Raw genomic sequence first — 57,671 nt, 5'->3', positions numbered from 1 at the left:
GTGCTTTTTCGCCATTTCGGTGTCCCGATGATGATCCACGTCCCGATCCGGCAGTGCGGTGATCGAGATGAACATCACGATTTGGTGCGATATGTCCATGTTGATGGGAGAGAAACTCGGGCGAGTGGCGGATGTCTCCTGTCGCTGTGCCCCAGGTCACGTTTCCGGAATGAGACCATGGGAGACATGAAGGGACGCGTCTTGATCGTCGATGACGACACTGCTCTGGCTGAGATGCTTGGCATCGTGCTGCGGGGGGAGGGTTTTGAGCCGTCTTTTGTCGCTGACGGCGACAAGGCTCTGGCCGTCTTCCGCGAGGTGAAGCCGGATCTGGTGTTGCTCGACCTGATGTTGCCGGGCCGGGACGGGATCGACGTGTGCCGTCAGATCCGTGCTGAGTCGGGCGTACCAATTGTCATGCTCACCGCCAAGACCGACACCGTGGACGTGGTGGTCGGTCTTGAGTCGGGTGCGGACGACTACATGACCAAGCCCTTCAAGCCGAAGGAGCTGGTGGCACGGGTGCGGGCGCGACTGCGCCGGGCCGAGGAGCCGAGCCCCGAGCAGCTGGCCATAGGTGACCTGGTCATCGACGTGGCGGGGCACTCGGTGAAGCGCGAGGGCCGCAGCATCCCGCTGACCCCGCTGGAGTTCGACCTGCTGGTCGCGCTGGCCCGGAAGCCCTGGCAGGTGTTCACCCGCGAGGTCCTGCTGGAGCAGGTCTGGGGCTACCGCCACGCCGCCGACACCCGGCTGGTCAACGTGCACGTCCAGCGTCTGCGCTCCAAGGTCGAGCGGGACCCGGAGCGTCCGGAGATCGTGGTGACGGTTCGCGGCGTCGGCTACAAGGCGGGACCGAGCTGAGATGAGCGGCCGGACCCCTGCCGCGGCCGGCCGCCGGCGGCCGCTGCTGCCGTTGCTGCTGCCCCGCCGTCTGCGGCAGCCCCTGCGCCGGCTGACCAGCGTCTACCGGCGGTCGATCCAGCTGCGCGTGGTCGCGACCACGCTGCTGCTGACCATCGCCGTGGTGATCGTCCTCGGCGTCGTGGTGATGAGCGCGGTGCGCAACGGGCTGCTGCTGGCCAAGCAGGAGGCCGCCGAGAACCAGGCCCGCAGCGGCTTCGCGGCCGCGCAGCTCCAGGTGGGTCCGTCCGACAGCCTCACGCACTCCATCGGCGCCGCGGTCGGCGGCCAGGGCGTTACCGGCACCGGGGGGACGCCGTTGGACATGGGGACGCTGCTGACCGAGCAGGTCCACTTCCTGGCCAGCAGTGGCGCCGGCCAGTACGACGTGGTGGGCATGGTGCCGCCCCCGGGCTTCCGTGGCTTCTGGCGCGCCGGGGACGTCAGTCCCGACCGCAGCATCAGCCCGCAGTTCCGGCAGCAGGTCCAGTCCGACCCCAGTACCCAGCATGTCGAGTACGGGACGATCTACCCGTTCAACTCCAGCGAGGGAGTTCCGGGGCTGGTGATCGGCAAGCAGCTGACGGTGCAGACCACCGTCGGCGGCCAGCCCCAGTCCTACCAGCTGTACTACCTGTTTCCGTTCAACCTGGAGACCAACACCCTCAACCTGGTGACCGAGACCCTGGCGATAGCCGGGGTGTTCGTGGTGATCCTGATGGGTGCGATCTCCTGGCTGGTGGTCCGCGAGGTGGTGACGCCGGTGCGGATGGCTGCGGAGATCTCCGAGCGCCTGGCCGACGGGCGGCTGGACGAGCGGATGAAGGTCTCCGGTACCGACGACATCGCCCGGCTCGGGGAGTCCTTCAACCGGATGGGCGCGGCGCTGCAGGCGCAGATCCGGCAGTTGGAGGAGCTCTCCCGGGTGCAGCGGCGGTTCGTCTCGGACGTCTCGCACGAACTGCGGACACCGCTGACGACCGTGCGCATGGCCGCGGACCTGCTCTACGAGTCCCGCGAGGACTTCGGTGACCCGGCGGCGGAACGTTCCGCCGAGCTGCTGCAGAACCAGCTGGACCGCTTTGAGTCGCTGCTCGCGGACCTGCTGGAGATCAGCCGCTTCGACGCCGGTGCGGCGATCCTGGACGCCGAGCCCGCCGACCTGCGCGACGTGGTGGGCCGGGTGATCGACTCGGCCGAGCCGCTGGCGCGTACCAAGGGCAGCGCCGTCGTGGTGCGCGGCGCGGACGAGCCGGTGGTGGCCGAGGTGGACCCGCGCCGGATCGAGCGGATCCTGCGCAACCTGGTGGTCAACGCCCTGGAGCACGGCGAGGGACGGGACATCGAGGTGCGCCTCGCGGCCAGCGGCGGCGCGGTGGCGGTGGCGGTGCGGGACCACGGGATCGGGCTCAAGCCCGGCGAGGCGTCCCGGGTGTTCAACCGGTTCTGGCGGGCCGATCCGGCGCGGGCCAGGACCACCGGCGGCACCGGACTGGGTCTGTCGATCGCGCTCGAGGATGCCGCGCTGCACGGCGGCTGGCTGCATGCCTGGGGCGAACCGGGCGGTGGCTCGCAGTTCCGGCTCACCGTGCCGCGCAACGCGGGCGCGGAGCTGGTCCGCTCGCCGATCCCGCTGGAGCCGGAGGACTCGCTGGGCAACCGGGGACTGGCGCTGCCGGGGATGCCGTACCGGCGGATGGTGCGTCCGGCCGGGGCCACCGCCCTGGACGGCGCGCCGCACGACGCGGGCTCCGCCGAGCCGGTGCTGGGGGCGGGTCTCGGCTCGGGGCTGGGCGGGGTGCTCGGCTACGGTTCGGTGCTTCCCGGCGTGCCCGGCCGGGGGCCGGCCAGCGATCCCTCGGATGTCAGGGCGGCTTCCGGGTACGGCGCCACCGGCGCACAGGTCGTGGTGTCGAAGGAGGGGCGGGATGAGGGTGCGGGGCAGCAGGAGGTCTAGCGCGACGGGGTGGGGGGCGCTGGGTGTCGCGCTGCTGCTGGCCGGCTGCGCCACCATGCCGGACTCCGGCGCGCCGCCGCGTCCCACCGGCGGCGAGCAGACCGGCGGGCAGAACTCACAGGTCGTGGTGGTGGCGGTGCCCCCGTCGCCGGACGCCAGTCCGGACCAGCTGCTGTCCGGTTTTCTCGACGGACTGGTGGCGGACGAGGCCGACTACCACACGGCGAAGGAGTACCTCGACCCCGGAACCGCCTGGAGCCCGCAGGACCAGGTGGCCATCGTGGACAGCGTCTCCCAGCCCACCCTGGTGGCCGGGAGCGTGGCCGGTGGCCGGGTGACCCTGCAGGTCGAGGGTCGCGAGCTGGGGACCCTCGACGCCAAGAACGCCTACGCGCCCGGCAACGGGCAGCCGATCAGCCGGAAGTTCGAGTTCGTCCGGGGCAAGGACAAGCGCTGGCGGATCGACAGCCTGCAGCCCGGTGTGATCATCAACCAGTCGGACTTCCAGCGGATATACGAGTCGGTCGACCTCTACTACCCCGCGGCCCGGCAGGGCGTGGACGCCGTCACGTACCCGCTGGTGCCGGAGCCGGTCTATCTGCGCGGCCGGATCGACCCGTTGACCTCGGCGGCCAACGCGCTGCTGACGGGCCCCAGCGACTGGCTGCAGCATGTGGTGCAGCAGGACTTCCCCGCGGGCAGCAGCATCGACGGGCCGCAGTCGCTGGCCTCCGGCGACCAGGGCAACGTCGACATCCATCTGCAGGGCCCGGCCGCGGACGTGATCAGGACCAACCATCCCGACTGTGTGCTGATGGCCTCCCAGTTCTTCGCCACGCTCTCGCAGGTGCCGACCCAGCAGCTGGACCAGGCGCCGCAGCCGGTCAAGTCGGTCACGCTCTACGACGGCAAGGACGGTTCCGCCCGCTGCCAGGGCTCGTCGAGGAACTCGTCGGCCTTTCCGCCGGCCGGCGACACCAGCTACTACCTGGACGCCGGCGGGCACCTGAAGAGCCTGGACATGGGGTCCGGCAATGCGGCCCGGGCCGTTGCGGGCGCGCAACTGCCGACCGCCGCCGGGGTGGTGAGCGGATTCGCGGTCTCGCCGGGCGTCAGTGGCGATGTGGCGCTGCTGACCCAGGACGGCCGCCGGCTGTATCTCGGCAACCTGAACTCGGCGACCGAGCCGACCAGGCAGGCGGTGCCCGGCAACGTGCAGCTGGGATCACCGAGTTGGGACAGCACCGGCACACTGTGGATGGTCGACAAGGGCTCCGGGGCCGGCTCGGTCAAGGCGCTGGTGGGGCAGATGCTGCTGCCGGTCGCGGTCGAGGGCCTGCACGGCCAGGTCACCGGGGTACGGGTGGCGACGGACGGTGCCCGGATCGCCCTGACCGTCAGCAGTGACGGCCGGAGCAGCGTCCAGATCGGCCGGGTCCACTACACCGGGACCCCGCAGCAGCCGCAGCTGACGATCGAGGCTCTGCAGTCCATCGCGCCGTCGCTGTCCACCATCAACGCGGTGTCCTGGGTGGACGGTGACAGCGTCATCGTGCTGGGCCGGTCCGAACTGTCCGCCGAGGGGCTGACGGTGCAGCAGATCGACGGCTCCTCGGCGCTGATCCCCGGCCCGCAGCCGCCGTCGGCGACGGACGGCATCCAGAGCATCTCCGCGCTGCAGCAGGATCCGACCGCGCCGCTGCTGGCCTACGCCAACACCCCCGCCGACGGCGGGAAGATCATGCGCTGGCAGCCGAGCAGCAACACCTGGGTGCTGCTGCCGCAGACCGGCGCCGGAACCACGCCGATGCCCAGCTACCCGGGCTGAGCCCGGGCGGACGCGGGCCGGTCCGGTGGGGGCGCCCCGCCCGGGGGCCGGTCCGCCGGTGACTCCTCCGGCGCGGGCAGGTGGGCGCCCGACCGGTCCGTCCGCGCGCGCAGCACGGTGGCGGCGACCACCGCGGCGGCCAGCACGTCGCCGCCGGCCGCCGCCAGCGCGCGGGCGCCCTCGGCCAGCGTGGCTCCGGTCGTCACCAGGTCGTCGACCAGGATGATCCGGCCGTGGCCGAGCTGCGCGCGGTGCCGGGAGCGGACCGTCAGCGCGCCGTGCAGGTTGCGGAGCCGCTCGGCCGCGCCCAGGTCGGACTGGTCCGCGACGGCGCGCCCGTGCCGGAGCGCGGGCAGCAATCGGGCCGGGATCCCCGCGCGGCGCAGCGCGCCGGTCGCGGCGAGGGTGAGCCGACGGGTCGGGTCGTGCCCGCGGGCCCGTACCGTGGCGCGGGTCGAGGGCATGGGCACCAGCAGCAGCGGGGCGGCGCGGCTGGCGGCCGACCCGGGCACGGCGGCGGTGACGGCCCCGGCCAGGGCCAGCCCGAGCGGGCGGGCCAGCCGCAGCGCGCCGCGTTCCTTGTGCGCCAGCAGCACCTGCCGGGCCGCGCCCTCGTAGTGCACCGCCGCGAAGACCTCGGGCAGCCCCGGCGGCGCGGCCCGGGGGCGCGCCGGGGCGGGCCGGGCGTCCTCCAGATCGGCCCGGCACAGGGCGCAGAGCTGGGTGTGCGGGGCCTGGCAGCCGACGCAGCGGGCGGGGACCAGCAGGTCCAGGGCGGCGTCGAACAACTGGACCGAGAGGCTGGTCACCGGGCCTCCTGGGAGTCGGGCGGGAACCGGGGCAGGGTGGGGCACCACAGTCGCGTAGTGGGACGCAGGTTGGCTGAGTTTTACCGTGCGTTCATCCGTACGGGGGTAGGAATGACGCCAGGACTGTACAAGCCGGCGCCGTGCCGCGAATTTGGGAGGTCAGTGCGTTGTGGAACGTCACAGTCGTCCCGATCACGCCGACCTCCCCCGCTCCGGGCGGGCGGATTGGCGGGAACCGTTGTTCCATGGGGTTCCCACCGCATCCAGTGGGGAGGAAGGGTTGTGAGGGGCGGTCCCGCCCATCCCGAGCGGGCGGCGCTGCGTACTCGATGGGCCGTGCGGACCTGCGCGTCCGCAGGCGTCAGGCCAAGGGATCGGAGATCTGCGTGGACATCGTCGTCAAGGGTCGCAAGACCGAGGTGCCCGAGCGGTTCCGCAAGCACGTGGGCGAGAAGCTGGAGCACATCCAGAAGCTCGACGGCAAGGTCATCAGCCTCGACGTGGAGCTCTCCAAGGAGCGGAACCCGAGGCAGGCGGAACGCTGCGAGCGGGTGGAGATCACGCTCCACAGCCGGGGACCGGTGATCCGGGCCGAGGCCAGCGCGCCCGACCCGTACGCCGCGCTGGACCTGGCCACGGCGAAGTTGGACGCCCAGCTGCGCAAGGTGGCCGACCGCAGGCGGGTGCACAAGGGCCCGCGTTCGCCGATGAGCGTCGCGGAGGCGACCGCGCGCCTGTCCGCACCGGACGTGGCCGACGCCGAGGAGTTGGCCGAGCCCGTGCAGCGCACGAAGATCGGCTCCCTGGAGATCGAGGGCGACGGGCCGCTGATCGTGCGCGAGAAGACCCACGCCGCCGTGCCGATGGCCCTGGACCAGGCCTTCTACGAGATGGAACTGGTCGGCCACGACTTCTACCTGTTCATGGACACCGACACCGGCCAGCCGAGCGTCGTCTACCGGCGACACGGCTACGACTACGGCGTGATCCACCTCAAGCTGGAGGGCCAGTCGTAGTCCGGAGAGCGGTCGCGGGACGGCGCGGAACGGCGCAACCCGTCCGGCAACAGGGGCGCGGTGCCACCGGGCACCGCGCCCCCGCGCCACGCCGTGACACTTCCGGGGGAACCGGTGCGGGCGAGGTGATCGCGGGCGGTGCTCGGCGTGGAATCATTACGGCAGGAGCCGGACCAGCCGAGGGGGAGGACCGGATGGTGGAGCGATGGGACGATCGGCGGGGTGAGGCGCGGGAGTTCGACGGCCCGAGACACCCGGTGGAGCCGATCCGGGTCCTGGTCGTGGACGACCACGCGCTCTTCCGGCGCGGCCTGGAGATCGTGCTGGCCCAGGAGGAGGACATCCAGGTCGTCGGGGAGGCCGGGGACGGCGCCGAAGCCGTGGAGAAGGCCGCCGACCTGCTGCCCGACATCATCCTCATGGATGTGCGGATGCCGCGGCGCAGCGGTATCGAGGCCTGTACCGCGATCAAGGAGGTGGCCCCCAGTACGAAGATCATCATGCTGACGATCAGCGACGAGGAGGCCGACCTCTACGAGGCCATCAAGGCCGGCGCCACCGGCTACCTGCTGAAGGAGATCTCCACCGACGAGGTGGCCACCGCGATCCGCGCGGTCGCTGACGGGCAGTCACAGATCAGCCCCTCCATGGCGGCCAAGCTGCTCACCGAGTTCAAGTCGATGATCCAGCAGCGGACCGACGACCGCCGGCTGCTGCCGGCCCCCCGGCTGACCGACCGGGAGCTGGAGGTGCTCAAGCTGGTGGCCACCGGCCTGAACAACCGGGACATCGCCAAGCAGCTGTTCATCAGCGAGAACACCGTGAAGAACCACGTCCGCAACATCCTGGAGAAGCTGCAGCTGCACTCCAGGATGGAGGCGGTGGTGTACGCGATGCGCGAGAAGATCCTGGAAATAGGCTGAGCCGGGCGCCCCGCTGCTCAGGCGTCCAGCAGCTTCTGCAGGGCCGGGCGCAGCGCCTCCTCGTGCAGCCGCTCCACCCGCACGTCGGTGCAGCCGACCCAGTCCGCCGCCTCGCGCAGGGCCAGGGCCAGGGCCGGCAGGTCCCGGGCGGAGTCCAGGGAGACCTGGCGGGCGACCAGGGTACGGCCCTCGCGGGCCGGGTCGACCCGGCCGACCAGACGGCCCCCGGCCAGCAGCGGCATGGCGAAGTAGCCGTGCTGCCGCTTCTCCTTCGGGGTGTAGGCCTCCAGCCGGTGGCTCAGTCCGAAGATCCGCTCGGTCCGGGCCCGGTCCCAGACCAGTGAGTCGAACGGGGAGAGCAGCGTGGTCCGGTGCCGTCCGCGCGGCTCGGCGGCGAGCGCGGCCGGGTCGGCCCAGGCGTCGGCCGCGGCGCCGTTCCGGCCCCAGCCTGCCACCCGGACCGGGACCAGCCCCGACTCCGGCAGTGCCGCGCCGACCTGCTCGGCCTTCAGCCGGTGGTAGTCGGCCAGGTCCTTCGCGGTGGCCACGCCGAGCGCGATGCCGGACTGGCGGACCAACTGCCGTAGGCAGGAGGCGTCGTCGAGCTCGGTGGCGAGCAGCCCGGCCGGCACGGCCCGCTCGGTGAGGTCGTACACGCGCTTCCAGCTGCGCCGCTCGGTGCAGACCACCTGGCCGGTGTCCAGCAGCCACTCCACGGCGATCTTGGTCTCGGACCAGTCCCACCAGACCCCGCCCTTCTTCGCCCCGCCGAGGTCGGTGGAGGTCAGCGGGCCGTCCGCACGCAGCCGGGCCAGCACTTCGGCGCAGGAGCGGTCCGGGTCCTCCAGCCGGTGCCAGCGGTGGCCGCGGGCCAGGAACGCCCGGCGGCGGAAGGCGAACAGCGGCCACTCCTCGATCGGCAGCACGCACGCGGCGTGCGACCAGTACTCGAAGGAGGTGCCGCCGCCCCAGTACGCGGACTCCACCGCGCCGCGCCCGACGGCCCCCAGGCGGGCGTACGGGATCAGTTCGTGCGAGCGGGCCAGCACCGAGATGGTGTCCAGCTGGACCGCGCCGAGGTGTCGCAGTACTCCGCGCACCCCCGCCCGCCGGTCGGGTGCGCCGAGCAGGCCCTGGGCGCGCAGGGCGATGCGGCGGGCGTCGGCCGTGCCGATCTCGGGGGCCGCTGATGCGTCAGTCATGACGGCCAGCCTAGGAGCAGGCACTGACAGTCCGGGCCGGTCTCCCGGTGAACCATGCCGACCTGCGTGTTCACTCCTTCGTGCGATCACAGGGGAACTACTGCGCGATCGGCAACCCGCACGGGTGAGGTTTGCCCCCACTGGACGGTGAACCGCCGCGGAGCCCGGAACCGTGCTCCTAGGATGAGCGTCACGACGCCACGCACTGCGGTCACTTGAGTACGTCCGGTGATTCACGCGGGGGGATGTGCGGCGCGGGGAGCAGGTCGCGGGGGCGACGGGGGAAATCCACTCAATTCATCGAGGCGCGCCGTCACCGGTCCGCGCCGCACCGTACTTCGGCATGCCCGCATTCGATCGCGGCGCTGCCAGCAGGAGGGGACGACATGGGTCGTACGACCCGTTGGGCCGCCGCGTTCACCGCGGCGGGACTGATCGCAGCCATCGGACCGGCCGCCGGGGCGCTGGCGGCCACCAGTACACAGCGCATCGACCTGCGCGTGCTGGTGGTGGACGACGGCGGTCCGGCGACCGCCGCGATCATGAACGAGATGGACATCACCGGGATGCCCTACACGGTGGTGAAACTGTCCGACGGCAACCGGCCGACGATCAACGCGGCGTTCCTCAGCACCACCGCCGCCAACGGCCAGGCCGAGGCCAGGTACCAGGCCGTGGTGCTGCCCAACAACGCGCCGTTCGCCGCAGGCCCCTCAGGTGCTCCGTCGGCCGAAATGGCGGCGATCACCGGCTACGAGCAGACCTTCGGCATCCGCCAGGTCGACGCCTACACCTACGCCCAGCCGGCCGTCGGCCTCAACTACGCGGCCAACCCCGGCTACATCGGTTCGCTGGACGGCACCACCGGCACGGTCACCGCGGCCGGTCTGGCCGGGAACTTCCGCTATCTCAAGGGCAGTGTGCCGTTCGAGCAGAACGACCCCGGCGTCATCGAGAGCTGGGGCTACCTGGCCACCCCGCTGGCCACCCAGGCGCCCGGCGCCAGCTTCACCCCGCTGGTCACCGAGCCCATCCCGGGCAGCGGCGCGCAGGGCGTGCTGGCCGGGGAGTACGACCACGGCGGCGTCTCCGAACTGGTCATGACCTTCGCCTACAACCAGTACCAGCAGCAGTACCGGCTGCTGGCGCGCGGCATCGTCGACTGGATGACCCAGGGCGTCCACCTCGGCTACGACCGCAACTACTACGAGCAGCACGTGGACGACGTCTTCCTCGGCGACGACCGCTGGAGCAGCACCGCCAAGTGCACCCCCGGCGACGCGGCCTCCGCCTGCAGCGGCACCCCGGCCGAGTCCACGATCCGGATGACCCCGGCCGACGTGACCTATGCCCAGCAGTGGGAGAAGGCGCACAACTTCACCTTCGACTTCCTCTTCAACGGCGGTGGCAGCGACGAGATCACCTCGACCGGCGCGGACGACCCGCTGACCGACTCGCTGGTGTCCGCGCAGTCCTCGTTCCGCTGGGTCAACCACACCTACGACCACCCCTTCCTGGGCTGCGTGCAGAACACCGCCACGGTGCCCTGGTCCTGCACCGCCAACCCGGACGGCAGCACCGCCTGGGTCAGCGAGCAGACCATCGAGGACGCGATCACGCAGAACCAGGACTGGGCCCACAGCCACGGCCTGTCCATCGACCCCACCGAGCTGGTCACCGGTGAGCACTCCGGCCTGGCGACCCTGCCGCAGCAGCCGCAGGACAACCCCAACCTCGCCCCGGCACTGGCCGCCACCGGGGTCAAGTGGACCGGCAGCGACCACTCCCGCGAGCCGAACCAGCGTGCGGTGGGCCAGGCGCTGACCGTGCCCCGCTTCCCCATGAACGTCTTCTACAACGCCGGTCACACCGCCGACGAGGTCGACGAGTACAACTGGCTCTACACCAGCACCGCGCAGGGCGGCAGCGGCCTGTGCACGGCCAACCCGGCGACCAGCACCTGCCTGCCCGCCCCACTGGACGAGAGCACCGGATACGCGAGCTACATCACCCCGCTGGAGGCCCGGATCGACCTCGGGCACATCCTCGACAACAGCCCGCTGCCGACCTACGCGCACCAGTCCAACCTGACCGAGGACCGGCTGCTGTACCCGGTGCTGGACCAGATCTTCAGCAGCTACGCCAACCTGTTCGCCGCCAACACGCCGATCCTCAACCTGCGTGAGTCGGCCATCGGAGCGGAGCTGCAGCAGCGCAGCGCCTGGACCGCCGCCGTCGCGGCCGGCACCGCGAGTGCCTACCGGGTGGGCGGCACCGTCACGGTGAACGCGCCGAGCGGTGTCGCCGCGGAGGTCACCGTGCCCACCGGGACGGTGCAGCAGCAGTTGCTGGGCAGCAGCGCGGTCGGCAGCGCCTACGCCGGTGAGCTGTCCGGCTGGGTGAAGCCCGGGCTGCTGCAGAGCGCGGTGACGCTGAGGCTCAGCACGGCGGGCACGCCCGCCACCCCCGCCCCGGCACCGGCCGGCGGCACATCGGGCAGCACCGGGAAGACCCCGGCCCCCAGCACGGTCACCCCGCTGGTGCCGAACGGCGTGCTGCAACTGGTCCCGCTGACCGTGGCCGGTGTGGCCAAGCTGCTCACTGGCAAGTAGGCGGCCCGGCGTCGAGCCGTGGCACCACCGAGGGGCACCGGGGTCCGCGCGCGTCGCGCGCCCCCGGCGCCCCCGGTGGCTGCCGCCCGCCCGCGCACCGCCGGAGCGCGCCGACCACCACGACCTGCCGACCACCACGACTTGCCGACCACCACGACTTGCCGACCACCACGACTTGCCGACCACTCAGCACGCCGCGGCACGAGGGGGCTTGCAGCACCATGAACGGACCACCCGAGGTCACCCTGCTCACCGAGGGCACCTACCCCTACGCGCACGGCGGGGTGAGTGTCTGGTGCGACCAGCTCGTGCGCGGGATGCCCGACGTGCGGTTCCACGTCCTCGGCATCACCGGCAGCGGGAGTGAACCGCATGCCTGGGCGCTGCCGCCGAACGTCGCGTCGGTCAGCTCCGTCCCGCTGTGGGGGCGCACCCCGCAGGGGAAGGCGCCGCGCGGGCGCGCGCTGCGCCGGTTCCTGGCCGGCTACGAGCGCTTCCTGCTGTCGCTGCTCGACGCCGACTTCGAGCACCACTTCGCCGACGAGCTGTACGAGCTCGCCGAGTTCGCCCTCTCCGGCGGCTCCCTGTCCGCCGCGCTGCGCGGCGAGGACGCGCTGCGCTCGCTGCAGGCCCTGTGGCGGCGGCCGTTCCTGGCCACCCATCAGGCCCGGCCCACCGTGCACGACGCGCTGCAGGCCACCGACCTGCTGGAGCACGCGCTGCGGCCGCTGGCGGTGCAGCCGCCGAGCCGGGGTGTGGCGCACGCCGTCACCGGCGGCCTGGCGGTGCTGCCGGGGCTGACCGCCCGACGCTTCCACGGCGTTCCGCTGCTGCTCTCCGAACACGGCATCTACCTGCGGGAGCGTTATCTGAGCTATCGCAGCGCGCCGTACCGCTGGCCGGTCAAGGCGCTGATCCTCGGCTTCTTCCGGCTGCTCGCGACCGAGGGCTACCGGGGTGCGGACCTGATCACGCCGTGCAACCGCTACAACCGGCGCTGGGAGGAGCGCGGCGGCTGCGATCCGCAGCGGATCCGCACCGTCTACAACGGCGTCGACCCGGACCTGTTCCCCTTCGCCGGTCCCGAGCCCGAGGCACCGACCCTGAGCTGGGCCGGCCGGATCGACCCGATCAAGGACCTGGAGACGCTGATCGAGGCCTTCGCCCTGGTCCAGGCCGAGCTCCCGGACGCCCGGCTGCGGCTCTTCGGCGCCGCGCCGGCCGGCGGCGAGGTCTACCTGGAGCGGTGCCGGAAGCTGACGGTGGAGCTCGGCGTGGAGGAGGCCGTGGTCTTCGAGGGGCGGATCGACACCGTGCGGCACGCCTACGCGGCGGGCAGCGTGGTGATGCTGTCCAGCGTCTCCGAGGGCTTCCCGTTCAGCCTGATCGAGGCGATGGCCTGCGGCCGCCCCACCGTCTCCACCGACGTCGGCGGAGTACGCGAGGCGGTCGCCGACGCGGGCCTGGTGGTGCCGCCGCGCGAGCCGGAGGCGATGGCCCGGGCGGCGCTGGAGTTACTGCGGGACCGGCCCCGGCGGGCCGCCCTGGGGGAGGCGGCCCGCACCAGGGTGATCGACCGGTTCACCCTGGGACGCACGGTCGCCACCTTCCGCGGCGTCTATGAGGCGCTGGCGGCCGATCCGCGCTCGGCCGCCTGGTCCCCGTCGGCCGAACCGGCGCTGGCGAGGTGCTCGGCATGAGCGCGCACCTGGAACTGCTTCCGGGCCTGCGGCTGAGCCCGCTGGCACCGCGGCGGCCGCGACCGCCGCTCGCGGCCGTGCCGGTCGAGCGGGCGGCGGATCCGGTCGAGGAGGCGGCGCTGCGCTTCGGCGCGGTGGCCGCGACCGCGGTGCACCCCTTCGAGGTCGCCGCCGCCATCGAGGCCGAGGGGATGAGCGACCGTCAGGTCCAGCACCGGTACGGGCGCGTGGACGCCTTCCAGCTCGCCGAGGACCTCTACGCGGACACTCCGCGCAGCTACCCCGAGCCCGAGCAGGCGCCGTCCCCCTGGTCCGCGCCGCTGTCCCGCAGCCTGTTGCGCGGCGTCCTGTACGCGCTGCCCGGCCTGGCCTTCCCGCTCGCCGGGCCGCTGTTCGCCGGCCCGGCCGACGCCTGCGGGCTGCCGCACGGTGCCTTCGCGCTGGCGCTGTCCGTGCTGGTGCACTGGGCCTGGAACCAGGCGCTGGCCCATCGCACCCACACCTGGCTGGGCCGGGGCGGCAGCCGCGCCGCCGCCCGCTGCCTGCTGCTCGGGACCGGGACCGGGGTGATCCTCGGCTGGGGCGCCGCAGTGCTGGCCGCGCTGCTCTGGGAGCGGGGCAGTGCCGGGGTGCTGCTGTTCTGCCTGGCCCAGTCCTGCTCGATGGCCTTCTCCTGCGTCCTGCTGGTGCTGGGCCGTGAGTCGGTGCTGTTGCGGGCGCTCGCGCCGGGCGCGCTGTGCGGCGCGGCGGTGCTGCTGGGGCTGCTGCGGCCGTCGCCGCTCACCAGCGCACTGCTGCTGCTGTCGCTGGCGCTGACCTGCCGCGAGGCCCTGCGGGAGCTGAGCGTCCTGCGTGGCCGGGGAGCCCCGGAGGCCGGGTGGTCCGGTGCCGCCGTCGACCCGGTTCCGCCGTTGCGGGCCTCGCTGCCGCACGGGCTCTTCGGCGTCGCGATGTCGCTGCTCACGCTGGGCGTGGCGGTGCACGCGGGGCGGATCGACCCGGCCCCCACGGTGGCGCTCACGGTCAGCATGGGCCCGGCCGAGTGGCTGCTGTACGGCTACCGGGACCGGGTGCACGGGGCGCTGCGGCTGGCCAGGACGGTGCGGGGCTTCGCCCTGCTGTCGGCCGGATCCGTGCTGGTGGGGCTCGGCAGCTACCTGGGCGTGCTGGCCGTGCTCAGCGGTGCGATGGTCGCCGCCACCGCCGGTGACGGGCTCGGCCGACAGCTTCCCGCGCTGCTCGCGCTCGGCGCGGCGCTGTGGACCGCGCTGCTGCTGCAGGCCACCGGGGCGCTGTGGGCGGCCATCGGCGTCTGCCTGCCGGCGGCCCTTGCGGCTGTGGCAGGCGTGGCCGAGGGCCTGGTGGGAACGGTCGCCGCAGCGCTGCTGCTGCTGATCGCCTGCCGCACGCTGGGGCGGGTGACGGTGCACCGATGAGCGGCGATCCGTTGCGGACGGCCGGCGCGCTGCTGGTCCCCGCGTATATGCACCCCGGTGCCGAACCCGGGCCCTGGCGGGCGCTGCCGGCGTCGGCCGCGTCCCTGGCCGGGGTGATCCTCAACCCGGCCAGCGGCCCCGACCTGCGGCCCCGGCCGGAGTTCCAGGAGGTGGCGGCGGCACTGCGGGACGCCCGGGTACCGGTGCTCGGCTATGTCGACACCGCCTACGGCCGGCGCGGGCACCACGAGGTGACCCGGGAGGTCGCCGCGCACCGCGAGTGGTACCAGGTGGACGGTGTCTTCTTCGATCAGGTCTCCGCCGACGCCGACCTGCTGGCGCACTACCGCCGGCTCGCCATCGCGGCGCGTTCGCTGGACGCACTCCGGATCGTCCTCAACCCGGGCACGCACCCGGACGACGGCTACGCCGGGATCGCCGACCTGGTGATCACCTTCGAGGGCGACTGGGCGAGCTACCGCAGCGCCGCCGCGCCGCCGAGCTGGGTGGCCGCACATCCGCCGGAGCGCTTCGGCCACCTGGTGCACGGCTGCCCGGCGGCGCACTGCGCCGAGGTGGCGGCGCTGGCGGCGGAGCGGCACGCCGCGGTCAGCTACGCCACGCCGGGCAGTGGCGGCAACCCGTGGGGCGAGCTGATGCCGCAGCTTCTCGGTGCCGCCCCGGAGGTGATCGGGTGATGCGGGCCACCGCCGCGACCGCCGACGGTACCGCCCGCCGGGCAGCCGTCCGCCGGGCCGCCCGCGCCACGGTGAGCACCGCCGTCCTGGCGGTGCTGCTGCTCCTGGCCGGTTGCGACGCACCCGCCGCACGGCCACCGCAGTCGCCGTCACCGCCGTCCTCCGCGCGGCCGCCGTCCGGCACGGGCCCGGCACCGTCCGGCACCGTGCCCGGCCCGACCCCGACTCCGCCGACCACGACCCCGACGACCCCGGGCGCCGGCGGGACCCGCGGCGGCAGTGCGGACGGCGGCGCGGCCCGCTGGCAGCCGCGCCCCGGCACCAGCTGGCAGTGGCAGCTGACCGGTCCGGTGGACACCGGGGTCGACGCGGCGGTCTACGACGTCGACGGCTTCGACGTCGGCGCCGGTGTCGTCGCCACCCTGCACGCCGAGGGCCGGAAGGTCGTCTGCTACCTCAACGCCGGTGCCTACGAGGACTTCCGCCCGGACCACGGGCGGTACCCGTCCGCGCTGCTGGGAGCCGACAACGGCTGGCCGGGGGAGCGCTGGCTGGACATCCGTCAGCGCGCGCTGCTGGCCCCGCTGCTGTCGGCGCGCCTGGACATGTGCCGGGCCAAGGGCTTCGACGCGGTGGAGCCGGACAACGTCGACGGCTACACCAACGACACCGGCTTCCCGCTCACCGCCGACGACCAGCTGGCCTTCAACCGGATGGTGGCCGGACTCGCGCATGCCCGGGGGCTGGCCGTCGGCCTGAAGAACGACCTCGACCAGCTGCCCGACCTGGTCGGGGACTTCGACTTCGCCGTGGACGAGCAGTGCGCCGAGTTCCACGAGTGCGACGCGCTGACCCCCTTCGTCGCGGCCGGCAAGGCGGTGTTCGAGGCCGAGTACGCCCTGCCGACCAGCGATTTCTGCGCGGACGCGGCGCGGCTGCGGTTCAGCGCGATCCTGAAGCACCTCTCGCTGGACTCCTGGCGGGAGACCTGCTGACCGATGCACGCTCAGGCCGGAGCGGGACCGTCCCGATCCGATCAGATCGTCCCCGGCGTCCCGCCCTCTCGGTGAAATGACTGTTATGCCCGATGTGGGCGTGTACGGGGATGCCACTCGCACGGGTGACACCCAGCTGGTCTGCTGACGGACCTCCCGACCGGCTCGTTTCCTCGCATACGATGGCCACGCGGTGGTGTCGGTCTCCATCGCCCGTGCGCGGAAACCCAGTGCACAGCCCGCCCAGTGCCTCCCAGGCAAGGAGCCAGCCCACGTGTCCGTCTTCGACAAGATCCTGCGCGCAGGCGAAGGCAAGATCCTTCGCAAGCTGAACCGTATTGTCGCCCAGGTCAACTCCATCGAAGAGGACTTCGTCAACCTCACGGACGCCGAGCTGCGCGCACTCACCGCCGAGTACAAGGAGCGGTACGCGGACGGCGAGTCGCTGGACGACCTCCTCCCCGAGGCCTTCGCCACCGTGCGTGAGGCCGCCAAGCGCACCCTCGGGCAGCGGCACTACGACGTCCAGATCATGGGCGGCGCCGCCCTGCACTTCGGGTACGTCGCCGAGATGCGCACCGGTGAGGGCAAGACCCTGGTCGGCACCCTCCCCACCTACCTGAACGCGCTGTCCGGCAAGGGCGTGCACCTGATCACCACCAACGACTACCTCGCCGAGCGCGACTCGGAGTGGATGGGCCGGGTGCACCGCTTCCTCGACCTGGAGGTCGGCTGCATCCTGGCGAACATGTCGCCGACCGAGCGCCGCCAGCAGTACGGCTGCGACATCACCTACGGCACCAACAACGAGTTCGGCTTCGACTACCTCCGCGACAACATGGCGTGGTCGCAGGACGAACTGGTGCAGCGCGGCCACAACTTCGCGGTGGTCGACGAGGTCGACTCGATCCTGATCGACGAGGCCCGTACCCCGCTGATCATCTCCGGCCCGGCCGACCAGGCGACCAAGTGGTACGGCGACTTCGCCAAGCTGGTCAACCGCCTCAAGATCGACCGCGACTACGAGGTCGACGAGAAGAAGCGCACCGTCGGCGTGCTGGAGGAGGGCGTCACCCGGGTCGAGGACTACCTGGGCATCGACAACCTCTACGAGTCGGTGAACACCCCGCTGGTGGGCTTCCTGAACAACGCCATCAAGGCCAAGGAGCTCTACAAGAAGGACAAGGACTACGTCGTCATGAACGGCGAGGTCCTGATCGTCGACGAGCACACCGGCCGTGTGCTGGCCGGCCGTCGCTACAACGAGGGCATGCACCAGGCGATCGAGGCCAAGGAGGGGGTGGAGGTCCAGAACGAGAACCAGACCCTGGCCACCATCACCCTGCAGAACTTCTTCCGCCTGTACGACAAGCTCTCCGGGATGACCGGTACCGCGCAGACCGAGGCGGCCGAGTTCCACCAGATCTACAAGCTGGGCGTCGTCCCGATCCCGACCAACAAGGACCCGCGCCGGGTCGACCAGCCCGACCTGATCTACAAGTCCGAGCCGGCCAAGTTCGCGGCCGTGGTCGAGGACATCGTGGACAAGCACGAGAAGGGTCAGCCGATCCTGGTCGGCACCACCAGCGTGGAGAAGTCCGAGTACCTGTCGCAGGAGCTGCGCAAGCGCGGCGTCCAGCACGAGGTGCTCAACGCCAAGCAGCACGAGCGCGAGGCGCAGGTCGTCGCCCAGGCCGGTCGCCGGGGCGCGGTCACCGTGGCCACCAACATGGCCGGCCGAGGCACCGACATCATGCTGGGCGGCAACCCCGAGCACCTGGCCTCCGCCGAGCTGGCGCAGCGCGGCCTCTCCCCGGTGGACACTCCGGAGGAGTACGAGGCCGCCTGGGGCGACGCGCTGGAGAAGGCCAAGTCCGCGGTCAAGGCCGAGCAGGAGGAGGTCCAGGGCCTGGGCGGCCTCTACGTGCTGGGGACCGAGCGGCACGAGTCGCGCCGGATCGACAACCAGCTGCGCGGCCGTTCCGGCCGTCAGGGCGACCCGGGCGAGTCCCGCTTCTACCTCTCGCTGGGCGATGACCTGATGCGCCTGTTCAAGGCCGGCATGGTCGAGCGCGTGCTGTCGATGGCGAACGTCCCCGAGGACGTGCCGATCGAGTCCAAGATGGTGACCCGCGCCATCGCCTCCGCGCAGACCCAGGTCGAGCAGCAGAACTTCGAGATCCGCAAGAACGTCCTGAAGTACGACGAGGTGCTCAGCCGTCAGCGCGAGGTCATCTACGGCGAGCGCCGCCGGGTCCTGGAGGGCGAGGACCTGCGCGAGCAGATCGACCACTTCATGGACGACACCATCAACGCGTACGTGACCAACGCCACCGCCGACGGCTTCGCCGAGGACTGGGACCTGGACAAGCTCTGGACCGCGCTGGGCCAGCTCTACCCGATCAGCCTCTCGGTCGCAGACCTGGAGGACGAGAGCGGGGACCGCTCCTCGCTGACCGCGGAGCTGCTCGCCGAGGCCGTCAAGGAGGACCTGCACGCGAAGTACGTCGAGCGCGAGGAGCAGCTCGGCGAGAACGTGATGCGGGAGCTGGAGCGCCGGGTCGTGCTCTCGGTGCTGGACCGCCGCTGGCGCGAGCACCTCTACGAGATGGACTACCTCCAGGAGGGCATCGGCATGCGGGCGCTGGCCCAGCGTGACCCCCTGGTCGAGTACCAGCGTGAGGGCTTCGACATGTTCGCCGCCATGATGGAGGGCATCAAGGAGGAGTCCGTCGGCTACCTGTTCAACCTGGAGGTCCAGGTCGAGCAGCAGGTCGAGGAGGTCCCGGTGGACGCCGCCGCCGACGCGGTCCAGCTCGACAAGGCGCCTGAAGACGTCCGCCCGACCCTGCGCGCCAAGGGCCTGGAGGCCCCGCAGCGTCCGGACCGGCTGCACTACACCGCGCCCACGGTGGACGGCGAGGGCGGCGTGATCGAGGGCGACTTCGCCACCGGTGAGCCCGAGGACGCCGTGGACGGCGAGGGCGGCACCCGCGCCGAGCGCCGCAAGGCCGCCAAGGGCGGTCGTCGCCGCAAGAAGTGACGCCGCGGTAGAAGACGCCGCGGTACAGGACGCGGCAGTAGTACCGGCATGGCGGTTCACCACCTGGTTTCCAGGGCGGTGAACCGCCATGCCGGTTCCGGCCTGCGTGGCACCCGGCGCAGCTCCAGCCGGAAGGCCAGCATCTCCACCCGCTCGCCGAGTGCCACCGCCGCGGTGACCTCCAGGACGCCCGGCGCGGGGGAGTCGTCGAAGACCCGCCCCAGCACCGGCAGCGCGTCGCCCGGGCCGCGCAGCGCCCGCCGCCGGACCAGGGTGCGGACGTCGTCGTAGACGTCCTCGGTGGTCAGCGCGGCGAGCTGGTCGCAGACCCGGTGTCCGCTGAGCACCTCGACCAGCCGCCGGGCGTAGTGTCCGGCCAGCGCGTTGTCCCGGGTGCGGGTCGGTGCGGCGCCGCCGGGCCGGGCCCGGACCGCGCCCACGCCGTGCACCCGCCCCACCCGCACCCCGGTCGGCGCGGCGTTCTGTCGTGAGCTGTCGTGTCGTGAGCTGTCGTGGTGTGCGGTCTGGACCATGACGGTCACCCCCGTCGTCGTTGCCGGGTGCTGCCTGTGCCGACTGTGGTACCGGCTGGGGCGGACGGCGACAAGGGATCGGCACCGGTGTCGCCGAGAGCCGACAAGTTCACCTATCCGAGTGAAAACAAGCGCCTGAGCTGGGCTGATACCGCAGTGGTCGTACTCCCCCCTCGCCGGGGCCGATCACTGAGAGCGATCTGATCGCACTCAATCGGTTACTCTCCGAAGGCATTCGTGTGCGCCGATGAGCGACCCCCTGCGCCGCCTATGCTGGACGACGGAATCCATCCCCCTCCCTGTCACCCCGGAGCGCCCCGATGCGCGTGTACGTCCCCACCACCCTGAACGCACTCGCCCAGGCGCACGCCGACGGAATACTCGGCACCGCGCCGCTGCGGGCCTACGCGGTCACCCCGGCGCTGCGGGAGTGGTACCTGAGCGACGACATCGAGGAACTGGAGTACGCCGCCCTGGTGCGTGCCGCGCAGTCCTCGCTGCGGTTGCTGGCCGAGGACGCCAAGGCCCCGCGCCGCCGGGTGGTCGTCGCCCTGGACGTCCCGGACCAGGTGGTGGCCCTGCGGGTGGACGCCGAGCACCAGGACGCCGCCGCCGAGCTCGGCGCGGTGACCCTCACCGAGACGCTGCGGCTGGCCAAGGCCGCCGCGGTGCACGCCGACGCGGACGACCCCGAGGTGTGCGAGGACGTCGCGGCCGCGGCGGAGGCGGTGGCCGCGGCCGACGCCGGGGACGAGGACGCCCGCTTCACCGTCGACGGCGCGGAGGACCACGAGCTGATGTGGTTCGCGACCCAGGAGATCCCCTCCCTGTTGGCCTGACCGCCCCCGTCGCCGGGTACCGTGCGGACATGCGCGCACACCTGGTCTGGGACTGGAACGGCACCCTCTTCGACGACGTGGAGGCCGTGGTGGCGGCGAGCAACGCCGCCATGGCCGAGATCGACCTTGCCCCGCTGACGGTCGAGGAGTACCGCGAGCGCTACCGGATACCGGTCATCGACTTCTACGTGGCGTTGCTGGGTCGCCGGCCCTCGCCGGAGGAGTGGGAGCGGATGGACGCCTCGTTCCACCGTCACTACAGCGACCGCCGCGACGGCTGCGGGCTGACCGCCGGGGCCGAGCGGGTGCTGCGGGACTGGTCCGGATCGCAGTCGCTGCTGTCGATGTACGGGCACGCCGAGCTGGTGCCGCTGGTGCGGCGGTTCGGTCTGGAGCGGCACTTCCTGCGGGTCGACGGCCGGGTCAGCGCCGGCGGGCTCAGCGGCAAGTCCGAGCATCTGGCCCGGCATCTGGAGGCGCTCGCCGCCCACGGCGACATCGTGCCGAGCCGCACCGTGCTGATCGGCGACGTGGTGGACGACGCCAGGGCCGCGGCGCACGTCGGTGCGCACGCGGTGCTCTTCGCCGGCGGCGCGCATGCCCGCAGGGACCTGGAGGCCGTCGGAGTTCCGGTGGCCGACACTCTCGACGAGGCCGTCGGCTACGCCAGAGAACTGGTCGAATCATGACAGCATGACCGATATGGACGCTGTCACGCAGGTTCCGGTACCCGTGAACGAGCCCATCCACGGGTACGCCCCCGGCAGCCCCGAGCGGGCCCGGATCGAGGCGGAGCTGACCCGGCAGGCGGGGGAGTTCGCAACGCTGTCGATGACCGTCGGCGGGGTGCAGCGGATGGGCGGCGGGACCCGGATCGAGGTGGCGCAGCCGCACCACCACAGCGCCAAGCTGGGCGTCATGGGCAATGCCACCCGCGAGGACGCCCAGCTGGCGGTGGACGCCGCGCTCGCCGCGGCCCCCGGCTGGCGCGAGCTGTCCTTCGACGACCGGGCCGCGATCTTCCTGCGGGCCGCCGACCTGCTGGCCGGGCCCTGGCGGGAGACCCTGGCTGCGGCGACCATGCTGGGCCAGTCCAAGACCGTGCAGCAGGCCGAGATCGACGCGCCCTGCGAACTGGTGGACTTCTGGCGCTGGAACGTGCACTTCGCCCGCAGGCTGCTGGAGGAGCAGCCGGTCAGCGGCCCGGGGGTGTGGAACCGCAGCGACCACCGGCCGCTGGAGGGGTTCGTCCTGGCGATCACGCCGTTCAACTTCACCGCCATCGCCGGGAACCTGCCCACCGCGCCGGCGCTGATGGGCAACACGGTGGTCTGGAAGCCGTCGCCGACGCAGACCCTGTCCGCCTGGTACACCCTGCGGCTGCTGGAGGCGGCCGGGCTGCCGCCCGGCGTGGTCAACCTGGTCACCGGGGACGGGCAGGCGCTGTCGCAGGTGGCGCTGAGCCACCCGGCGCTGGCCGGGATCCACTTCACCGGGTCGACCGGCACCTTCCAGCAGCTGTGGCGGACCGTCGGCGCCAACATCTCCGGCTACCGGGCCTATCCGCGCCTGGTCGGCGAGACCGGCGGCAAGGACTTCGTGGTCGCCCACCCCAGCGCGGACCCGGCGGTGCTGCGTACCGCGCTGATCCGCGGCGCCTTCGAGTACCAGGGCCAGAAGTGCTCCGCCGCGTCCCGCGCCTACGTCCCGCGCAGCGTCTGGCGGGCGATGAAGGACGACTTCCTGGACCAGGTGCGCGGGCTCAGCGTCGGGGACGTCACCGACTTCTCCAACTTCATGGGCGCGCTGATCGACGAGCGGGCCTACGCCAGGAACCGGGACGTGCTGGACCGGGCCCGGAACGACCACAGCCTGGATCTGGTGGCCGGCGGCCACTGCGACGACGCCATCGGCTACTTCGTCAGCCCCACCGTGGTGATGGCCACCGACCCCCGGCACGAGATGTTCTCCACCGAGTACTTCGGGCCGGTGCTGGCCGTGCACGTCTTCGAGGACGGCCGCTGGCAGCAGACCCTGGAGCAACTGGAGTCGGTCGCACCCTACGCGCTGACCGGCGCGGTGATCGCCCAGGACCGGGCGGCGATCAGCGGGGCGCTGCGCACGCTGCGTTTCGCGGCGGGCAACTTCTACGTCAACGACAAGCCGACCGGTGCGGTCGTCGGCCAGCAGCCCTTCGGCGGCGGGCGGGCCTCGGGCACCAACGACAAGGCGGGCTCCGCGCAGAACCTGCTGCGCTGGACCTCGACCAGGTCGATCAAGGAGACCTTCGTACCGCCCACCGACCACCGCTATCCGCACATGCGATGACGGTGCGTGTCCGGACGAAGGCGCTGCCCCGGCGGAACTCTCCCGGCAAGGGTGCCTTCTTGGACAACCCGTACAGCGCGGACCAAAGATCCTGACGCAGTGCACCGATCCGGCCCCTGACACTGCCCCCTACCCCGGTTAGGCTCGCCGGGAAACCTCGCGGAAGCGCGAAGTTCACCGGGGCATTCGCGTCCGTAACCGGACATGCGGAAGGATACGGACAGACCCGGTGAACGCGTGCGACACGTGGGACACGTACACCACCGAGTCACGCAACGGCGCGCGACAGGAGCCAGATAGCCATGCAGACCCAGCTGGACGCAGCGAAGGCCGAACTGCTCAGCAAGGCAACCGCCCAGGGTGACCGCCAGGGTGCCCAGGCGACGGGGATGGGCGACGGCGCCCTCTCCGCCTACCTGAAGCACTACTACCTGCACACCGCCCCCGAGGACCTGCTCGACCGGGAGCCGGTCGACGTCTTCGGCGCGGCGGCCTCCCACCACCGCCTGGCGGCGCACCGCCCGCAGGGCACCGCCGAGGTCCGGGTGCACACCCCCACGGCGGAGGAGAACGGGTGGTCCTGCGGCCACACCGTGGTGGAGATCGTCACCGACGACATGCCCTTCCTGGTCGACTCGGTCACCAACGAGCTCTCCCGCCAGGACCGGGCCATCCACGTGGTGATCCACCCGCAGCTCCTGGTCCGCCGTGACATCACCGGCAAGCTCCTGGAGATCCTGGACATCGACGCCTGTGCGGCGACCGGGCCCGACGCGCCGCAGGACGCCCAGCTCGAGTCCTGGATGCACATCGAGATCGACCGCGAGACCAACCGCGACGATCTGCGTGCCATCGAGGGCGACCTGCGCCGCGTCCTCGGTGACGTCCGCGAGGTCGTCGAGGACTGGGGCAAGATGCGCGACGGCGCGCTGCGGCTGGCCGAGAACCTGGGCGAGGCCCCGCCGGCGAAGATCCCGGCCACCGAGGTCGCCGAGGCCCAGGAGCTGCTGCGCTGGCTCTCCTCCGACCACTTCACCTTCCTCGGCTACCGCGAGTACGACCTGGTGCAGAACGAGGAGGGGGACGACCTGCTGCGGGCCGTCCCCGGTACCGGCCTGGGCGTCCTGCGCTCCGACCCGCGCGCGCACGCCCACGCCGGCGACACCATGTCCTCCGCCGCGTTCAGCCGGCTGACCGCGACCTCGCGGACCAAGGCGCGCGAGAAGAAGCTGCTGATCCTGACCAAGGCCAACAGCCGCTCCACCGTGCACCGCCCGTCCTACCTGGACTACGTGGGCGTCAAGAAGTTCGACGCGGACGGCAACGTGGTCGGCGAGCGCCGCTTCCTCGGCCTGTTCGACGCCGCCGCCTACAACGAGTCGGTCGGCCGCATCCCGGTGGTGCGCCGCAAGGTCCAGCAGGTCGTCGCCGGGTCCGGCTTCACCCCCGAGAGCCACGACGCCCGGGACCTGGTCCAGATCCTGGAGAACTACCCGCGCGACGAGCTGTTCCAGACGCCCGCCGACGAGCTGCTCCAGGTTGCGCTGAACGTCCTCTACCTGCAGGAGCGCCGCAAGCTGCGGCTGTTCCTGCGCCAGGACGAGTACGGCCGCTACTTCTCCGCGCTGGTCTACCTGCCCCGTGACCGCTACACCACCCGGGTGCGGCTGCGGCTGATGGACCTGCTGATGCGGGAGCTCGACGGCACCACCATCGACTACACCGTCTGGAACACCGAGTCGGTGCTGGCCCGGCTGCACTTCGTGATCCGGGTGGCGCCCGGCAGCGAGCTGCCGAAGCTCTCCGACGCCGACGTGGAGCGGCTGGAGGCCAAGCTCGCCGAGGCGGCCCGCTCCTGGATGGACGGTTTCGGCGAGGTGCTCACCCGCGAGTGCGGCGAGGAGCGCGCGTCCGAGATCCTGCACCGGTACGCCAACGCCTTCCCGGACGGTTACCGCGCGGACTTCACCGCGGCCACCGCCGTCGCCGACCTGCGCCGGCTGGAGTCGCTGACCGGTCCCACCGACTTCCGGCTCAACCTCTACCAGCCGGTCGACGCCGACGACGACCACCGCCGCTTCAAGATCTACTGGGTCGGCGGTTCGGTCTCGCTGAGCGACGTGCTGCCGGTGCTGCAGCGCCTCGGCGTCGAGGTGCTCGACGAGCACCCGTACGAGCTGCGCCGCAGCGACGGCACGGTGGCCTGGGTCTACGACTTCGGGCTGCGGCTGCGTCCGGAGGTGGCCTCCCAGCTCAACGAGGACGGCCGGGACCGCTTCCAGGAGGCCTTCGCCGCCGCCTGGACCGGCAAGGCCGAGAACGACGGCTTCAACTCGCTGATCCTGCGCGCCGGTCTGACCTGGCGTCAGGCCGTGGTGCTGCGCGCCTACGCCAAGTACCTGAGGCAGGCCGGGTCGACCTTTTCGCAGGACTACGTCGAGGACGCGCTCACCAACAACGTCCACACCACCCGGCTGCTGGTCAACCTGTTCGAGGCGCGGCTCTCGCCGGCCCACCGCTCCGGCGCGGACGAGCTGACCGACGGCATCCTGGAGGAGCTGGACGGCGCGCTCGACCAGGTGGTCAGCCTGGACGAGGACCGGATCCTGCGCTCCTTCCTCAGCATGATCAAGGCGACGCTGCGGACCAACTTCTTCCAGCGCGACCCGCAGACCGGTGAGCCGCACGCCTACGTGTCGATGAAGTTCGACCCGCAGGCCATCCCCGACCTGCCCGCGCCCCGCCCGGCCTACGAGATCTGGGTCTACTCGCCGCAGGTCGAGGGCGTGCACCTGCGCTTCGGCAAGGTCGCCCGAGGCGGGCTGCGCTGGTCCGACCGCCGCGAGGACTTCCGCACCGAGGTGCTGGGCCTGGTCAAGGCGCAGATGGTGAAGAACACCGTGATCGTGCCGGTCGGCTCCAAGGGCGGCTTCGTCGCCAAGCAGCTGCCGGACCCGTCGCTGGACCGGGCCGCCTGGCTGGCCGAGGGCATCGCGTCCTACAAGACCTTCATCTCCGGCCTGCTGGACATCACCGACAACCTGATCGCCGGTCAGGGCGTGGTGCCGCCCAAGGACGTGGTGCGGCACGACGGCGACGACACCTACCTGGTGGTCGCCGCCGACAAGGGCACCGCGACCTTCTCCGACATCGCCAACGAGGTCGCCGAGTCCTACGGCTTCTGGCTGGGTGACGCCTTCGCCTCCGGCGGCTCCGCCGGCTACGACCACAAGGGCATGGGCATCACCGCCAAGGGCGCCTGGGAGTCGGTGAAGCGGCACTTCCGCGAGCTGGGCCACGACACCCAGTCCGAGGACTTCACCGTGGTCGGCGTCGGCGACATGTCCGGCGACGTCTTCGGCAACGGGATGCTGCTCAGCGAGCACATCCGGCTGGTCGCGGCCTTCGACCACCGCAACATCTTCGTCGACCCCGCCCCGGACGCGGCCGCCTCCTTCGTGGAGCGCAGGCGGCTGTTCGACCTGCCGCGCAGCTCCTGGGAGGACTACGACGCCAAGCTGATCTCGGCCGGCGGCGGGATCTTCCCGCGCAGCGCCAAGTCGATCATGATCACCCCGCAGATGCGGGCCGCGCTGGGCATCGCGGACGGGGTCAGCCGGCTCACCCCGGCCGAGCTGATGAAGGCGATCCTGCTGTCCCCGGTCGACCTGCTGTGGAACGGCGGCATCGGCACCTACATCAAGGCCGCCACCGAGAACAACGCCGAGGTCGGCGACAAGGCCAACGACGCCATCCGGGTCAACGGCGCCGACCTGCGGGTCAAGGTGCTGGGCGAGGGCGGCAACCTGGGCGCCACCCAGCTGGGCCGGATCGAGTTCGCCCTGAACGGCGGCGCGGTGAACACCGACGCCATCGACAACTCGGCCGGCGTGGACACCTCCGACCACGAGGTGAACATCAAGATCCTGCTCAACCGGGTCGTCGCCGACGGCGACATGACGGTCAAGCAGCGCAACGCGCTGCTGGCCGAGATGACCGACGAGGTCGGCGCGCACGTGCTGACCAACAACTACGCGCAGAACGTCGCCCTGGCCAACGCCCACGCACAGGCGGCGAGCATGCTCGACGTCCACGCGCGGATGATGCGCCGGCTGGTCGCGGACGGCCACCTCAACCGGGCCCTGGAGTTCCTGCCCAACGGCTCGCAGATCCGCGAGCGCGCGGCGGCCGGCCGCGGGCTGACCCAGCCCGAGCTGTCGGTGCTGCTCGCCTACGTCAAGATCACCCTGGCGGACGAGATCCTCGCGTCCGACCTGCCCGAGGACGCCTACGTCCAGGGCAAGCTGCACCGCTACTTCCCGCAGCAGCTGCAGAGCGCCTTCGGGGAGCAGATCGACGCGCACGCCCTGCACCGCGAGATCATCACCACGGTGCTGGTCAACGAGACCGTCAACCGCGGCGGCTCCACCTTCGCCTTCCGGCTGAAGGAGGAGACCGGGGCGACGTACGAGGAGATCGTGCGCTCGCACACCGCGGCCCGGGCGATCTTCGACCTCAAGGGCATCTGGGCCGAGATCGAGGCCCTGGACACCAGGGTCCCGGCCGAGGTGCAGACCCGGATGCGGCTGCACAGCCGCCGCCTGGTCGAGCGCGCCACCCGCTGGCTGCTCAACAACGTCCGCCAGCCGCTGGACATCGCCGAGACCATCGAGGCGTTCCGGGAGCGCTGCAACCAGGTCTGGGGCCTGCTGCCGGACGTGCTGCGCGGCTCCGACCGCGAGTGGTTCGACTCCGTGTACGCGGAGCTGGCCGCCGCGGGCGTGCCGGTCACGCTGGCGGTCCGGGTCGCCGGACTCTCCTCCGCCTTCCCGTCGCTGGACGTCGTCGAGGTCGCCGACCGGACCAAGCAGGACGTCCGGACCGTCGCCGAGGTCTACTACGACCTCGCCGACCGGCTGACGATCACCGGCCTGCTGGACCGGATCATCGAACTGCCCCGCGGTGACCGCTGGCAGTCGATGGCGCGGGCCGCGATCCGCGAGGACCTCTTCGCCGCGCACGCGGTGCTGACCGCCGAACTGCTCGGCCACGGCACCGCGGAGTCCACCCCGGAGGAGCGTTTCGAGGCCTGGGTCGGCACCAACGCCACCCTGGTCAACCGGGCCCGGACCACGCTCGACGACATAAGGAGTGCGGAGTCCTACGACCTCGCGAACCTCAGCGTCGCGATGCGGACCTTCCGTACCCTGCTGCGCACCGGGTCGATGCGCTGATCCGTCGGCGCCGACCGGTCACCGGGGGCGCGTACCCGGCTCGTTGGAGCCGAGTACGCGCCCCCGGTCCGTGCGTTCCTCCGTGCACTCTGGTGTCTCCCCTCAAGCCCGTCGCGTTCACCGGGTGAACGCTGCGCGATCCCTTGGCGCGCGCGTCCGTGCAAGTTATGGTCCAGTTCTTGCTGCACGGAACGGAACCGACCGGCAATCGATTCGGGGACGCGCGATCTGACAGGGCAGTCGACTTCCCTCAAGGAGGCTTGCACGTATGCATACGCATGTCGGCAGGGGCGGGGGGTGGCGCACCCGGAGACTGCTCGCGGTCGGGGCGGCCACCACGGTGGCGCTGGTCGCGGCGGGCTGTTCGAACAGCTCGTCCCCGGGTGGCGGCGGCAGTTCGGGCGCGGCGCCGACCCTCACCGGGAACTGCGCCCAGTACCAGGCCTACGCCGGGCACTCCGGCACCACCGTCACCATGTTCGCGTCGATCCTCAGCCCCGAGTCCGACTCCTTGCAGACCTCCTGGAAGCAGTTCAGCGACTGCACCGGGATCAAGATCTCCTATGAGGGCTCCAACGACTTCGAGTCCCAGCTGCCGGTGCGGGTCAGCGGCGGCAACGCCCCCGACCTGGCGATCATCCCGCAGCCCGGGTTGCTGGCGCAGATGGTCAAGACCGGCAAGGTCGCCAAGCCCCCGGCGCAGACCGTCACCAACGAGGACCAGTGGGCGCCGATCTGGAAGACCTACGGCTCGGTCGACGGCACCTTCTACGCGGCGCCGATGAGCGCCAACATGAAGTCCCTGGTCTGGTACTCGCCGAAGGCCTTCGCCGCGGCCGGCTACCAGGTGCCGACCACCTGGGCGCAGATGATGGCGCTCAGCGACACCATCGCCAAGGCGGGCAAGAACAAGCCCTGGTGCGGCGGGATCGGTTCGGGCACGGCGACCGGCTGGCCGGCCACCGACTGGGTCGAGGAGGTGGTGCTGGGCAAGTACGGCGGTGACGTCTACGACCAGTGGGTCAGCCACCAGGTCAAGTTCAGCGACCCGAAGATCATCGACGCGATGAACATCGTGCAGGGCTGGATGCACAACCCGGCGTATGTCAACGGCGGCTTCGGCGACGTCAGTTCGATCGCCACCACCACCTTCCAGGACGCCGGCACGCCCATCCTCACCGGCAAGTGCTCGATGCTGCAGCAGGCGTCCTTCTACGAGGCGCAGTGGCCCAAGGGCACCGCCATCGGCCCGTCCGGCGACATCTGGGCCTTCAAGCTGCCCGCCGTCGACCCGTCCGTCACCACGCCGGTCGAGGGCGGCGGCGAGTTCGTGGCCGCGTTCTCCAGCCGGCCCGAGGTGCAGGCGGTGCAGAACTACCTGTCCACGGCCGCCTGGGCGACCGCGCGGGTCAAGGTCGCGCCGGGCTGGGTCTCCGCCAACAAGGGCGTCGACCCGGCCACCTACACCGACCCGATCGACCAGCTCTCGGCGAAGTACCTCACCGACCCGAGCGCGACCTTCCGCTTCGACGCCTCCGACATGATGCCGGCGGCGGTCGGCTCCGGGCAGGAGTGGAAGTCGTTCACCGCCTGGTTCGCGCAGAACCAGTCGGTCCAGAAGACCGCGGCCGACACCGACGCGGCCTGGCCGCAGTGATGACGCCGCGCCGGTCCGCGCGGACCGGCCCAGCCCCGGCATGACAGCGTGCCGCCGGAGTCGCGGGCTCCGGCGGCACGTCCTTCCCGACCCCAAGGAGCGCGACGCGTATGTGGGCTGACACGCTGACCAAGTTCGGCAACGCCGCCGGCGCCGTCGTGGTCTTCGTGGCCGTGCTGCTGATCATCTTCTACGCGGCCGGCCGGGCCTCCGGCCGGCTCTCCAAACCCCTCGCCGTCGGGATCCTGCTGGGCCCCGCCCTGCTGCTGCTCCTGGTCGGCCTGGTGATCCCCGCCGTCCGCACCGTCTATCTGAGCTTCTACAACGACGACAGCACCCGGCTCCTCGGCGGGAAGAACTACACCTGGGCGTTCACCACCAGCGACATCCAGCAGGTGCTGCTGAACACGCTGCTGTGGATCGTGGTCGCCCCGGTCGCCGCGACCGCGCTCGGCCTGGTACTGGCCCTGCTGGTGGACCGGCTGAAGCGGCAGGCTCTCTACAAGGCGCTGATCTTCATGCCGATGGCGATCTCCTTCGTCGGCGCGAGCATCATCTGGAAGTTCGTCTACAACTACCGGGATCCCTCCCAGCCGCAGATCGGACTGCTCAGCCAGATCTGCATCTGGCTGGGCTGGCGCAGTCCGCCCAACTGGATCCTGGACCACCCGCTGAACAACTTCCTGCTGATGGTGATCATGGTCTGGGTGCAGACCGGGTTCGCCATGGTGGTGCTCTCCGCCGCGATCAAGGCGATCCCCGACGAGATCACCGAAGCGGCGGTGCTGGACGGGGCCCGCGGCTTCCAGCTGTTCCGGCTGATCACCATCCCGATGATCCGCAACACCCTGGTGGTGGTGCTCACCACGGTCATGATCACGACACTTAAACTCTTCGACATCATCCGCACCATGACCGGCGGCAACTTCGGCACCCAGGTACTGGCCAACGCCATGTACTCGCAGTCCTTCGAGCAGTACAACATCGGCCGGGGGAGCGCGCTCGCGGTGATCCTCTTCGTCGCCGTGCTGCCGCTCGTGGGCTACAACATCGTCCAGCTGCGCAGGGAGCGTGCCAACCGATGAGTGAGGGCATCGTCGACGCGGAGGCGGCCGAGCCGGCCTCCGGCGGTAACCCGGCCTCCTCCGGCAGGTCGGCCTCCGGCGGTCGTACCCGCAACCAGGCCGGGGCCAAGGCCGTGCGCCGGGCGTTCAGCAGCCCGGTCGCGTCCCTCCTGGTGGTCCTGCTCACCGCGGTGTGGACGATCCCGACCCTGGGCCTGCTCGCCACCTCGCTGCGCCCGCAGGCCGACGTGGCCTCCTCCGGCTGGTGGACCTTCTTCAGCCATCCGGGGATCACCCTGGCCAACTACCACGACGCGCTGTTCAACGGCGGATTCGGGGTCAGCAACGGCCTGATGCCCTATCTGGTCAACTCGGTGGCGATCACCGTCCCGGCCACGATCTTCCCGCTGGCCATCGCGTCCATGGCCGCGTACGTGCTGGCCTGGGTCCGGTTCCGGGGCAGTGACGTGATCTTCTTCGTCATCTTCGCGCTGCAGGTGGTGCCGCTGCAGATGGCGCTGGTGCCGCTGCTGCAGCTGTACTCGGGCGGAGCGCACGTCGGCAGCACCACGGTCTTCCCCAGCCTGGGGCTGGGTGGGACCTACGCGCCGGTGTGGATCTCGCACACCATGTTCGCGCTGCCGCTGGCCGTGTTCCTGCTGCACAACTTCATCGCCCAGCTGCCCACCGACCTCATCGAGGCGGCCCGGGTGGACGGCGCGAGCCACTTCCGGGTGTTCCGCTCGATCGTGCTGCCACTGGCCACCCCGGCGCTGGCCTCGTTCGCCATCTTCCAGTTCCTGTGGGTCTGGAACGACCTGCTGGTGGCGCTGACCTTCGCCGGCGGGACACCGGAGGTCGCCCCGCTCACCGTCCGGCTCGCCCAGCTGTCCGGTTCCTTCGGCGACCACTGGGAGATCCTGACGGCCGGCGCCTTCATCTCCATCGTCATCCCGCTGGGGGTGTTCTTCGGTCTCCAGCGGTACTTCGTCCGGGGCCTGCTGGCGGGCTCGGTCAAGGGCTGACCGGCTGGCTCTCGGCCCGCTGCATGGCGCTGGCCAGCAGCGCCAGGTCGGTCGGGCCGTTGCCCAGCTCGCGGACCGGGCGCCGGGCCGGCGGATCGCCCATCGCGGCCCAGTCCAGCGGCACCACGGTCGGACGCAGCGTCGCGGTCCGCGGGATCCTGCCGCTGACCCTTGCGGCCTGAAAGGCCGTCACCCCGCCGTCCGGATCCCGCAGATAGCCACGGCCGGGGCGGTCGTCGGCGAGCGCGGCCGCGTCCTCGACATGGATCAGCAGCGCGGACAGCCGGGCATCGTCGGTGCGCAGCGCGATCCGCAGCTGCGCCGCCTCGTCCAGGTCGGAGCCGCTGCTGCGGTCCGGGCGGCCGGTGGCGACGGCGAGGTGGACGCCCAGCCGCGGGCCGCGCAGCGCCACCGCGTCCAGCGCGGCGGCCAGGGCGGCCCGTTCCGCTCCCGGGGCGAGCAGCTCGTCGTGGTCGTCCACCACCACCAGCAGGTGCGGCGGCGGGGTGGTGGCCACCGCGAGCGGGCCGGTCGGCGGCTGCGGCCGGCCGTGGTCCTGGCCGCGGGCGTGGCCGCCGCCGTGGTCGTCGGCGGGGCGGCGGGGCGCGGCGAAGCGGGCCAGCGCCCGCTCGGCGTGCCAGGAGGCGAAGGAGCGCCCCTCCAGCAGCGTGTCGCGCCGGTCCAGCTCGGCGAGAAGGGACCGCGCGGTGTGCAGCAGCCGGGCCGGATCGGTGCCGTCCACATGGTCGGCCACATGCGGCAGTTCCACGCAGGGCCGCAGACCGTCGGCCGGATCGGACGGGGCCCGGCCCTCGATCAGGAGTATGCCGAGCCGGTCCGGGCGTTCGGCGACGGCGAGCGAGGCGACCAGGGTGCGCAGCAGCTCGGTCCGGCCGGAGCCGGGGGCGCCGCCGATCAGCAGATGGTCCGTCAGGTCGAGACCGCAGGGGCCGTCCCGGTCCGCGCCGATCAGGGCGGACGGCAGTTGGCCCGAGGCGACCTGGAGCTCCGCCCAGCGGCTGGAGAGCTTGGCGGGGGTGACCAGGTCGAGGCCGAGCAGCTCCAGCAGGCGGGGGGCCTCGGGCAGGACGCCCCGGCCCGGCCTGTGGTTGCCGTCCGGCTCGCGGAGCGGGGCCAGCGCCCGGGCCAGCCGCTCGGCCCAGGCGGGGGCGACGGCGTCGAGGGCGATGCCCTCCAGCAGTTCGTGTTCGGGCGCGGCCCGGTGCTGGCCGCCGGTCGGGGCGGCCGGGTCGGTCGGTCGCAGCGCCGGGCGCTCCAGCGTGAGCAGCGTGCCCACCTCGCCGCTGACGGCGGCGGTGGCGGCGCAGCCGTGCGGCAGCAGCTCGGGGCGTTCGGCCAGGCAGACCACGTGCACCCCCCGGGCCGGGCCGTGGGCCAGCAGCAGGTCCAGCGCGCTGCGGGCGGCCGGGCTGCCCGGGTCGCCGTCCACCACCAGGACGGTCAGCGGCCCCCCGGCGCGCGGGTGCCGCGGGCCGGCGGCGGTGGTCGCGGAGAGCCCGGCGCTGTCGGGCGTGGCGGCGGTGGGGGCCGTGGCCCGGGAGGCGGCCAGGGGCTGCGCCGGGACCTGGGCGGCCGGGCCGCTCCCGGCACGGTCCGCTCCGCGGCCCGAGGCGGTGGGGCCGGCCGCGGCGGCCCGGTGCGCGGCGGCGCCTTCGGCGCCGGTGCCCGGGGTGGCGGAGGCGGAGGGCGCGGCCCCGGCGGACCCGGGCGCGGTGAGACCGACGGTGGTGCCCAGCTCGGTCACCCGGGCCAGTGCCTGGGCCGGGTCCAGGGCGGTGAGCAGCCGGCAGGGCTGGCCGTGGCCGGGACGCAGCTGCGGCAGCCAGTACAGCCAGGACCAGGTCTCGGCACGCTGCTGGACCGGGTGTGCCGGGTCCGCGGCGACCAGGACCAGTTCCAGCACGTTCGGGCCGTGCAGCACCGCGAGCTGGGCCAGCAGCGAGCGGGCCAGCCCGGTGAGCCGGGGCCGCGGGCCGGTGAGGCCCAGGCTGCCGGTGGCGCGCAGGTCGAAGCTGACCGGCACCGCCGGCAGGCCGACGGTGCCGAGGCGCAGCGACAGCGCGTCGGGGTGGTCCGCGCCGCGCTCCCAGAGCCGGGGCCCGGGGCCGAGTGCGGTGTGCAGCAGCTCGGCCGGGTCGGGCCAGCGGGTCGGGTCGACCGGCGGCAGCGGCCGGGACGGCGGCAGCCGCAGGCCGTGCGGCGGGGTGGCACCGGGGCCGGGGACGGGTGCGGGCGCGGCGGCGGGCTCGGCCCGGCCGCGCAGCAGCCGCTCGCCCTTGCGGACCAGCAGCCCGCGCGCACGGGCGCCCAGTGGCCGGGGCGCCGGGGCGGGCTCGGCTCCGGTGCCGGTGGCGGTCGGTCCGCCGGGCCCGGCCGGGGCGGCGGCGAGTATCGGGGCGACCTGGACCAGGCCCTGCCCGTCCGGGAGCAGGTCGGCGCGGGCTGCGGCCCGGCCGGGGGCGATCTGCAGGGTCGATTCGCCGAGCCCGATCAGCGCGCCGGGCGGGACCGGGTACGGGTCGGCGCCCACCGGCAGTCCGTCCAGCGTGGTGCCGTTGGTGGAGCCGAGGTCGGCGACGCTGACCCGGCCGTCGGCGGAGACCTCCAGCGCGAGGTGGAACCGGGAGACGTCCGGGTCGTCCAGCGGGACGTCGGCGTCCGCCGAGCGGCCCACCCGGACCCGGCCGACGTGCAGCAGATGGATCCCGCCGCAGTCGGGGCCGCCGACCACCCGCAGCTCGGCCGGGGAGCCGGCCGCGTCCAGCTCCGGCACATGGTCCGGGTCGGGCTCGTCCAGCCGCAGCACCGCGCCGTCCACCAGCGGCGGATGCCCGAGCACCGCGCGCTCGTCGAGCCGCTGGTCACCCGAATAGAGGTGGACATGGGTCGCGGACCGCCCGCGCGCGCCGGAGCGCGCCCCCACCGCTCCCGCGAGGGCCACCGCGACCGCGCCGAGACTGGTCCCGGCCGGGGCCGTGACCAGGACGTCGGCGGCATGCGTGCGCGCCGACGGACCCCCGTCGCGCGCCGCGAGCACGCTCAGCCGGATCTGCATCGCCCCTCGGCCCCTTCCCTCCAGCACATGCCGGTCGGCACATGCCCGCCCACCCGTCCCACATCCGGCCGGCGGACCCAACGAGCGGCCACCGCAGGCGGAGTGGGCGCCACGCGCCTGAGGGCATCCTCCCATCCGCCACCGACAACTCGCTCCCGGCACCCGATCCAGTGATCTTGGGAACTTACGGCACCCCGGAGGACGTCCTCGGGGTAGGGGCCTAGTGTTGGCTCGAACACGGGTCTGCAGGCGGGACCCGGGCGTCCTGGACGCACCGGCCGTACCCGGCCGGAGCGCGGCCAGGTACGGCCAGGCACGGGAAACACACGGCACAGAGCTGGAGCGGGACCGGGGGGACCGGTCGCCTACGGCGCGGATGCAGGACTGAGGAGCGCGCGGGTGCGGCCGGTTGGCAGTAAGTACCTCCTGGAGGAGCCGCTGGGACGCGGCGCCACCGGCACCGTCTGGCGCGCCCTGGTCAGGGACGAGGGCACCGGCGGCCCGACCGGCCAGCAGGTCGCGATCAAGGTGCTCAAGGAGGAGCTGGCCCAGGACCCGGACGTGGTGATGCGCTTCCTGCGGGAGCGCTCGGTGCTGCTGCGCCTGGTCCACCCCAACATCGTCCGGATCCGGGACCTGGTCGTCGAGGGCGAGCTGCTGGCCCTGGTGATGGACCTGGTCGACGGCCCCGACCTGCACCGCTACCTGCGGGCCCACGGCCCGCTCAGCCCGGTCGCCGGCTCGCTGCTGATGGCCCAGATCGCCGACGCGCTGGCCGCCAGCCACGCGGACGGCGTGGTGCACCGGGACCTCAAGCCCGCGAACGTGCTGCTGGCCACGGTCCGCACGGAGGACGGCGGCGAGCGGATGCATCCGCTGCTGACCGACTTCGGCATCGCCCGGCTGGCCGACTCGCCCGGTCTCACCCGCACCCACGAGTTCGTCGGCACCCCCGCCTACATCGCCCCGGAGTCCGCAGAGGGCCGCCCGCAGTCCGAGGCGGTGGACATCTACGGCGCCGGGATCATGCTCTACGAGCTGAGCACCGGCCGGCCGCCGTTCCACGGCGACGGGCCGCTGCAGATCCTGCAGGCGCACCTGTCGCAGGAGCCGGAGCGGCCGCGCAACCTGCCCGAGCCGCTGTGGTCGGTGATCGAGGCCTGCCTGCGCAAGGACCCGTCGCAGCGGCCCGATGCCGTGCTGCTGGCGACCGCGCTGCGTACGGTCGCGGCCGGGGTGGGCGTGCACGCCACTCCGGCCCGGATCGACGCCGCGCTGGCGGTCGCCGAACTGCTCGCGCCGGCGCCGGTGCCGTTCGTGCCCGGCAGCCAGGAGCCGACGCTGCCGCGCGGGATGCAGTTCGACCCGGGCGCGCCCACGGTCTTCGCAGGTGGGGGGACACCGTTCGGCGCCGCCGACCCGACCGCGGTGCTGCCGGCCGGTGCGGCCGAGCGCACCCAGCTGCTGCCGCCGGGCGGCGGACGCTTCGGCTCGGCGGACCCGACCCGGATGCCGGCGCCGGGCGCGGCCGCACCGACCACGGCCATGCCGCAGTTCGGCCCGCCGCAGTCCGGAGCGCAGTCCGGCCCGCAGTCCGGAGCGCCGCAGCCGGGGATGCCGGGGGCGCCCTCCGGGGCGGGGAACGGCGCGCAGCCGCCGGCCGGCCCGCACCCGTGGGAGAGCCAGCTGCGGGCGGCCCGGACCCGTAACGAGCAGACCCGGGTGGACTACCAGTTCCCGCCGGACCAGCAGTCGCCGCAGGGCCGCCCGCAGGTGGCCCCGCCGCCGTACCGGGCGGCGCCCCAGCAGCAGCCGCAGTCCCAGCAGCCCCAGCAGCCGCAGTACCGCAATCAGCCCGGGACCCGGCCGCAGCGCGCCCCCGAGCCGCTGCCGTACCCGGGCGAGTCCGAGGGGTTCCAGCCCGAGCCGTACCGGCCCGAGCCGCCGCCGGAGCCCCGGCGGGGCCGCGGTGGCCGCAGCGCGCCGGAGCGCATCCCGGAGCGCGCGCCCGAGCCGGAGCCGCGCCGGGAGCGGGAGCCCCGGGCGCCGCGCCCCAGACGGCGGATGCGCATCCCCGGCTCCGGCTGCCTGCGCTTCCTGGTGGTGCTCGCCGTGCTGGCGGTGCTGGCGTGGTACTTCACCCCGCTGCAGCACTGGATCCAGAACGTGCAGGGCTGGTGGCACCAGGCGGTCGACTGGTGGCACCAGATCACCGGCACCGCACAGAAGATCAAGAACGGTGTGCCCAAGGTGCCGAACGTGAATCTGCCCACGCCAGGCAACTGACGATCCGGTAGGGAGCAGGTCCGGAGCCGGGTTTGGCGCTTTGTCGACATCTGACCTGCGGTAACGCGGGTCCGGTTCACCCATGCGGCCCCCTTCCGCGTACTTTGGTCGCTGACATACGCCAGGACGGCGGAGGATCGGCACCGTCGGCACAGGTCCCTACGCGCACGGAGCAGCCTTGGCACGCAAGATCGGCAGCCGCTACACCGCGCACCAGGTGATCGGCCGTGGCTCGGCGGGCACCGTCTGGCTCGGGGAGGGCCCCGAGGGGCCGGTGGCGATCAAGCTGCTCCGCGAGGACCTCGCCGCCGACCAGGTGCTGGTCGGCCGCTTCGTCCAGGAGCGCACCGCGCTCACCAGCCTGGACCACCCGCGCGTGGTCGGCGTCCACGACCTGGTCGTGGACGGGGACGACCTGGCCCTGGTGATGGAGCTGGTGCACGGCAGCGACCTGCGCTCCCGGCTGGACCGCGAGGGGCCGCTGACCCCGCAGGCGGCCGTGTCCATCGCCGCCGACGTCGCCGAGGGCCTCGCGGTCGCCCACGCCGCCGGAATCGTGCACCGGGACGTCAAGCCGGAGAACATCCTGCTCGACCAGGCCTCCTCGCCCGGCCCGGGCGGCGCGCCCCGGGCCAAGCTCTCCGACTTCGGCATCGCCCGCCTGGTCGACGCGCCCCGCCGGACCCGCGCCACCAGGATCATCGGCACCCCCGACTACCTGGCCCCGGAGGTGATCGAGGGCCTGGAGCCGCGTGCCGCCGTCGACATCTACGCCCTGGCCACCGTCCTCTACGAGCTGCTGGCCGGGTTCACCCCGTTCGGCGGCGGCCACACCGGGGCGGTGCTGCGGCGGCACGTCACCGAGAGCGTGGCCCCGCTGCCCGGACTGCCCGAGGACCTGTGGCGGGTGATCGCCCAGTGCCTGGCCAAGGCGCCGGCCTCCCGGCTGCGGGCCACCGAGCTGGCCGCCCGGCTGCGCGAACTGCTGCCCTCGCTGGCGGGCCTGCCCGCCCTGCGGGTGGCCCACCCGGACGCGGCGACCGCTCCGGCCGACCACGACGGGGCCGATCCCGAAGAACTGCCGGACGACGACGCGGAGGACGGCGACGCCGTCGATCCCGCGCGGCGCCGGGCCGGCCGCCGTCGGCGCGGCGCGGCGGTACCGCTGGTCCCCGGCTCCCGGCCGGACTCCAGCCGGGAGACGCACACCAGCCTGCGCCGCCCCAGCCCCGAGGAACTGGCCTCCTTCGCGGCCGCCTCGCGCGCCGAGCGCAGCGCCGCCGCCGCCCGTGGCGGGCGGCCGGGCGGGCCGGGCCAGGGCGGCGCCAAGCGCAGCGGCGCGGGCGCGGCGGTGCGGCGCCGCCGCCGGATCCTGGCCGTGGTGCTCGCCCTGCTGGTCGCCGGGGGCGCCTTCGGCGCGTACGAGGCCTTCGCCGGCAACGGGGGCGGTGGCAGCGGCCGTACCCCCGGCGGCGGCGTGGGGACCGCGACCGTCAGCCCCTCGTCCGGCGCCGTGGACGCCAACGCCGGCGGTCTGCCGCAGGCGCCGGTGGCCGGGCAGGACGACACCGCCACCAGCGCCGGCAGCACCCCGCTGCCCGGCTGGGCGGCCTGGACGGACGCACCGGCACCGCCCGCCCCGCTGGTGGGCGGGGTCCGCGCGGTCCGGGTCGGCGACACCGGCTATGTCTTCGGCACCTCCGCCGACGGCTACGTCCGCTACCTCACCCGCACCACGACCGGCTTCGGCGCCTGGGGCAAGCTCACCGGGATACAGATCACCGGCGAACCCGCGCCGGTGGTGCTCCCCGGGGACCACCTGCGGCTGTTCGCCCAGGGCACCGACGGCCTGGTCTACCTGCGCACCCTGAACGCGGGCAGGTGGACCGACTGGGGCAAGCTGGACGCCCGCACCCAGGTCGACTCCCCGCCCGCGGCCGCCGTGAACGGCGACCGGATCGACCTGGTGGCCCGGATCGGCACCGACCTGGCCACCACCTCGTACGTCGGGGGCGCCTGGAGCGCCTGGCAGACCGTGCCGACGGCGGGGAAGATCAGCGGCACCCCGGAGCTGGTCGCCGAGAACGGCGGCACCGGCCGGATCGACGCCTTCGTCACCCCGGTGGGCGGCGGGCCGCTGCTGCGTACCCAGGCCGTGAACGGTGTCTGGCACCAGGCCCAGCCGGTCGCGCCGATCACCGCGGGCCCGTCCCGGGCGGAGGCGGTCCAGGCCCCGGACAGCGGGGCGCAGTACGTCTTCACGGCCTCCGGCGCGGAGGCCGCGGGCAGCGTCGGAGGCACCGGCTGGACCGCCGGCGCGCTCCCGTCCGGCGGGGAGCCCGCCGCCTACGCCGACGCGACCGGCGTCGTCCTGTTCCAGCGCACCCCCTCCGGCACCCTCCGGTACTCGCACACCCGGTGACGGGGGAAGTTCCGGTGCAGAGCCCGTTGCCGGAAGCATTAGGCTGGTGACGTGGCAGCCATCGATCCTTCCGAAGCAATCAAGTCCCTCGAAACGACCATGTCGTCGATCGAGGCCGTGGTCGACCTCGACAAGATCCGGGCCGACATCGCGATCTTCGAGGAGCAGGCCGCCGCACCCGACCTGTGGAACGACCCCGACGCCGCCCAGCAGGTCACCAGCAAGCTCTCCTACCTGCAGGGAGAGCTGCGCAAGGTGCAGACGCTGCGCGGCCGGATCGAGGATCTCTCGGTCATGTTCGAACTGGCCGAGGACGAGAACGACGCGGACGCCAAGGCGGAGGCCGAGGCCGAGCTGGAGAGCGTCCGCAAGGCCGTGGACGAGATGGAGGTCCGCACCCTCCTGTCCGGCGAGTACGACGCCCGCGAGGCCCTGGTCAACATCCGGGCCGAGGCGGGTGGCGTGGACGCCGCCGACTTCGCCGAGCGGCTGATGCGGATGTACCTGCGCTGGGCCGAGCGCCACGGCTACCCGACCGAGGTCTACGACACCTCCTACGCGGAGGAGGCCGGCATCAAGTCGGCGACCTTCGGCGTGAAGGTGCCCTACGCCTACGGCACGCTCTCGGTCGAGCAGGGCACCCACCGCCTGGTCCGGATCTCGCCCTTCGACAACCAGGGCCGCCGGCAGACCTCCTTCGCGGGCGTCGAGGTGCTCCCGGTCGTGGAGAAGAGCGACCATGTCGACATCGACGAGGGCGAGCTGCGGGTGGACGTCTACCGCTCCTCCGGCCCCGGTGGTCAGGGCGTCAACACCACCGACTCGGCGGTCCGGATCACCCACCTGCCCACCGGCATCGTGGTCTCCTGCCAGAACGAGCGCTCGCAGATCCAGAACCGCGCCAGTGCCATGAACGTGCTCCAGGCGAAGCTGCTGGAGCGGCGCCGCCAGGAGGAGAAGGCGGAGATGGACGCGCTGAAGGACGGCGGCAACTCCTGGGGCAACCAGATGCGCTCCTACGTCCTGCACCCGTACCAGCAGGTCAAGGACCTGCGGACGCTGCACGAGGTGGGCAACCCGCAGGCCGTGCTGGACGGCGAGCTGGACGGGTTCATCGAGGCCGGGATCCGCTGGCGCAAGCAGCAGGAGCAGGCCGCGCAGTAGTCACCACCCGAGGCAGTCACACTGGTGCAGGGATTGCGGCAGTGGTGTGGTGGTTTTTAGTAGTAATCCATGCGTTCTTACGGCGATCTGCCCGCAAAACGGGCAGATCGCCGTTGACGTTTGCTTTCGCCATTCACCATGCTGGCCCGCAATGCCCTACGGGCAGGGAATCGGACTGCTGGGAGGGCCGTCGTGGCCATTGCTCGTCGCGGACACCGCAGGAGAGGCGCGGGCCCCCGGTCGCGCGCCGTACGCGTCGCGGGAGCGGCGCTGGTGCTGTCGGGAGCAGGACTGATGGTCGCCGGGGTGGCCAGTGCGGTGACCGTGCCCGAGGCCGCTCCCGGCATCGTGGTCGACGGCCCGCAGGACGGCGCGGGGGGCCTGCTCGGCGGAGTGGGGGCCGCCACGCCCGGCGGCGCCGCGAGCCCGTCGGACACGCCGACCGGCTCCGGGGCCGGTACCGACACCACGGTCACCCAGGTGCCCACGGCCGGCGGGAAGCCGTCGGCGCCGACCGACGGCCTCGTGCCGCCGCAGTCCCCGGCCGGTGCCGCACCCGGCACGCCGGGCGGCTCGACCGCGACGGCGAACCCGACGGCAGCGGCGCAGCCGACCACCGGTGGGGGGATGACCCAGCCGAAGGCCCGGCAGACCCTCGCCGAGACCGGCACCGACCGGAGCCTCCCGTGGCTGCTGGTGGGTGGCGCGACGCTGGTCGCCGGGGGCCTGGTGTTCCGCTTCGGCCCGCGTGGCGCCGCGCGCTGACGCACCGCGTCGGTGCCCGCGCGCTCAGGACACACTGAGGGCGGGTGACCGGGAGTCCCGCTCCCGGTCACCCGCCCTCGGCCGTGGTCATTGCTTCGGCGTGGCGCGTGCCGCGTTCACGCGAAGGCGTGCCGCGCTATCAGCACGCAGGCGACCAGCGCCGCGATCAGTGCGATCAGTGCGGTGGGGGAGAGGGCGCCGAACAGCCCCTGCTGCTCCTGCATCCGCTGCCGACTCGCACGGCAGGTCGGGCACCGGCCCTCGCTCACCGGGCCGGCACAGTTGGCGCACACCAGACGGTCGAGCGTCATGTGATCTCCTCCTTCGACCTGCCCAACGAGACACCATGCCGGGTGGGTTCCCTCCACTGTGCCATGCCGAACCCGATGGGGGCCGCTTCCCCGGTAAGGATGACAGTTGGTTATACCACCCGATCATCACAGAGTGTAGCGAGGTGCCTACTTTCGTAGGCGCGTGCCATAATTTTGCGTCGATTACATCCCATTTGACCGTGAACTCCCCCACCTTTCTGTGATCGAACCTGCGAGCTCCCGTCGGCTTCGCGTAAGGTCGGCCAACCGGGGGAGCCGTCGACCGTCCTGCGGCGCGGTTCCGCCGTCAGACCTGTCCCTGTCCGCGAGGAGGGTGGTCGAGCTACCGGTTCGCCGGTGCCCGCGACCCGCTTCCACCTAGACTGGCCGACCGTGATGCAGCCGTGATCCGATTCGACAACGTCTCCAAGACCTACCCGAAGCAGAACCGTCCCGCGCTGGACAATGTCTCGCTTGAGATCGAGAAGGGTGAGTTCGTCTTCCTGGTCGGTTCCTCCGGCTCGGGAAAGTCGACCTTCCTGCGGTTGATCCTCCGCGAGGAGCGCCCCAGCGTCGGCGAGGTGCACGTCCTGGGCAAGGACCTGGCCAAGCTGTCCAACTGGAAGGTTCCGCACATGCGGCGCCAGCTGGGCACGGTCTTCCAGGACTTCCGCCTGCTGCCCAACAAGACCGTGGGCCAGAACGTCGCCTTCGCCCTTGAGGTCATCGGCAAGCCCCGCGCCGTCATCGGCAAGGTCGTCCCCGAGGTGCTGGAACTGGTCGGCCTGGCCGGCAAGCAGGACCGGATGCCCGGCGAGCTCTCCGGTGGTGAGCAGCAGCGCGTGGCCATCGCCCGCGCCTTCGTGAACCGCCCGATGCTGCTGATCGCGGACGAGCCGACCGGAAACCTCGACCCGCAGAACTCCGTCGGCATCATGAAGCTGCTGGACCGCATCAACCGGACCGGCACCACCGTGCTGATGGCGACCCACGACCAGGCGATCGTGGACCAGATGCGCAAGCGCGTGATCGAGCTCGACCAGGGTCACCTGGTCCGCGACCAGTCCCGCGGCGTCTACGGCTACCAGCACTGAGCCGACGCGCACCGCGTTGCTCCAACCGACAGGCACACTCGGCGTCCGTGCCCAGCTGACGCCCCGACCAGCTAGGAAGTCATGCGAGCACAGTTCGTCATGTCGGAGATCGGTATCGGTCTCCGCCGCAATCTGACGATGACCATCGCGGTCATCGTGAGCGTGGCGCTCTCGCTCGCTCTGGCGGGAGCGGCCCTCCTTCTGCGTGACCAGGTCAGCAACATGCGCGGCTACTGGGACAGCAGGGTCGAGGTCTCGGTCTTCTTCTGCAACAAGACCGACGCCTCCCATCCGGCCGTGAACACCAACTGCGCCTCCGGCGCGGCCACTCAGGCCCAGATGGACTCGGTGCACGCGCAGCTGGACAAGTCCGGTCTGGTCGACCAGATCTACACGGAGACCCCGGACCAGGCGCTGACCGCGTTCAAGAAGCAGTCGCCGGACAGCCCGCTGATCCCGTCGCTGACGGCCGACTCGTTCGAGAACTCGCTGCGGGTGAAGCTCAAGGACCCGCAGCAGTACCAGATGATCACCGGACTGGTCAGCGGCCAGCCCGGGGTGCTCAAGGTCCAGGACCAGAGCGAAGTACTGAAGCCGCTGTTCAAACTGCTCAACGGCGCCCAGGTGGTGGCGCTGGTGGTGATGGGCATCATGCTGGCGGTCACCATGCTGCTGATCGTCAACACGGTCCGGGTGTCGGCGTTCAGCCGCAAGCGCGAGACCGGGATCATGCGCCTGGTCGGCGCCTCCAACTACTACGTGCAGATGCCGTTCATCGCCGAGGCCGCGTTCGCCGCGGTCGTGGGCGCGGTGCTGGCCTCGGCGATGCTGGCCGTCGGCAAGTACTTCCTGATCGACCAGTTCCTCAAGCAGCAGATCCAGCTGATCAACTTCATCGGCTGGGGCCCGGTCTTCCAGGTGATGCCGCTGATGCTGATCCTCGGTGTCGGGATGTCCTCCATCGCGGCCTTCCTGACGCTGCGTAAGTACTTGAAGGTCTGACGCCCCGACGGTCTGACGCCTCTGCAGGCGTGAATTCCACCGACTGTCGGATCGTCGGACGAACGCCCCGGTAGCTGTACTGCTTCCGGGGCGTTCTGTCGTCCGTGTGCCCCCGGTCCCGGGATGTTCGCCCTAGACTCAGCCAGCATGTCCGGTACGTATCCGCATATCCGCCTGCACCTGGCCCTGGGCCTGGTGTTCGGGGCGGTGCTTGCTGCCGGCGCGACCACCGGCGCCTGGGGCAGCCAGTCCCCGCCGGTGGGGCAACCCGTTTCGGTGCAACGGCGGTTGAGCGACGACGCGGCCCGCAGCTGGGTCGCGCAGAGCGGTGACCGCTGGGCCGCGTTCTACACCGCGCAGCAGTACGCCCGGGTCAGCGAGTCGCTGGCCGGGCGCTACGTCGGGGTCGGGCTCTGGGTGACCCGCACTCCCGACGGCGTGGACAGCGTCACCGCGGTGCGGGCCGGCAGCCCCGCCGCCGGGGCCGGAGTCCGCCCCGGAGAGCGGCTGCTGACCGTCGACGGGCGACAGGTCACCGGACTGCCGGTGACCGACGTGGTCGCGCTGCTGCGGGGCGACGGCGTCCGGGGCGGCAGCCCGGTCACGCTCACCCTGCAGCGGGCCGGCGGAGTCCGGGCGGTGACCCTGCACCGGCAGCTCCTGGACGCCGACGACGTGGTGCTGGACCATCCGGCGCGCGGCGTCACCCGGATCGTGGTCTCCGCCTTCACCACCGGGGTGGGCGACCAGGTCGAGGCCGCGCTGCGGCAGAACGCCGGCCGGTCGGGCACGGGCATCCTGCTGGACCTGCGCGGCAACTCCGGCGGGCTGGTGGACGAGGCCGTGGAGACCGCCTCCGCCTTCCTGGACGGCGGACCGGTGGCGAGCTACCAGGCGGACGGGGCGGCCGTGCAGCTCACCGCCGAGCCCGGCGGCGACACCGGTACCCCCCTGGTGGTCCTGGTCGACGGGGGCACCATGAGCGCCGCCGAACTGCTCACCGGCGCGCTGCAGGACCGGGGCCGGGCCGTGGTGGTCGGGTCGCGGACCTTCGGCAAGGGCGCGGTGCAGCAGCCGACCACGCTCGCGGACGGCTCGGTGCTGGAACGCACCGTCGGCCACTACCGCACCCCGGCCGGGCACGACCCGGACGGCACCGGGATCACCCCGGACATCACCGTGCCCCCGTCGGCAGGACCGCAGGCGGCCGAGAGCACCGCGATCGAGGTCCTGGACGGCCTGGCCGGCACCACGCCGTAGCACCGGCCGTCCACGGGGGCGCGCGGGCCGACCCGGCCGCGCCGCGACCGGCCAGGACGGGGGGTTGCGCGCGGGTGAAACCCCGGTGCCGTCCGGCGGTCCCGAGTGCGAGAATGGCCCGCATCATGGCCAAGGAAAAAGATCCCGGACGCAAGATCATCGCGCAGAACAAGAAGGCGCGACACGACTACAACATCCTCGACGAGATCGAGTGCGGCCTGGTGCTCACCGGCACCGAGGTCAAGTCGCTGCGCGCCGGCCGCGCCTCGCTGGTGGACGGCTTCGCCGAGATCACCAGCGGCGAGGCCTGGCTGCACAACGTGCACATCATGGAGTACGCGCAGGGCACCTGGACCAACCACGCGGCCCGGCGCAAGCGCAAGCTGCTGCTGCACAAGGAGGAGATCAACAAGCTCGACTCGAAGCTGCGCGAGTCCGGCTTCACCCTCGTCCCGCTGTCGCTGTACTTCAAGGACGGCCGGGCGAAGCTGATGCTGGCGCTGGCCCAGGGCAAGAAGCTGCACGACAAGCGGCAGACCCTGCGGGAGAAGCAGGACCGCCGCGAGACCGACCGCGCGCTGTCGGCGGTGCGCCGCCGCGCGCAGGGGTAATGAACTGGACCCTCGCCACGGCGGGGCCGTAGGATGGACAACGTGCCGCAGGACCCCCCAGGTCCACGCGGGATTGCGAGCGGCTGGAGAGCTCGCATTGACAAATGAACAGCACCCCATGGGGGTGATCGGTTTCGACTGGGGATGTCGATCCAGGGGAAGCGAGCCGAGGAACGCGGCAATGATCTCGTAAACCATATGTCGCAAACTATAATCGCCAACTCCAAGCGCGATTCCCTTACCCTCGCCGCCTGAGCGAGTAACTAAGGGTGTCAGACCGGGCGTGTTCCCGTCCCGGACCCTGGCATAATCTAGGGAACTCCACCGTCGCACCCGGTCACGGGGTGAGGCGGGAAATCAAACAGTGACTGGGCCTGTCGGCGGCTTGTCCGTGTGACTGCCGGGGCCGAGAAAAGCACAGCGGACTGCGCTCGGAGAAGCCCTGGTTCCGCACCACAGGACGCGGGTTCGATTCCCGCCACCTCCACCACCACCCCATGGCAATACGCCTCCGACCCGCCGAAGAATTCGGCACACGGTCGGGGGCGTTTTTGTTTGCGCAGACGGGCACGGCCCGTGGTGCACACCTACGAGTTCGACGACACCACCCGGGCCTACGTGGCCACGGGAGTGCACCGCGACCGGCTGAGCACCACCGTCCCGTTCGCGCTCGACATCAACCCGGCGGACCTGGCTCGTTGACGGCGGTTGCACGGCCGGGTGTCATGGGGTGGCGTGCTTCCGATTCCGGTCTCCGCGCTCAACGCCGCCAGTAGGGTCGGGTGGTGGGGGCGACGAGGCTCCGATTGCCACGGGAGACGGTTGTGATTCTGGAGATCCGCACGTATCGGCTGAAGCCGGGTACCACGGACGGGTTCGTTCGGGCGATGCGGGAGGAGGCGGTGCCGTTGCTGGAGAAGGCCGGTATCCGGGTGGTGGACTGCGGGGCCTCGCTGGCGTCCGAGGACGGGCACGAGGAGGCGTACCTGCTCCGCGCCTTCGCCTCGCTCGGGGAACACCAGGCGCAGGAGGAGGAGTTCTACGGCAGCGACGCGTGGTTGCGCGGCCCGCGCGAGGCCATCGTGTCCCGCATCGAGAGCTACCACTCCGTCGTCATCGAGGTCACGGAGGAGGCCGTTCAGGCGCTGCGGCGCGGGTGACCCGGTCTGTCGTGAGGGTGATCGCCATGACGCGCCTCCCGTAGCCGCACTGACCCTGCGTCATCGACCGTAGGAGTGGGACAACGTCAGTGGCCGCTGCCTTGCAGTTGATTGCAGACCGGTCCGGCCGGCCGGTGTCACAGGTCGGCCGGTGGTGGGGCGAGAGGGGTGGCGGCTGCGTGGAGGCGGGCGGCTACGCGGTGGGCGTGTTCGGCGAGTTGGACGGGTTCGACGATCTCGAACTCGTAGCCGAGGACGGCGATCCAGATCGCGATGCCGTCCAGGGAGTCCCCGGCGGTGTGCATGATGCAGCGGGAGTCGTCCAGCGGTTCCAGCAGGGCGCCGGAACCGACCGGGATCCGGTCGGCGATCTCCTCGGCGGGCGCGTGCAGGATGACCTTCGCGGAGAACCGGTAGGGCGACTGGGTGATACCGCGCAACACGTGCTCGGCCGGATCGCCCGGGAACTCGCGGACCGGGAAGCGCGGTCCGGTCGGCTGCGGCGCGGTGATCCGGTCGGCGCGGAAGGTGCGCCAGTCGTCGCGCTGGACGTCCCAGCCGAGCAGGTACCAGCGGCGGCCGACCCAGACCAGCCGCAGCGGCTCGACCTGCCGCCGGGACGGCTCGCCGCCGTGGCTGAGGTACTCGAAGCGCATCCGCATCCGGTCCCGGCAGGCTCCGGCGATGGCGGCCAGCACGTCCGGCTCCACCGTCGGGCCCTGGTGGGCGACCGTCAGCGTGGCGCTCTGCAGGGCGCTCACCCGGTGCCGCAGCCGCGAGGGCAGCACCTGTTCCAGCTTGGCCAGCGCACGCAGCGAGGTCTCCTCGATGCCGGCCACGCCACCGCCCACCGAGGTGCGCAGGCCGATCGCCACCGCCACCGCCTCGTCGTCGTCCAGCAGCAGCGGCGGCAGCGCCGCTCCCGCGCCGAGCCGGTAGCCGCCGGCCACGCCCGGGGTGGCGTGCACCGGGTAGCCGAGCTCGCGCAGCCGCTCCATGTCCCGGCGCACGGTCCGGGTGGTGATGTCCAGGCGCTCGGCGAGCTCCGGGCCGGTCCAGTCGCGATGGGTCTGCAGCAGTGACAGCAGGCGCAGCAGCCGCGCCGAGGTGTCCAACATGGAGCCAGTCTGGCAGCAATCGCGGACCGTTCCTGTCCGCGTTCGCTCCTACTGTGACGGGTATGGAGAAGATCACCGGCGCCGCCCTCAACCGTGCCCTGCTCGCCCGGCAGCTGCTGCTGGCACGGGAGCACCGCGACGTGCTGGAGACCGTGGAGCATCTGGGCGGCATGCAGGCGCAGGTCCCCAACGCCCCCTACGTCGGCCTGTGGAGCCGGCTGGCGGAGTTCGACCCGCAGCGGGTCTCGCAGCTGCTGACGGACCGTGAACTGGTCCGGATCTCGGCGATGCGCGGCACCATCCACCTGCTCAGCGCCGCGGACGCGCTGAGCTTCCGCCCGCTCTGCCAGGTCGTCAACGACCGGGGCCCGTACGGGCACAGCGTCTACCGCCGGGCGCTGGCCGGGATCGACCCGGCCGAGTTCAGGGCCAGGGCGGCCGCGCTGCTGGAGTGGGCCCCGATGAGCAACGCCGAGCTGGGGGCGGCGCTGCTGGAGGTCTATCCCGGCTACGACCCGAGCACGCTGGCCTGGGCGGTCCGGGACGGTCTGCCGCTGGTGCAGGTGCCGCCGCGCGGGCTGTGGGGGCAGAGCAGGCAGGCCACGTCGACCACGGTCGAGCACTGGCTCGGCCGCCCGCTGGACCCCGCGCCGTCGGCGGACGCCATGGTGCTGCGCTATCTGGCCGGGTTCGGGCCGGCGAGCGTTCGCGACGCGCAGGCCTGGTCCGGGCTGACCCGGCTGGCCGAGGTGTTCGAGCGGCTGCGGCCGCGGCTGCGGGTCCTCGCGGACGCGGTCTCCGGCCGCGAGCTGTTCGACCTGCCGGACGCGCCGCGCCCGGCGGAGGACACGCCCGCGCCGGTGCGCTTCCTGCCCGAGTACGACAACGTGGTGTTCGGCCTGGACGACCGCAGCCGGATCATCAGCGCCGAGGACCAGATCGGCCTGGGAAAGCAGAACAGATACCTGGCGGCGTTCCTGGTCGACGGCCGGGTCCGCGGCTCCTGGAAGCTCACCCGTGGCAAGGGCGGCCCGGACCTCACGGTGACCCCGTTCACCCCGTTGAGCCGGTCCGAACAGCAGCAGGTCGACGCCGAGGCGGACGCGCTGCTGGCGTTCCACGCCACCGCCCGGCCACTTCCGGTGCGGACGGTGACCGAACGGGGACACGCGGGTACGGGTGGATGACGTAGGATCGTCCGTCCCCCTTCACCAGGGGATGCACCGGACACCACGTACCCAGGGGGCCCCTTGACCGCGTCCAGCGAACTCGCTGCCGACACTCTCCGGGACCGGGAGGTCGCCGTCGAACAGCGGCACCTCGACCGGGTCTACAGCCGACTGGAGGAGAAGCTCGCCGAGGCCGAGTTCATTCTCAGCGACGCCTCGCGCAAGGGCTTCGTCGGCACCCCCGGCGCCCTGGCCGAGCGCGACGCGCAGGTCTACCGGGCCGGACGGCACCTGCAGCGGCTCACCAACGAGTTCGAGGACTTCCTCTTCGGCCGGATCGACCTGCAGCAGCCGGACGGCCCGGAGGAGGACGGCTTCCCCTCGCAGACCCCGCTGGACCCGGACGACCCGGCCGTCGCCGAGACCCTGCACATCGGCCGGCTGGGCGTGCTGGACACCGAGTACGGGCCGCTGGTCATCGACTGGCGGGCGCCGGCCGCCGCGCCCTTCTACCGGGCCACCCCACTGCAGCCGGGCCGCGTGGTCCGGCGCCGGGTGATCCGGTCCCGGGGGCGCCGGGTGCTGGGCGTGGAGGACGACCTGCTGCGCCCCGACCTGGAGCCGGTGCTGGACGGGGAGCCGCTGGCCATCGTGGGCGACGGGGCGCTGATGGCGACGCTGGGCCGGGCCCGCGGCCACACCATGCGCGACATCGTCTCCAGCATCCAGCAGGAGCAGGACACCGTGATCCGGGCCCAGGCCGCCGGGGCGACCCTGGTCACCGGCGGTCCGGGCACCGGCAAGACCGCGGTGGCGCTGCACCGCGCCGCCTTCCTGCTCTACCAGGACCGGCGCCGCTACGCGGGCGGGATCCTGGTGGTCAGCCCCACCCCGCTGCTGGTCTCCTACACCGAGGGCGTGCTGCCGGCCCTGGGCGAGGAGGGCCAGGTCGCGATCCGGGCCGTCGGCAGCCTGGTCGACGGCATCGAGGCGGACAGCTACGACAGCCCGGCGGTGGCCCGGATCAAGGGCTCCTCGCGGATGGTCGCGCTGATGCGCCGGGCCGCCCGGACCGCGCTGGAGACCCCGGGCGCGCCCGCCGAGCTGCGGGTCAGCGCGCTGGGCGAGGTTCTGCGGATGGACGCGGGCGCGCTGAGCACGCTGCGCCGTACCGTGCTCGGCAACGGCGGTACTCCGATCAACCTGCTCCGCCCCCGGGCCCGGCGGCTGCTGCTGGACGCGCTCTGGTCGCTGCTGCTGCGCACCCGGCCTCGATCCGGCGAGCGCACCGACCGTGAGCAGCAGCAGCGCGAGCGGGAGAGCTTCGACGAGCACGTCGCCGACGACGACCGCTTCATCACCTTCCTGGACGCCTGGTGGCCCGCGCTGACCCCGCGCCGGGCCCTGGCCACCCTGCGCGACCAGCGCCGGCTGGCCCGCCTCGCCCGGGGCTCGCTGAGCCAGCAGGAGACCCGGCTGCTGGCGGCCTCCTGGCAGCACCTGGACGCGGACGGCCGGGGCGCGCTGACCGCCCACGACGTCGCGCTGCTGGACGAGCTGCAGCTGCTGCTCGGCGAGCCGGCCCGGCCCCGGGTCCGCGAGGTCGACCCGACCGAGCTGCTGACCGGCCTGGACGAGATCACCACCTTCGCCGACCGCAGCCGGCGCAGCCACGACCCGCGCCGGGAGGTGGCCGAGCGTACCGAGTACGCCCACGTCATCGTGGACGAGGCGCAGGACCTCACGCCGATGCAGTGGCGCATGATCGGCCGCCGTTCCCGCCAGGCGACCTGGACCATCGTCGGCGACCCGGCGCAGAGCTCCTGGATCGACCCGGCCGAGGCCCAGGCCGCCATGGACGAGACCCTGGCCGGCAAGCCCCGGCGGCGCTACACCCTCACCACCAACTACCGGAACCCGGCCGAGATCGCCGAGGTCGCCGCGCGGGTGCTGGCACAGGCCGCGCCGGGGACGGAGTCGCCGCGCGCGGTGCGCTCCACCGGCGTCCACCCGAGGTTCGTCTCGGTGGCGACCGAGGACGCGGTGGGTCCGGCCGCACGCGCCGAGGTGGCGCGGCTGCTGGCCGACGTCGACGGCACGGTCGGCATCGTGGTGCCGATGGACCGGCGGGCCGAGGCGACCGGCTGGATCGCGGGGCTGGGGGAGCGCGCGGTCGCGCTGGGCAGCCTGGAGGCCAAGGGCCTGGAGTACGACGCCACGGTCGTCGCCGACCCGTCCGGGATCGCCGGCGAGTCCGAGGCGGGGCTGCGGGTGCTCTACGTGGCGCTGACCCGGGCCACCCAGCGGCTCACGGTGCTCTCGGGCCCGCTGGACCTCCCCGACCAGGACGGCGTGCCCGCACTGTTGGCAGACGAGTAACCACTTACTACCTGGGGGCGCGGGGAACTGCGCTGCCAACCCCCTACGAAGGTGCATGGTTGGCAGCGCAGTTCCTCGCGCCCCCAAAAGCAAACAAACGGCGCCCCAACCGGTGGTTGGGGCGCCGTTGCTGACGGTCAGTGCGACACCGACCCGCCATGCTCGCCTCGCGGCAAGTGGTCGCTCTAGGCGACTAAGGTTGGGCCCGGGGGCTTGGATCGAGCCGGTGTCGCACACCCAGACTAACAAAGCCCCCCGGGAACGCATTCCCTTCGCGGAAGAAACCTGGGTCCGCTCCGCTCCGTGGAACAACATTTCCAGTTACGGACCGGTAGGTGCGACGATCAGAGCACCAGCTTGATGAGCGCGCGTACGAGAGAAGGAACGTCGAATGGCGACGGTGCCGAGTGTGTCGAACTCGATCACGGTGCGGATGGAGGTCCCGGCCCGCGGCAACGCGGTGAGCCAGATCACCACCCTTGTGGAGTCCTGTGGTGGGACCGTGACCGGCCTGGATGTGACCGCGTCAGGTCACGAGGCCCTGCGTATCGACGTGACCATCGCCGCCGCCTCGGTCGGACACGCCGAGGAGATCGTCGACAAGCTGCGCACCATCGACGGCATCGCCATCGGCAAGGTCTCCGACCGCACCTTCCTGATGCACCTCGGCGGCAAGATCGAGATGTCCTCCAAGCTGCCGATCCGCAACCGCGACGACCTCAGCATGATCTACACCCCGGGCGTGGCGCGGGTCTGCATGGCGATCGCCGAGAACCCCGAGGACGCTCGCCGCCTCACCATCAAGCGCAACAGCGTCGCCGTGGTCACCGACGGCTCCGCCGTCCTCGGCCTGGGGAACATCGGCCCGATGGCCGCGCTGCCGGTGATGGAGGGCAAGGCGGCGCTGTTCAAGCGCTTCGCCGGTATCGATGCCTGGCCGATCTGCCTGGACACCCAGGACAGCGACGAGATCGTGGCCATCGTCAAGGCCATCGCGCCCGGCTTCGCGGGCATCAACCTGGAGGACATCTCCGCGCCGCGCTGCTTCGAGATCGAGGCCCGGCTGCGTGAGGCGCTGGACATCCCGGTCTTCCACGACGACCAGCACGGCACCGCGATCGTGGTGCTCGCCGCGCTGACCAACGCGCTGCAGGTGGTCGGCAAGGAGATCGGCGAGGTACGGGTCGTCATGTCCGGGGCGGGCGCGGCCGGTACGGCCATCCTCAAGCTGCTGCTGGACGCCGGTGTGCGCCACGCCACCGTCGCCGACGTGCACGGCGTGGTCCACGGGGGCCGGGACGACCTCAACGACTCGCTGCGCTGGATCGCCGAGAACACCAACCGCAGCGAGCGCACCGGCAGCCTCAAGGAGGCCGTGCGCGGCGCGGACGTGTTCATCGGGGTCTCCGCGCCGAACGTACTGGACGGCGACGACATCGCGGCGATGGCGGACGACGCGATCGTCTTCGCGCTGGCCAACCCGGACCCGGAGGTGGACCCCTCGGTGGCCCGGCACACGGCCGCGGTGGTGGCCACCGGCCGCAGCGACTTCCCCAACCAGATCAACAACGTGCTGGTGTTCCCGGGCGTGTTCCGCGGCCTGCTGGACGCGCAGAGCCGGACCGTGAACAGTGAGATGATGATCGCCGCCGCGCGGGCGCTGGCGGCCACGGTCAGCCGTGAGGAGCTCAACGCGAACTACATCATCCCCAGCGTGTTCCACCCCGACGTGGCCAAGACCGTCGCGGCCGCGGTCCGCGAGGCGGCGCAGGCGGCGGGCACCGCCGGTGCCTCCGCGACCGCGGTCGGCGAAACCGGAGCAATCCCGGTCATTCCGTCCTGACCAAACAGGCCGTTTGGGGGCATCTCGCACCAGGGCGTACGGTATCCCTGCACCGGCGCGTCGTGTCCGCTCGATCGAGGACCGTCCGCCTAGAGTGTCCGGCGAGAGTAGACGAAACGTCATCGTGTCCAGTGCACGCCGCTGTTCGTGTGACTCTCGCAGGAGCCGGATTCGCTTTCCCGGCAGTGGTGGGGGCAGGATTCGTCCCAAGGCAAGAGATTTGCGCAGCCTGGGGAGCTGGACACAACCCCCATCGCCTGTCGGCCCGCCACCCCCAGAAGGTGGCGCGACAGCCGAGGCGGCGGTCCTCCGGGGCAGCCGAGGATCGCAACGCGACAGACCACAATGGAGTACACATGAACCGCAGTGAGCTGGTGGCCGCTCTTTCCGAGCGTGCCGAGGTGACCCGCAAGGACGCCGACGCCGTCCTGGCCGCGCTCGCCGAGGTCGTCGGCGACGTCGTCGCCAAGGGTGACGAGAAGGTCACCATCCCCGGCTTCCTGACCTTCGAGCGCACCCACCGTGCCGCCCGTACGGCGCGCAACCCGCAGACCGGCGACCCGATCCAGATCGCCGCCGGCTACAGCGTCAAGGTCTCCGCGGGCTCCAAGCTCAAGGAAGCCGCCAAGGGCAAGTAAGTCCCTCCGGCAGCAGTGGCGGCGACCCGGTCCTCCTCGGACCGGGTCGCCGCCGCCGTATCCGGCCACCGGCGTTCGCAGTGGCTACCAGCGGATCCAGACCGTGAGCGGGCCCACCGGGGTGAAGCCCTGGGCGAGCGCCGTGGTCAGCTCGTCGCCGTGCTCGTAGCCGACCACCGGCCGCCCCGGCCACAGCCGCGCCATCGCGGTCAGCGCGCCGCGCCAGGCGTCGTCGGGCGGGCCGTCCACGGCGAAGAGGTTGGAGATCCCGACCACCTCCGCCACCGCGCTGCTGCGGTTGGCGACCGCCCCGGCGACGATGCGGCCGTCCGACCAGCCGGCCAGCACCGCGACGTCGGGCTCGGCGAGCAGCCGGGGCCGGAAGAGGTCGGCGAGGCCCTGCCCGCTGTCCCAGGCGGACGCCCAGGCGGCCAGCTCCGCCTCGTCCCTGACGGCGAACCAGGTCGCGGTACGGGGCGGGGCGACCGGGGCGTCCGGGTCGCGCAGCAGCCACTGGGCGTCGAAGAGCCGGCTGAAGCCCTGCCCGGTGAGGTCCAGTGCGGCGTAGGAGTCCTTGACCGAGGGACTTGTTGACGCGGCGTCAATCCCGGCCAGCGCGGCAGCCGCTGTCGCGCCCGGGGAGAGGGTCACGGTGTCCGGGTAGAGCGGTGGTGGCGCGGTCTCGCCGTGCCACAGGCTGTCGGTGAAGGTGCCGCCGGTGGGGGAGCGGTGTGCCCGCAGCATGGCCGCACACCACTGCGCGTTGTTCCATGCCGCCGCCCGCACCCAGGTCTCATGGTGCCCGGCCTCGTGGTGCCCGGCCTGATGGTGCGTGGTCCGACGGTCCGCCGCAGTCGCCTCAGTCACCCACTGGAGTCTTCCAGCGGGCGACCGAGGGCGGCAAACGAATTATTCGGACCCGGACTACTCGGCGGTGCCGCCCTCGCCGGGGAGCTCCACGTGGGCGCCGAGGGCCCGGAGCTTGTCCATGAAGTTCTCGTAGCCCCGGTTGATCAGGTCGATGCCGTGCACCCGGGAGGTGCCCTGGGCGGCCAGCGCCGCGATCAGGTAGGAGAAGCCGCCGCGCAGGTCGGGGATGACCAGTTCGCCGCCCTGCAGCTTGGACGGCCCGGAGACCACCGCGGAGTGCAGGAAGTTGCGCTGCCCGAAGCGGCAGGGGGTGCCGCCGAGGCACTCGCGGTAGAGCTGGATGTGGGCGCCCATCTGGTTCAGCGCCGAGGTGAAGCCGAGTCGCGACTCGTACACCGTCTCGTGCACGATGGACAGGCCGTCGGCCTGGGTCAGCGCGACCACCAGCGGCTGCTGCCAGTCGGTCTGGAACCCGGGGTGGACGTCGGTCTCCAGGGCGATGGCGTTGAGCTCGCCGCCCGGGTGCCAGAAGCGGATGCCCTCGTCGTCGACCTCGAACGCCCCGCCGACCTTCCGGAAGGTGTTGAGGAAGGTCATCATCTCCAGCTGGCGCGCGCCCCTGACGTAGATGTTGCCGGCGGTGGCCAGCGCCGCGCAGGCCCAGGAGGCGGCCTCAAGGCGATCCGGCAGGGCGCGGTGGGTGTAGCCGCCGAGCCGGTCGACGCCGGTGACCAGGATGGTGCGGTCGGTGCCCATGGAGATGATGGCGCCCATCTTCTGCAGCACGCAGATGAGGTCGACGATCTCCGGCTCGATGGCGGCGTTGCGCAGCTCGGTCACGCCCTCCGCGAGCACCGCGGTGAGCAGCACCTGCTCGGTGGTGCCGACCGAGGGGTAGGGCAGCTCGATCTTGCAGCCGCGCAGCCGCTGCGGGGCGGTGAGCACGGTGCCCTGCGGGTGCTTCTCGATGACCGCGCCGAACTGGCGCAGCACGTCGAAGTGGAAGTCGACCGGGCGGCCGCCGATGTCGCAGCCGCCGAGGCCGGGGATGAACGCGTGGCCGAGACGGTGCAGCAGCGGGCCGCAGAACAGGATCGGGATCCGCGAGCTGCCGGCGTGCGCGTCGATGTCGGCGACATTGGCGCTCTCCACGTGCGACGGGTCGAGCACCAGCTCGCCGACCTCGTCGCCGGTGCGCACGGTCACCCCGTGCAGCTGCAGCAGGCCGCGGACCACCTTGACGTCGCGGATGTCCGGGACGTTGCGCAGCCGGCTGGGCTCATGGCCGAGCAGGGCGGCCACCATGGCCTTGGGTACGAGGTTCTTCGCACCGCGGACACGGATCTCGCCTTCGAGCGGAGCACCGCCGTGCACAAGCAGGACGTCGTCGGTCATGTTCTCGCGATCCTGGGGAGGGTGGTGGGGCAGGGGGTGATACCGGCGCACATGGTTCCGTTACCCCCGAAGATGGTAATGGGCATGGCGGTGGTTCCCGGTTCCCCTGAGGCCTTGGTATGGAAAGGGCAACATCCCTGGTGGGCCGTCAGCGACTGTGGCGAAGGTCTCATCCGGCCGGGGGCGTGACCGGCGCCTGCGTTGCCCGTCCGGAGGACTGTGCGGGACCATCGGTCCATGACCGAGGCCGTCTCCCTCGCGGGCAGGCTGCTCGTGGCAACGCCCGCGCTGACCGATCCCAACTTCGACCGTGCGGTGGTGCTGCTCCTGGACCACGACGCCGAGGGCACCCTCGGCGTGGTGCTGAACCGACCCACGCCGGTGGAGGTGGAGGCGGTGCTGGAGGCCTGGGCCGAGCTGGCCGGTGCGCCGGCGGTGGTGTTCCAGGGTGGTCCGGTGGCGCTGGACTCCGCGCTGGCGCTGGCCGTGGTGCCGGGGGAGCAGGCTGCCGAGGAGGTACTGGGCTGGCGCCGGGTGCACGGTGCGATCGGCCTGGTGGACCTGGAGGCGCCGCCGGAGCTGCTGGCGGCCGAGCTGGGCTCGCTGCGGGTCTTCGCCGGCTACGCGGGCTGGGCGCCCGGGCAGCTGGAGGACGAGCTGCTGGAGGGCGCCTGGTACGTGGTGGAGTCCGAGCCGGGCGATGTCTCCGCCCCGGACCCGGAGCGGCTGTGGCGCTCGGTGCTGCGGCGGCAGCGGGGAGAACTGGCCATGGTGGCGACCTACCCGGACGACCCTTCGATGAACTAGCGGAGGTTCTAGACTGGTCTGCTATGAGCACTCTTGAACCCGAGCCCGAGCGCGCCGGCGGCCTCGGCACCCTCGTCGAGTCCGTACCCCAGACCTCGCACGGCGACGGCGACCACGAGCGCTTCGCGCACTACGTGAAGCGCGACAAGGTCATGGACAGCGCGCTGTCCGGATCGCCGGTCGTGGCGCTCTGCGGCAAGGTCTGGGTGCCGGGCCGCGACCCGAAGAAGTACCCCGTCTGCCCGATGTGCAAGGAGATCTACGACGGCCTCGACGGCGGCGGGGACAAGGACAAGGGCGGCAAGGGAAAGTAGCCGGCGGCCCACTGGTCTGTACCAGTGGGGGCAGAGCGGGGCAGGATGAGTTCTTATGGACCTCATACCTGCCCCGCTCGACGTTCACGCACCCGGCGAGGGCTTCTTCCACCTTGACGCGGACACGGTACTCAGCGGCGGCCCGGGCACGGAATCGGTCGAGTGGTGGCTGCGGGCCACGCTCG

General features: G+C 72.1%; 43 protein-coding genes and 1 other RNA gene (1 of these 44 only partly in view). 36 read left to right on the top strand and 8 right to left on the bottom strand.

From position 1 onward, the window contains the following. The first annotated feature begins 186 nt into the window (after positions 1-186). The 3 genes from mtrA to ABH925_RS27560 are packed head-to-tail and all read left to right on the top strand — an operon-like array spanning position 187 to position 4,688. Positions 187-864: an MtrAB system response regulator MtrA gene (mtrA, locus tag ABH925_RS27570; protein ID WP_370151917.1), complete on the top strand. Its 678-nt coding sequence runs from the start codon at positions 187-189 to the stop codon at positions 862-864. Between the two features lies 1 nt (position 865). After that, positions 866-2,860 (top strand): MtrAB system histidine kinase MtrB, encoded by a 1,995-nt coding sequence (mtrB, locus tag ABH925_RS27565; RefSeq protein ID WP_370151915.1) that lies wholly within the window; start codon positions 866-868, stop codon positions 2,858-2,860. A 55-nt stretch (positions 2,861-2,915) separates the two neighbouring features. Next, the gene (locus tag ABH925_RS27560) at positions 2,916-4,688 is read left to right on the top strand and encodes an LpqB family beta-propeller domain-containing protein (protein ID WP_370151914.1); all 1,773 of its coding nucleotides are present in this window, start codon (positions 2,916-2,918) and stop codon (positions 4,686-4,688) included. Here ABH925_RS27560 and ABH925_RS27555 read toward each other — a convergent pair. Next, positions 4,676-5,497 (bottom strand): ComF family protein, encoded by an 822-nt coding sequence (locus ABH925_RS27555; protein WP_370151912.1) that lies wholly within the window; start codon positions 5,495-5,497, stop codon positions 4,676-4,678. The two genes, ABH925_RS27560 and ABH925_RS27555, sit on opposite strands and share 13 nt — an antisense overlap. Before the next feature lie 386 nt (positions 5,498-5,883). Here ABH925_RS27555 and hpf point away from each other — a divergent pair, with 386 nt between their 5' ends. Together hpf and ABH925_RS27545 are read left to right on the top strand one after the other, a co-directional pair. Then, positions 5,884-6,513, top strand: coding sequence for a ribosome hibernation-promoting factor, HPF/YfiA family (gene hpf / locus ABH925_RS27550; RefSeq protein ID WP_370151927.1), 630 nt, complete (start codon positions 5,884-5,886; stop codon positions 6,511-6,513). Between the two features lie 194 nt (positions 6,514-6,707). Then, a complete protein-coding gene (locus ABH925_RS27545) occupies positions 6,708-7,436 on the top strand; it encodes a response regulator (protein WP_370151910.1) in 729 nt (242 codons plus the stop codon). A gap of 17 nt (positions 7,437-7,453) precedes the next feature. On the opposite strand, the gene ABH925_RS27540 is transcribed toward ABH925_RS27545, so the two are convergent. Continuing rightward, positions 7,454-8,638, bottom strand: a complete 1,185-nt coding sequence (locus ABH925_RS27540; protein WP_370151908.1) for a winged helix-turn-helix domain-containing protein — start codon at positions 8,636-8,638, stop codon at positions 7,454-7,456. A gap of 386 nt (positions 8,639-9,024) precedes the next feature. Here ABH925_RS27540 and ABH925_RS27535 point away from each other — a divergent pair, with 386 nt between their 5' ends. The 6 genes from ABH925_RS27535 to secA all read left to right on the top strand — a co-directional run bounded on the left by ABH925_RS27535 (position 9,025) and on the right by secA (position 19,122). Further along, entirely contained in the window at positions 9,025-11,250 is a 2,226-nt protein-coding gene (locus ABH925_RS27535; protein ID WP_370151906.1) for a hypothetical protein, read from the top strand. Positions 11,251-11,471: 221 nt separating this feature from the next. Next, entirely contained in the window at positions 11,472-12,950 is a 1,479-nt protein-coding gene (gene pelF, locus ABH925_RS27530; RefSeq protein ID WP_370151904.1) for a GT4 family glycosyltransferase PelF, read from the top strand. Beyond that, positions 12,947-14,386 (top strand): hypothetical protein, encoded by a 1,440-nt coding sequence (locus ABH925_RS27525; protein ID WP_370151902.1) that lies wholly within the window; start codon positions 12,947-12,949, stop codon positions 14,384-14,386. Before pelF ends, ABH925_RS27525 begins: the two co-directional genes overlap by 4 nt. Continuing rightward, positions 14,383-15,084: a spherulation-specific family 4 protein gene (locus tag ABH925_RS27520; protein ID WP_370151900.1), complete on the top strand. Its 702-nt coding sequence runs from the start codon at positions 14,383-14,385 to the stop codon at positions 15,082-15,084. Before ABH925_RS27525 ends, ABH925_RS27520 begins: the two co-directional genes overlap by 4 nt. Then, complete coding sequence (locus ABH925_RS27515; RefSeq protein WP_370151898.1) at positions 15,084-16,079, top strand: endo alpha-1,4 polygalactosaminidase; 996 nt, start codon at positions 15,084-15,086, stop codon at positions 16,077-16,079. The genes ABH925_RS27520 and ABH925_RS27515 overlap by 1 nt, the downstream gene beginning before the upstream one ends. A 274-nt stretch (positions 16,080-16,353) precedes the next feature. Then, entirely contained in the window at positions 16,354-19,122 is a 2,769-nt protein-coding gene (gene secA / locus ABH925_RS27510; protein ID WP_370151896.1) for a preprotein translocase subunit SecA, read from the top strand. A 56-nt stretch (positions 19,123-19,178) separates the two neighbouring features. On the opposite strand, the gene ABH925_RS27505 is transcribed toward secA, so the two are convergent. Then, the gene (locus ABH925_RS27505; protein WP_370151894.1) at positions 19,179-19,655 is read right to left on the bottom strand and encodes an Rv3235 family protein; all 477 of its coding nucleotides are present in this window, start codon (positions 19,653-19,655) and stop codon (positions 19,179-19,181) included. Between the two features lie 320 nt (positions 19,656-19,975). Here ABH925_RS27505 and ABH925_RS27500 point away from each other — a divergent pair, with 320 nt between their 5' ends. The 7 genes from ABH925_RS27500 (at position 19,976) to ABH925_RS27470 (ending at position 31,802) form a co-directional block, all read left to right on the top strand. Beyond that, complete coding sequence (locus ABH925_RS27500; protein WP_370151892.1) at positions 19,976-20,494, top strand: hypothetical protein; 519 nt, start codon at positions 19,976-19,978, stop codon at positions 20,492-20,494. Between the two features lie 29 nt (positions 20,495-20,523). Continuing rightward, a complete protein-coding gene (locus ABH925_RS27495) occupies positions 20,524-21,183 on the top strand; it encodes an HAD family hydrolase (RefSeq protein WP_370151891.1) in 660 nt (219 codons plus the stop codon). Positions 21,184-21,196: 13 nt separating this feature from the next. Then, positions 21,197-22,822, top strand: coding sequence for an L-glutamate gamma-semialdehyde dehydrogenase (gene pruA / locus ABH925_RS27490; protein ID WP_370151889.1), 1,626 nt, complete (start codon positions 21,197-21,199; stop codon positions 22,820-22,822). 302 nt (positions 22,823-23,124) lie between these two features. Continuing rightward, positions 23,125-28,056 (top strand): NAD-glutamate dehydrogenase, encoded by a 4,932-nt coding sequence (locus ABH925_RS27485; protein ID WP_370151887.1) that lies wholly within the window; start codon positions 23,125-23,127, stop codon positions 28,054-28,056. Between the two features lie 268 nt (positions 28,057-28,324). Beyond that, positions 28,325-29,713, top strand: coding sequence for an ABC transporter substrate-binding protein (locus tag ABH925_RS27480; protein WP_370151885.1), 1,389 nt, complete (start codon positions 28,325-28,327; stop codon positions 29,711-29,713). A gap of 110 nt (positions 29,714-29,823) precedes the next feature. Continuing rightward, positions 29,824-30,798, top strand: a complete 975-nt coding sequence (locus ABH925_RS27475) for a carbohydrate ABC transporter permease (RefSeq protein WP_370151883.1) — start codon at positions 29,824-29,826, stop codon at positions 30,796-30,798. Beyond that, positions 30,795-31,802 (top strand): carbohydrate ABC transporter permease, encoded by a 1,008-nt coding sequence (locus ABH925_RS27470; protein WP_370151881.1) that lies wholly within the window; start codon positions 30,795-30,797, stop codon positions 31,800-31,802. The genes ABH925_RS27475 and ABH925_RS27470 overlap by 4 nt, the downstream gene beginning before the upstream one ends. On the opposite strand, the gene ABH925_RS27465 is transcribed toward ABH925_RS27470, so the two are convergent. Next, a complete protein-coding gene (locus ABH925_RS27465; protein ID WP_370151879.1) occupies positions 31,792-34,878 on the bottom strand; it encodes an FHA domain-containing protein in 3,087 nt (1,028 codons plus the stop codon). The two genes, ABH925_RS27470 and ABH925_RS27465, sit on opposite strands and share 11 nt — an antisense overlap. 399 nt (positions 34,879-35,277) lie before the next feature. Here ABH925_RS27465 and ABH925_RS27460 point away from each other — a divergent pair, with 399 nt between their 5' ends. The 4 genes from ABH925_RS27460 to ABH925_RS27445 all read left to right on the top strand — a co-directional run bounded on the left by ABH925_RS27460 (position 35,278) and on the right by ABH925_RS27445 (position 41,515). Continuing rightward, positions 35,278-37,164 carry a protein kinase gene (locus ABH925_RS27460; RefSeq protein WP_370151877.1) on the top strand — a complete coding sequence of 629 codons (1,887 nt, stop codon included), beginning with the start codon at positions 35,278-35,280 and terminating at the stop codon, positions 37,162-37,164. 178 nt (positions 37,165-37,342) lie between these two features. After that, positions 37,343-39,586: a protein kinase gene (locus ABH925_RS27455; RefSeq protein ID WP_370151875.1), complete on the top strand. Its 2,244-nt coding sequence runs from the start codon at positions 37,343-37,345 to the stop codon at positions 39,584-39,586. Positions 39,587-39,637: 51 nt separating this feature from the next. Next, complete coding sequence (gene prfB, locus ABH925_RS27450; protein WP_370151873.1) at positions 39,638-40,750, top strand: peptide chain release factor 2; 1,113 nt, start codon at positions 39,638-39,640, stop codon at positions 40,748-40,750. Positions 40,751-41,023: 273 nt separating this feature from the next. Beyond that, positions 41,024-41,515 carry an LPXTG cell wall anchor domain-containing protein gene (locus ABH925_RS27445; RefSeq protein ID WP_370151871.1) on the top strand — a complete coding sequence of 164 codons (492 nt, stop codon included), beginning with the start codon at positions 41,024-41,026 and terminating at the stop codon, positions 41,513-41,515. 116 nt (positions 41,516-41,631) lie between these two features. Here the strand turns inward: ABH925_RS27445 and ABH925_RS27440 are convergent, their stop codons facing one another. Further along, positions 41,632-41,826, bottom strand: coding sequence for a hypothetical protein (locus ABH925_RS27440; RefSeq protein WP_370151869.1), 195 nt, complete (start codon positions 41,824-41,826; stop codon positions 41,632-41,634). 404 nt (positions 41,827-42,230) lie between these two features. Between ABH925_RS27440 and ftsE the strand changes: the two genes are divergently transcribed. The 7 genes from ftsE to ABH925_RS27405 all read left to right on the top strand — a co-directional run bounded on the left by ftsE (position 42,231) and on the right by ABH925_RS27405 (position 46,953). Continuing rightward, positions 42,231-42,920, top strand: coding sequence for a cell division ATP-binding protein FtsE (gene ftsE, locus ABH925_RS27435; protein WP_370151867.1), 690 nt, complete (start codon positions 42,231-42,233; stop codon positions 42,918-42,920). Between the two features lie 81 nt (positions 42,921-43,001). Continuing rightward, the gene (gene ftsX / locus ABH925_RS27430) at positions 43,002-43,922 is read left to right on the top strand and encodes a permease-like cell division protein FtsX (protein WP_370151865.1); all 921 of its coding nucleotides are present in this window, start codon (positions 43,002-43,004) and stop codon (positions 43,920-43,922) included. A 147-nt stretch (positions 43,923-44,069) separates the two neighbouring features. Further along, complete coding sequence (locus tag ABH925_RS27425; protein ID WP_370151863.1) at positions 44,070-45,182, top strand: S41 family peptidase; 1,113 nt, start codon at positions 44,070-44,072, stop codon at positions 45,180-45,182. 125 nt (positions 45,183-45,307) lie between these two features. Further along, entirely contained in the window at positions 45,308-45,793 is a 486-nt protein-coding gene (gene smpB, locus ABH925_RS27420) for an SsrA-binding protein SmpB (RefSeq protein WP_370151925.1), read from the top strand. A gap of 120 nt (positions 45,794-45,913) precedes the next feature. Then, positions 45,914-46,283, top strand: a transfer-messenger RNA (tmRNA) gene (ssrA, locus tag ABH925_RS27415). 86 nt (positions 46,284-46,369) lie between these two features. Beyond that, a complete protein-coding gene (locus tag ABH925_RS27410; protein ID WP_370151861.1) occupies positions 46,370-46,495 on the top strand; it encodes a hypothetical protein in 126 nt (41 codons plus the stop codon). A gap of 122 nt (positions 46,496-46,617) precedes the next feature. Continuing rightward, on the top strand, positions 46,618-46,953 hold the full coding sequence (locus ABH925_RS27405) for an NIPSNAP family protein (protein WP_370151859.1): 336 nt from the start codon (positions 46,618-46,620) through the stop codon (positions 46,951-46,953). 137 nt (positions 46,954-47,090) lie between these two features. Here the strand turns inward: ABH925_RS27405 and ABH925_RS27400 are convergent, their stop codons facing one another. Continuing rightward, the gene (locus ABH925_RS27400) at positions 47,091-48,071 is read right to left on the bottom strand and encodes a helix-turn-helix transcriptional regulator (RefSeq protein ID WP_370151857.1); all 981 of its coding nucleotides are present in this window, start codon (positions 48,069-48,071) and stop codon (positions 47,091-47,093) included. 62 nt (positions 48,072-48,133) lie between these two features. On the opposite strand from ABH925_RS27400, the gene ABH925_RS27395 reads away from it, so the two are divergent. From ABH925_RS27395 to ABH925_RS27380, 4 genes are all read left to right on the top strand, one after another. After that, positions 48,134-49,258 (top strand): winged helix DNA-binding domain-containing protein, encoded by a 1,125-nt coding sequence (locus ABH925_RS27395; protein ID WP_370151855.1) that lies wholly within the window; start codon positions 48,134-48,136, stop codon positions 49,256-49,258. Between the two features lie 63 nt (positions 49,259-49,321). Continuing rightward, positions 49,322-51,619: a UvrD-helicase domain-containing protein gene (locus tag ABH925_RS27390; RefSeq protein WP_370151854.1), complete on the top strand. Its 2,298-nt coding sequence runs from the start codon at positions 49,322-49,324 to the stop codon at positions 51,617-51,619. 391 nt (positions 51,620-52,010) lie between these two features. Further along, positions 52,011-53,462, top strand: coding sequence for an NAD-dependent malic enzyme (locus tag ABH925_RS27385; protein WP_370151852.1), 1,452 nt, complete (start codon positions 52,011-52,013; stop codon positions 53,460-53,462). 356 nt (positions 53,463-53,818) lie between these two features. Beyond that, positions 53,819-54,100, top strand: coding sequence for an HU family DNA-binding protein (locus ABH925_RS27380; RefSeq protein WP_030260605.1), 282 nt, complete (start codon positions 53,819-53,821; stop codon positions 54,098-54,100). Between the two features lie 84 nt (positions 54,101-54,184). Here ABH925_RS27380 and ABH925_RS27375 read toward each other — a convergent pair whose 3' ends face one another. Together ABH925_RS27375 and murA are read right to left on the bottom strand one after the other, a co-directional pair. Then, on the bottom strand, positions 54,185-54,967 hold the full coding sequence (locus ABH925_RS27375; RefSeq protein WP_370151850.1) for a hypothetical protein: 783 nt from the start codon (positions 54,965-54,967) through the stop codon (positions 54,185-54,187). A gap of 57 nt (positions 54,968-55,024) precedes the next feature. Next, entirely contained in the window at positions 55,025-56,365 is a 1,341-nt protein-coding gene (gene murA, locus ABH925_RS27370; protein ID WP_370151849.1) for a UDP-N-acetylglucosamine 1-carboxyvinyltransferase, read from the bottom strand. A gap of 237 nt (positions 56,366-56,602) precedes the next feature. Here murA and ABH925_RS27365 point away from each other — a divergent pair, with 237 nt between their 5' ends. The 3 genes in view from ABH925_RS27365 to ABH925_RS27355 are tightly spaced (at most 55 nt apart) and all read left to right on the top strand, a layout consistent with a single transcriptional unit that may run on beyond the window. Next, positions 56,603-57,172: a YqgE/AlgH family protein gene (locus ABH925_RS27365; RefSeq protein ID WP_370151847.1), complete on the top strand. Its 570-nt coding sequence runs from the start codon at positions 56,603-56,605 to the stop codon at positions 57,170-57,172. A gap of 23 nt (positions 57,173-57,195) precedes the next feature. Next, positions 57,196-57,486: a DUF3039 domain-containing protein gene (locus ABH925_RS27360; RefSeq protein WP_370151845.1), complete on the top strand. Its 291-nt coding sequence runs from the start codon at positions 57,196-57,198 to the stop codon at positions 57,484-57,486. Positions 57,487-57,541: 55 nt separating this feature from the next. Continuing rightward, on the top strand, positions 57,542-57,671 hold the beginning of the coding sequence (locus ABH925_RS27355) for a beta-N-acetylhexosaminidase (RefSeq protein ID WP_370151843.1). 1,544 nt of this gene lie beyond the right edge of the window; the window shows 130 of its 1,674 coding nt (coding positions 1-130); it begins with the start codon at positions 57,542-57,544; its stop codon lies off the right edge, out of view.

This window comes from Streptacidiphilus sp. EB129, from assembly GCF_041262645.1.
GTDB lineage: Bacteria > Actinomycetota > Actinomycetes > Streptomycetales > Streptomycetaceae > Streptacidiphilus.
Note: the sequence above shows the minus strand (reverse complement) of the source record. Positions and strands in the feature narration are given on the sequence as shown.

What these genes read in the sequence shown, in the direction of transcription:
- mtrA (WP_370151917.1), top strand. Translation starts at nt 187, where the DNA reads ATGAAGGGACGCGTCTTGATCGTCGATGACGACACTGCTCTGGCTGAG.
- ABH925_RS27425 (WP_370151863.1), top strand. Translation starts at nt 44,070, where the DNA reads ATGTCCGGTACGTATCCGCATATCCGCCTGCACCTGGCCCTGGGCCTG.
- ABH925_RS27360 (WP_370151845.1), top strand. Translation starts at nt 57,196, where the DNA reads ATGAGCACTCTTGAACCCGAGCCCGAGCGCGCCGGCGGCCTCGGCACC.
- pruA (WP_370151889.1), top strand. Translation starts at nt 21,197, where the DNA reads ATGGACGCTGTCACGCAGGTTCCGGTACCCGTGAACGAGCCCATCCAC.
- ABH925_RS27470 (WP_370151881.1), top strand. Translation starts at nt 30,795, where the DNA reads ATGAGTGAGGGCATCGTCGACGCGGAGGCGGCCGAGCCGGCCTCCGGC.
- ABH925_RS27560 (WP_370151914.1), top strand. Translation starts at nt 2,916, where the DNA reads ATGCCGGACTCCGGCGCGCCGCCGCGTCCCACCGGCGGCGAGCAGACC.
- ABH925_RS27385 (WP_370151852.1), top strand. Translation starts at nt 52,011, where the DNA reads ATGGCGACGGTGCCGAGTGTGTCGAACTCGATCACGGTGCGGATGGAG.
- ABH925_RS27465 (WP_370151879.1), bottom strand. Translation starts at nt 34,878, where the DNA reads ATGCAGATCCGGCTGAGCGTGCTCGCGGCGCGCGACGGGGGTCCGTCG.
- ABH925_RS27505 (WP_370151894.1), bottom strand. Translation starts at nt 19,655, where the DNA reads ATGGTCCAGACCGCACACCACGACAGCTCACGACACGACAGCTCACGA.
- ABH925_RS27480 (WP_370151885.1), top strand. Translation starts at nt 28,325, where the DNA reads ATGCATACGCATGTCGGCAGGGGCGGGGGGTGGCGCACCCGGAGACTG.
- murA (WP_370151849.1), bottom strand. Translation starts at nt 56,365, where the DNA reads ATGACCGACGACGTCCTGCTTGTGCACGGCGGTGCTCCGCTCGAAGGC.
- pelF (WP_370151904.1), top strand. Translation starts at nt 11,472, where the DNA reads ATGAACGGACCACCCGAGGTCACCCTGCTCACCGAGGGCACCTACCCC.
- ABH925_RS27485 (WP_370151887.1), top strand. Translation starts at nt 23,125, where the DNA reads ATGCAGACCCAGCTGGACGCAGCGAAGGCCGAACTGCTCAGCAAGGCA.
- ABH925_RS27440 (WP_370151869.1), bottom strand. Translation starts at nt 41,826, where the DNA reads ATGACGCTCGACCGTCTGGTGTGCGCCAACTGTGCCGGCCCGGTGAGC.
- ABH925_RS27535 (WP_370151906.1), top strand. Translation starts at nt 9,025, where the DNA reads ATGGGTCGTACGACCCGTTGGGCCGCCGCGTTCACCGCGGCGGGACTG.
- ABH925_RS27515 (WP_370151898.1), top strand. Translation starts at nt 15,084, where the DNA reads ATGCGGGCCACCGCCGCGACCGCCGACGGTACCGCCCGCCGGGCAGCC.
- ABH925_RS27500 (WP_370151892.1), top strand. Translation starts at nt 19,976, where the DNA reads ATGCGCGTGTACGTCCCCACCACCCTGAACGCACTCGCCCAGGCGCAC.
- ABH925_RS27395 (WP_370151855.1), top strand. Translation starts at nt 48,134, where the DNA reads ATGGAGAAGATCACCGGCGCCGCCCTCAACCGTGCCCTGCTCGCCCGG.
- ABH925_RS27475 (WP_370151883.1), top strand. Translation starts at nt 29,824, where the DNA reads ATGTGGGCTGACACGCTGACCAAGTTCGGCAACGCCGCCGGCGCCGTC.
- ABH925_RS27545 (WP_370151910.1), top strand. Translation starts at nt 6,708, where the DNA reads ATGGTGGAGCGATGGGACGATCGGCGGGGTGAGGCGCGGGAGTTCGAC.
- ABH925_RS27380 (WP_030260605.1), top strand. Translation starts at nt 53,819, where the DNA reads ATGAACCGCAGTGAGCTGGTGGCCGCTCTTTCCGAGCGTGCCGAGGTG.
- ABH925_RS27540 (WP_370151908.1), bottom strand. Translation starts at nt 8,638, where the DNA reads ATGACTGACGCATCAGCGGCCCCCGAGATCGGCACGGCCGACGCCCGC.
- ABH925_RS27495 (WP_370151891.1), top strand. Translation starts at nt 20,524, where the DNA reads ATGCGCGCACACCTGGTCTGGGACTGGAACGGCACCCTCTTCGACGAC.
- mtrB (WP_370151915.1), top strand. Translation starts at nt 866, where the DNA reads ATGAGCGGCCGGACCCCTGCCGCGGCCGGCCGCCGGCGGCCGCTGCTG.
- ABH925_RS27400 (WP_370151857.1), bottom strand. Translation starts at nt 48,071, where the DNA reads ATGTTGGACACCTCGGCGCGGCTGCTGCGCCTGCTGTCACTGCTGCAG.
- ABH925_RS27365 (WP_370151847.1), top strand. Translation starts at nt 56,603, where the DNA reads ATGACCGAGGCCGTCTCCCTCGCGGGCAGGCTGCTCGTGGCAACGCCC.
- ABH925_RS27525 (WP_370151902.1), top strand. Translation starts at nt 12,947, where the DNA reads ATGAGCGCGCACCTGGAACTGCTTCCGGGCCTGCGGCTGAGCCCGCTG.
- ABH925_RS27520 (WP_370151900.1), top strand. Translation starts at nt 14,383, where the DNA reads ATGAGCGGCGATCCGTTGCGGACGGCCGGCGCGCTGCTGGTCCCCGCG.
- smpB (WP_370151925.1), top strand. Translation starts at nt 45,308, where the DNA reads ATGGCCAAGGAAAAAGATCCCGGACGCAAGATCATCGCGCAGAACAAG.
- ftsX (WP_370151865.1), top strand. Translation starts at nt 43,002, where the DNA reads ATGCGAGCACAGTTCGTCATGTCGGAGATCGGTATCGGTCTCCGCCGC.